Source organism: Arthrobacter sp. HLT1-20 (assembly GCF_054510895.1).
On the sequence record NZ_JBTNDR010000014.1, the window covers coordinates 1 to 56,438 of the forward strand.

Below are 56,438 nucleotides of genomic sequence, written 5' to 3' on the forward strand. Positions count from 1 at the left end.
GACTCGCCAGCACGACCGCCACACCCGGAAAGCACCCAAGAAAGCGGCCCCCACCAAAAAAGATGGGAGCCGCACACCGATGCCTCTTGACAAAAGTTCCCACATATCAGTCCCCACGCCCTCCCGAACTACAGCCGCTGGCGCGTCTGCACTTCGGGTCCCTCGGGCGCGTGGGCCCATCCAGCTCCTCCCCAACCACAGCAAATGGCCCCGACCCTTCGTCACTTGGGACGAAGGGTCGGGGCCATTTGCTTGCAGCCACCAGGGGAATGAAAGTTGCTAGTGCTGGTGGTCTTGATTCTTCAGTTGCTGGATGTTGCTGGGAACCGAAGGGCTCTTGTCGGTTTCACTGTGTCCTGAGTGCGGAACGGCAAGTTCGCCGGCGGTGGAGGCCGCCATGCCCACTGTCGTCAGGGCGGCAACCAGGATTGATGCGGCGAAGAGCGTACCAACCACTGCCGCTGCCGTGGGTTCCTTGCGGGTTTTGGATTCCTGCCGCAGCGCCGCGTTCCGCCGCCAGCCAAGGACGGCTATGACCGAGAGCTCCAGGGCCAGCAGGGATGCTAGCGTCATGTCGAACGTTCGGCTGGCCTCAGGTATCCGCCACAGTCCAAACAACAAGCCGGTGAGGTGGACGAGTGCTGCTGCGGACACCACCAGACGCAGCGTTCCTGCCCGTTTGATTCTGCCGCTTCTGAAGGAGATGAATCCGTAAGCCAGGGCTGCCAGTCCGTAAACTGCGGAGGCAACGCCGGCCACCCACTGCCACGGAGCGGTGGCCAGCAATACCCTATCTGCGTCAGCGGGTTCCCCGCCCAGTCCGGGAAGCAAACTTGATGCAGCAGCGATTGCGAGTGCGGCGATCCCCAAAAACGCCAAACTTGCGTACAGCGAAGTCAACTCAGTTCCTGTCCGGGTGGTGCTCTCCAGCCTTCGCCGGCCGCGGAGCAACACCCGGGCGGGAACCCGCCCAGCAATGGGCGGAGCTCCCAGATGCTGGGCGGTTGTCATGCTCAGGCGGCTCGTGCTGCGACGGTGCGGTCCTGTGAGAGACCAACAGCCAGCAGGACGAAGGCGCTGCCCAGGTGGAGAACGTTATCAGCGCCGTTGAGGGCAATAATGTTCAAGGCGGTTCCCGGAAGGAACAACCCGACGATCCCAACCAGCAGGTAAACAGCTCCCACGGTGGAGTTCATGGTCTTGGCGGCACTGACGTTGGAGAGGCCAGCAAACAGCAGTGCCGCACCGATGGCCAGGTGGATGACGTTGTGCATGGGGTTGACCTCAAAAATGATCAAGTTCCTGCCCTCAGTGGCGAAGAAGCCGATCCCGCTGGTCACAAAGAAACCTAAAATGCCGACTAAGAGGTAAACGGCACCGAAAACGGTGGCTAGCAATCTGTTCGGTGAAGTGCGCATGATGATTATCCTTTTCCTGACGACGAAGAAAGAGTTTTCTTCGTCCTGTCCCGAGAGGGTTCAACACGAACCCATAACAGTGGTTCGGAGTGCGCACGACTACGGATTGGCTGGCGGAAGAACTATTTTCCCAGTTCCCTTTGCAGCAGGGGAGTGAGGCGGAAAGGAACCAGTTCATTCATGGCCAGGGAGGTTTCGGTGCGCTCGACGCCGTCGCACGCCAGGATCTTTCCATTGATCCGGAACAGGTCCTCGGCGCCTTTGGACACCACACGCACCAGCAAGTCCTCGCGCCCGCTGAGTCCGTGGACCTCTACCACCTCGGGGATGGATGCCAGGGATGTGGCCAGATCACCCAACTTTTGTTGTTGCACATGCACGGAAATAAAGGCAGTCAGCGGGTACCCCAGGGCTGCCGTGCTGACCCTGTGGTCAAAGTTCAAAAAGGCGTTCCGCTTCTCCAGGGACGCCAAGCGGGCCTGGACAGTATTGCGCGACAAGCCAAGGGTGGCAGCCATGGCCACCACTGTTTGGCGCGGGTCCGCCACCATGGCCAAAAGGATGCGGGCGTCTGTTCCATCTAAAGTATGCATAATGCGCAGATTAGCACGGTTACTCCGTCGCAAATAGGGCACAATGATCAGTTTCTGAAAAGGACATTGCGCCTCCTGCCTGACGTGAGTAGGGTCACAGTGAGGGCGGTAATGGCGCTGCCCCACCGTGCGCGAACAATTTTTTCAGGCGGTTTGTGAGCCTGCAAAACTCTAAGGAGGCGAACCACCGTGCTGGACACTTCGGCAAACACCGGGTCACCAACAGAATCAGTGATTCACCAACTCATAACGGCAGCCGGCACCCGCGTCACGGATGAGGTCCTGGACCCTTTCGTGGCCGGCGTGGACAATGAGCAATTGCTCAAGCTGTACCAGGACATGGTGGTCATTCGGCGCATCGACTTTGAGGCAACAGCCCTGCAACGCCAGGGCCAACTGGCCCTATGGCCGCCCATGCTGGGCCAGGAAGCGGCGCAAATTGGCTCAGTCCGGGCCATAGAGGACGACGACTTCATCTTCCCCACCTACCGCGAAAACGGGGTTGCCTATTGCCGCGGCGCCAACCTCACCGGAATCATGAGCACCTGGCGTGGCAGCGCCAACACCGGTTGGGATCCCTACGAAGTTAACATGGCCACACCTCAGATCATTATTGGCGCGCAAACCCTGCACGCCACGGGGTACGCCATGGGGCTGACCATGGACGGCAAGGAATCGCTGGCCATCGCCTATTTGGGCGACGGCGCCACCAGCCAGGGCGACGTCCACGAGGCCATGGTGTTTGCCGCCAGTTTCCAGACACCGGTGATCTTCTTCTGCCAAAATAACCACTGGGCCATCTCGGAACCCGTGGGACTGCAGGCCCATGTTCCCTTAGCCGGCCGCGCTCCCGGCTACGGCATCCCCAGCTTGCGCGTCGACGGGAACGACGTTCTGGCCGTCCTTGCCGCAACGCAGTGGGCCGCCACCCGCGCCCGCAGCGGTGGCGGGCCCAGCTTCATCGAAGCCGTCACCTACCGCATGGGCCCCCACACCACGGCCGATGACCCCACACGCTACCGGGAGGCCGCCGAGCTGGAGGAGTGGCGTGCCAAGGATCCCATCGCCCGGGTCCGCACATTCTTGACCAACAATGGAACGCTCGACGCCGGTGCTGAAGCCGAGGTGGCGGCGCAAGCCGACGCCGTGGCCGCCGAACTGCGTGCGGGCTGCATTGGCATGCCGGATCCGGAACCCATGACACTTTTTGACAACGTCTACACCGGCGAACACGCCATCCTTGACCGTCAGCGCGAGCACTATGCGAGGTACTTGGCCGGCTTTGCCGGGGCCGCTGCGGGCAACTCCAGCGCGGAAGGAAATCAGCGATGAGCACACTTACACTGACCCAGGCCATCAACGCCGGGCTGCGCAGGGCCATGGAGGACGATCCTCAAGTGGTCCTCCTGGGCGAGGACATCGGCACGCTCGGCGGTGTCTTCCGGGTGACCGACGGACTCATGAAGGACTTTGGCTCACACCGTGTCATCGACACCCCGCTGGCGGAAAGTGCCATCATCGGCACAGCCGTGGGCCTGGCCTACAGGGGATTCCGGCCCGTGTGCGAGATCCAGTTTGACGGCTTCATCTACCCCGGCTTTGACCAAATTGTGTCCCAGGTGGCCAAGCTGCACATGCGCACCCACGGACAGGTCCGCATGCCGCTGACCATCCGCGTCCCCTTCGGCGGCGGCATTGGTTCCCCGGAACACCACTCCGAGTCCCCTGAGGCCTATTTTGTGCACACCTCGGGGCTGCGCGTTGTCAGCGCCTCCAATCCGCAGGACGCTTACACGCTGCTGCGCCAGGCCATTGCCAGCGATGACCCCGTGCTGTTCTTTGAACCCAAACGCCGCTACCACAGCAAGGGGGAGGTGGACCTTGACGCCGACCTGGCCCTGGCCCCCGCCATGGGCGCCGCCCGCGTGGTTTCCCCCGGCACCGACGTCACCCTGGTGACCTACGGCCCGCTGGTGCCGACAGCCCTTGACGCGGCCCGGGCCGCAGCGGACGACGGCATCTCCGTCGAGGTGATCGACCTTCGCTCCCTTTCCCCCATTGACTACGGCCCGCTGGAGGAATCCGTGCGCCGCACCGGTCGCCTGGTCATCACCCATGAGGCCTCCGAGACTCTGGGCCTTGGCGCCGAAATCGCCGCCGCCATGACCGAGCGCTGCTTCAACTACCTTGAAGCGGCACCCGTGCGGATCACCGGTTTCGACATCCCGTACCCGCCGTCCAAGCTAGAAAAGCACCACCTGCCCGATCTTGACCGTATGCTCGACGGCGTTGACCGCGCCTTGGGCCGTCCCAACTCCCTCACGGGGCTGGAAGGATGACAATGATTGCCGAATTCAAGCTTCCAGACCTGGGCGAAGGCCTCACCGAATCGGAGATCGTCAGCTGGCATGTGGCTGTTGGCGACACCGTCACTCTCAACCAGGTCCTCGGCGAAGTGGAAACGGCCAAAGCCGTGGTGGAGTTGCCCTCGCCGTACGCCGGCGTTGTCACGGCCATCAGCCACGAACCCGGCACCATGGTTGAAGTGGGCGAGGTGATCATCGCGTTCGACGTGGCGGACGGATCATCAGTGGGCTCCAACAGCCTGCCGGGCTCGAGGCCGGCTTCGCCCGCCATGGGGGCCCCGCCCGCTTCGCCGGCGCCCGAAGCCGCTCCCGGGGGCCTGTCACAACAACCGGCCGCGGCTGTCGCAGGCAATGACGCATCTGCCGCGCCGAAGCGGGTTCCAACGCTCGTGGGGTACGGGGCCGATCCGGAATCGTCCAAGCGGCCCACCCGGCGGGCTCGCGTGTTTGCCGCCATAGCTGCGAGCCCGGTGGCCACGGGCAGCAGCGCCACCTCGACGGCCGGGACTTTTGCTGCCGCGCCCGTCAATTCCGGGGTTGCCGATGCCCGGGTCCAAGGGAACAGGCCGCGGTCCACGCCTCCTGTGCGCAAATTGGCGCGGGACTTGGGCCTTGAGCTGACCACGCTGGTGGGTACGGGGGAGCGGGGTCTGATCACCCGCGGTGATGTCCTCGCTTTTGCCGGGGACCCTGCCAACGGTTCAGGGGCAGTTGTGGAGGCGCCGGCGTCGACCACACCCAGCCATGGGACTGCGGAGGCCCGGGAGGTGCGCACGCCCATCAAGGGGGTGCGGAAGTTCATGGCGGCGGCCATGGTGGAGAGTGCCTTCACGGCACCGCACGTCACCGAGTTCCTGACCGTTGACGTCACGGCCGGCATGGAGTTTCTGGATAAATTGCGCGGCCTGAAGGAGTTTGCCGGGCTGAAGGTGACGCCGTTGACTCTTGCGGCGAAGGCCGTGAGCCTGGCGGTGGCTCGGCATCCGGCGCTGAACACCCACTGGGATCAAGCGAGTCAGGAGGTGGTGGCGTACAACTACCTGAATCTTGGCATTGCCGCTGCCACACCGCGGGGGCTGCTGGTGCCCAACATCAAGGACGCCCAGGTCTTGGGGCTGCGCGGGCTGGCTGTTGCTTTGGGCGAGCTGGCAGAGACGGCCCGTTCCGGCAAGACTCCGCCGGCCGATCTGGCAGGAGGCACCTTCTCCATCACCAACATTGGCGTTTTTGGCATCGATGCAGGAACCCCCATCCTGAATCCCGGGGAGGCTGGCATTTTGGCCCTCGGTGCCGTGCGCCGGACACCTTGGGAATACCAGGGGGGCATTGCGCTGAGGCAGGTCATGACGCTCAGTTTGTCCTTTGATCACAGGCTGGTCGACGGCGCTCAGGGCTCACGCTTCTTGGCGGACGTGGGCGCCATGATGGCCGATCCTGCGATGGGGCTGGTGATGGGCTGAACTGCACCCCTAATGCAACGTGATTGCTATGGATACGCGGCCGGAGCGGACGTATATTTATAGATGACCCCCACGTTGGGAGCCAACTCTTAGGGAGGCTGGTATCAATGAAGAGGTGGAATCGCTGGCAGGACTTTGTTGCCGTCGCAGCTGGTCTTTATGCCGCTTTGTCGACAATGTGGACATCGCAGCAGAACAGCTCCATGGTCATGATGATTGGTTGCGGCGTACTGCTGATGGCCACGGGCGTTTGGAATCTGATGAGCCCCGGGCAGCCTGTGGCTGAATGGGTTCAGATGGTGCTGGCCGCACTGCTGATCGTCTCCCCCTGGCTGGCCGGTTACACGGCACACATGGGAGCGACGTGGACGTCATGGATCGCTGGAGGTGTGGCGCTGCTTGCCGGCGTCATGGCGCTGCAGCCGAGCATGCACGAGCACGCCGAAGGCCATCACGGAGGCATGGCAGCCCACTGAGTTCCTTGCAAACTCATGGTGAGCAAAAAGCGCCGGGATTCCCGGCGCTTTTTGCTTGTTCAAGTGAGGTGGCTAGGCCCGGCAGGCGGCTTTCTAGCTGGCTGGGGAAACGGAGAGCCCGGCCCAGGCCATGGCCTCAAGCACAGTCCTGGCCGTTGCCGCATCTGTACTGCGCTCATCTGTACTGCGCTCATCTGAACTGCGCCGGCCCGTGCGTCCGTGGACGCGAAGGCTGTGCGGGGTGGAGTTGATGAGGCCAAAGATTGCCTGTGCCTGGAGCCGGAGAACAGTAGTTTCCCGCTCCGGGAACAGCTGCCCCAGCACGTGAACCCACAGCTCCACATAGGCTCGTTGCAGCGATCGCACGGCGGCCCTGTCCGCGTCGCTGAGCGAATCAAGGTCCCGGTCCTGGACCCTAATCACATCCGGCTGGCTCAGGGCAAAGTCAACGTGAAAGGCGACCAGCGCGCGCAGGGAGGCCTCGACGCTGGGTGTGGCAGCGAGTACGGCCCGTCCGCCCGCCAGCAAGTCCTCGCTGACGCCAATCAGCAGCGCACCGAGCAGCGCCTGCTTCCCGCTGAAGTGCCTGTACACCGCGGGCCCGCTCACTCCCGCAGCGGCCCCCAAATCCTCAATGGACACGCCGCTGAAGCCACGCTGGGCGAACAAGGCGGCGGCAGATTTGAGCAGCACCGAGCGGCGGTTGGCCTTGGCCTGGATGCGGCTGGTGGTGGCTTGCTCCATCAGATCCTCCCTTGGTGCTGGACATCACAGAATTGTCAGACTAACCTGAAACTCAGTTAGTGATTATTAACTAAGTGTAGCGGATGAGGGGTCGATGGAGACTTTGCAGAGCGCGGTGGAGCCGGCGGGGGATGCGTTCGCCCGCAATGATGCCCAGCAGCGTGATTTGGTGGCACAGTTGCGCCAATTGCTGTGTGAGACGGCCCGCGGCGGCCCCGAAAAGTCTCGTGAACGCCATGTTGCCCGCGGCAAGCTGCTGCCCCGCGAGCGTGTTGACCAGCTGCTGGATGAGGGCAGCCCCTTTCTTGAAGTGGCGCCACTGGCGGCCCACGGCATGTACGACGGCGCGTCCCCCGGGGCCGGTGTCATCGCCGGCATTGGGCTGGTGCAGGGCCGCCACGTCATGATCGTGTGCAACGACGCCACGGTCAAGGGCGGCACTTACTACCCGCTCACGGTGAAGAAACATTTGCGGGCGCAGGAAATTGCCTTGGAGAACCGGCTGCCCTGCATTTACTTGGTGGACTCCGGGGGCGCGTTCCTGCCCAAGCAGGATGAGGTGTTCCCTGACAAGGAGCACTTCGGCCGGATCTTCTTCAACCAGGCGCACATGTCGGCGCGGAAGATTCCGCAGATTGCGGCCGTCCTGGGTTCCTGCACGGCCGGCGGAGCCTATATGCCGGCCATGAGTGATGAAACTGTGATTGTGCGCAATCAGGGCACCATCTTTCTGGGCGGGCCGCCGCTGGTGAAGGCCGCCATTGGCGAGATTGTCACTGCCGAGGAGCTGGGTGGCGGTGAGGTGCACGCCGGCATTTCCGGGGTGGTGGACCATCTGGCCGAGAATGACCAGCACGCCCTAGCCATTGTGCGCGACATCGTGGCCACCCTCCCGCCCAACCCGCCCCCGGCCTGGGCTGTGGGTGAGAGCCGGGCCCCGGAAGCGGACCCGGCGGAGCTGTATGGGGCGGTGCCCACAGACCTGAACACTCCCTACGACATTCGCGAGGTCATCGCCCGCCTGGTGGACGGCAGCAAATTCCACGAGTTCAAGCGGAACTACGGCACCACGCTGGTCACCGGCTTCGCCACCCTGCACGGCCATCCCGTGGGCATCGTGGCCAACAACGGTGTGCTGTTCAGCGAATCGGCGCTCAAGGGTGCCCACTTCATTGAGCTGTGCGATCAGCGCGGGATCCCGCTGATCTTCCTGCAAAACCTCAACGGCTTCATGGTGGGCAAGGACTACGAACACGGCGGCATCGCCAAGCACGGCGCAAAGATGGTCACCGCCGTCGCCACCGCACGGGTGCCCAAGCTGACGGTCATTGTGGGCGGCTCGTTTGGTGCGGGCAACTACTCCATGTGCGGGCGCGCCTACAGCCCCCGGTTCCTGTGGATGTGGCCGGCCGCCCGCATCTCCGTCATGGGCGGCAATCAGGCCGCCTCTGTGCTGGCCACGGTCAAACGCGAGCAGCATGAACAGCGGGGGGATCATTGGCCGGCCGAGGCGGAACAAGCGTTCAAGGCCCCCATCCTGGCCCAGTACGAGGACCAGGGCAGCCCCTACTATTCCACCGCCCGCCTGTGGGACGACGGCGTCATTGACCCTGCTGACACCCGCACCGTTCTGGGCCTGGCGCTGGACGTGTGCGCCCGGACCCCGCTGCCGGAGACATCCTTCGGCCTCTTCAGAATGTGAGCCCCTTGTGACACCTCTTTTTGATACAGTCCTGGTGGCCAACCGCGGCGAGATTGCCGCCCGCGTGATCCGCACCCTGCGCAGCCTGGGCATCCGCTCGGTGGCTGTCTATTCCGAGCCCGACGCCGGATCCCGCCACGTGCGCGAGGCCGACGCCGCGCTGTGCATTGGGCCAGCATCCGCCGCGGAGAGCTACCTGAACATCGACGCCGTGGTGGCGGCCGCCCGCGCATCCGGTGCCCAGGCAGTGCACCCCGGCTATGGCTTCCTGTCGGAGAACCTGGCGTTCGCGCAGGCGCTCGCAGCTGCCGGCATCACCTTCATTGGCCCCAACGTTGAGGCCCTGAAGGTTATGGGCGACAAAATCCGTTCCAAAAACCATGTCGGCGCCGCCGGTGTTCCCGTGGTTCCGGGGATTTCCCAGCCCGGTCTCACAGATGCTGATCTGATCGCCGCTGCGGAGGGGATCGGCTACCCGTTGCTCATCAAGCCGTCGGCAGGCGGCGGTGGCAAGGGCATGCACAGCGTGTTCAGTCATGCGGAGTTGCCCGCAGCCCTGGCCACCGCCCGGCGGGTTGCCGCCAGCGCGTTTGGTGATGACACCTTGTTCCTGGAGCGTTTGGTGGCCAATCCCCGGCACATTGAGGTGCAGATTCTCGGTGACACCTTCGGCAACGTGGTGCACCTGGGCGAGCGCGAGTGCTCCCTGCAGCGCCGCCACCAAAAGGTCATTGAGGAAGCGCCCTCACCCCTGTTGGAATCGCTGAACGACGGCGGTGCCACACGCGCCCGCATCGGGGCTGCGGCCTGTGCTGCGGCCGCCAGTGTGCACTACACGGGCGCCGGAACTGTGGAGTTTTTGGTCTCCGACGATCGCCCGGATGAGTTCTTCTTCATGGAGATGAACACCCGGCTGCAGGTGGAACACCCCGTGACCGAAATGGTGGCCAGAGTGGAGGGTGAACTCCTGGATCTGGTGGCCTGGCAACTGCGCATCGCCGCCGGGGAGCAGCTCACCTTCACCCAGAAGTCGGTGGCCCTTGTGGGTCATGCCGTGGAGGCGCGGATCTATGCCGAAAACCCTGCTGACGGGTTCTTGCCCTCGGCCGGGACTGTGGCGCTCCTGGATGAATCCGTGGCCCTGCGGGACGGGGTGCGGGTGGACAGCTCCCTGTTGCCCGGACTGGAAATCTCCTCAAATTACGATCCCATGCTCGCCAAGGTCATCGCATGGGGTGCTGACAGGCCCCAGGCCCTTGGCCGGCTGGATGCCGCACTGCGGGACTATGCGGTGTTGGGGGTGTCCACCAATGTGGAATACCTGCGCCTGCTCCTGGCCGACCCCGACGTCCAGGCCGGCCGCCTCGACACCACCTTGATCGAACGCAAACTGCCGGACATGGCGTTCCGGGCCCTGGACGCCAGCGACTACGCCGCCGCGGCGCACTTTGTCCGCAGTCCGACGCGTCGGCTGCGGGCGGCCTTTGGCGTCTCCGTTACGCCGCCTACGGAAACGCCTGCTCCTTCGCCGGGTAGCCCGTGGGCCCGCAGCGACGGATGGCGGCTGGGCGATCCGGCCCCGTGGCGCATGACCTTCGCTGGCCCCGGACGCACCGGGGTGGTGACGGTCAGCGGTAGCCAGGAAGGAAGCGGCACTGTTGGGTCCGGCGTCGTACGTGTCAGCGGGCTGGGGGAGCAGCCGCAGGAGGTGCGCGGCGACGAACGCGACTACCAGCTGGCCGGGGACAACCATGAGGTGTTTCTGGGCAGTGGCGGGTGGAGTGCCTCCCTGGAGTTGCTTGACCGTGAGCAGGCCGTGGCACGCATGCTGGCCGGGCGGCAACGGGAGGACGCTGCAGCGGATCCGCACGTGCGCAGCCCCATGCCTGGCACCGTCACTGTCCTAAACGTCAGCACGGGGGACCGGGTCGAGGTGGGCACGGTGCTGCTCGGCGTGGAGGCCATGAAGATGGAACACCAGCTGGTGGCCGCGATCGCCGGCACAGCGCACATCAGTGTGGCCGTGGGCTCGCTGGTGAAGGCCCAGCAAATTGTGGCCACAGTGCTCCCCGATGAACCGCTTGCAACTACCCACAACCCTGAAGGGGAATAACGTGCCAAATTTTGAGCTCAATGACGAGTACCAGGATCTCAGTGACATGGTCAGGGACTTCGCCGACAACGAGGTGGCCCCCGTGGCTGCCAAACACGACGAGGAGCATTCCTTCCCGTACGAAGTGGTGGCGAAGATGGGTGAGCTGGGCCTGTTTGGCCTGCCCTTCCCGGAGGAATTTGGCGGCATGGGCGGGGACTACTTCGCCCTGGCGCTGGCCCTGGAACAGCTGGGCAGGGTGGACCAGTCGGTGGCCATCACGCTCGAGGCAGGGGTTTCGCTCGGCGCCATGCCTGTGTACCGCTTTGGCACGCAGGCGCAGCAGGAGCAGTGGCTGCCGTCCCTCACCACAGGGGAGGCGCTCGCAGGCTTTGGCCTGACCGAGCCCGACGCCGGATCGGACGCCGGGGGCACGGCCACCAAGGCGCGCCTGGAGAATGGTGAATGGGTGGTTGACGGCAGTAAGCAGTTCATCACCAACTCCGGGACCACCATCACCAAGTTTGTCACCGTCACCGCCGTGACCGGCAGCTCCGTGCGCAAGGACGGCTCGGTGAAGAAGGAAATCTCCACCATCCTGGTGCCCAACGGGACGCCCGGGTTCACCGTGGAGAAGCCTTACAACAAGGTGGGCTGGAATGCCTCGGACACTCATCCGTTGACGTTTGCCAATGTCCGGGTGCCGGAGGAGAACCTCTTGGGTGAGCGTGGCCGCGGCTACGCCAACTTCCTGTCCATTCTGGATGAGGGCAGGATCGCCATCGCGGCCCTCGCCACGGGCAGCGCCCAGGGCTGCGTTGACGAGGCCACCCGCTACGCCAAAGAGCGCAGCGCCTTTGGCCACAACATTGGCCATTACCAGGGCATCTCCTTCAAGATTGCCCGCATGCAGGCGCGCGTCCACCTGGCCCGGCTGGCCTACTACGACGCCGCCGCACGCATGCTTGCCGGCAAACCCTTCAAGACCGAGGCCGCCATCGCTAAGATGACAGCAAGTGAGGCGGCCATGGACAACGCCCGCGATGCCACCCAGGTCTTTGGCGGCTACGGGTTCATCAACGAATTCCCGGTGGCCCGCCACTACCGGGATTCCAAAATCCTGGAGATTGGGGAAGGCACCACGGAAGTCCAGCTGATGCTGATCGCCAGGGAACTGGGTCTCTAGCCGGTGGTCGAGCCTGTCGAGACCCCTGAAAGGTACTAGTCATGATCAACAAAGTAGTTGCATCCCCGGCCGCGGCCATCCACGACATCCACAACGGTGCATCCCTGGCCGTGGGTGGCTTTGGCCTGTGCGGGATCCCCGTGGCACTCATCGCCGCCCTGCACAGCGCCGGGACCGCTGATCTGGAAACCATCTCCAACAATTGCGGTGTGGACGACTGGGGCTTGGGTATCCTGCTCCGTGACGGCCGCATCCGGCGCACCATTTCCTCCTATGTGGGGGAGAACAAGGAGTTCGCCCGGCAATTTTTGGCCGGCGAACTGGAAGTTGAACTCACCCCGCAGGGCACCCTGGCCGAGAAGCTCCGGGCGGGCGGGGCCGGTATCCCCGCGTTTTACACGGCCGCCGGGGTGGGTACCCAGGTCAGCGAGGGCGGCCTGCCCCGCAAGTACGACGGCGCCGGGGGAGTGGCCATTGCCTCGCCACCTAAGGAGGTGCGCACCTTCAGGGACGCCGAGTATGTCCTGGAGGAATCCCTGACCCCGGACTTCGCACTGGTGCACGCGTGGAAGGGCGACCGCCACGGCAACCTGGTCTTCCACGCAACAGCCATGAACTTCAACCCGCTGTGCGCCATGGCCGGGCGCATCACCATTGCCGAGGTGGAGGAACTCGTGGAACCTGGCGAGCTGGACCCCGAGCACGTCCACGTCCCCGGGATCTTCGTCCAACGCGTGGTCCACGTCCCGGCCGGCACCCCGGGCAGCGAGAAGCGCATCGAAAAACGGACCGTGGCAACTAGTGGACAGGAGGCCTGACCATGGCACTGACTCGCAATGAGCTGGCTGCCCGGGTGGCACAGGAACTGCACAACGGGCAGTACGTGAACCTGGGGATTGGCATGCCCACCTTGATACCGAACTTCATCCCCGCGGGGGTGGAGGTGGTGCTCCACTCGGAGAACGGGATACTGGGCACGGGCCCCTACCCGGCGGAAGCCGACGTCGACCCTGATTTGATCAATGCTGGCAAGGAGACGGTGACAGTGAACAAGGGGGCCGCGTTCTTCGACTCGGCGCTGTCCTTTGGGATGGTGCGTGGGGGCCACGTGGATGTGGCCGTGTTGGGCGCCATGCAGGTGGCCGAGAATGGTGACCTGGCCAACTGGATGATTCCGGGCAAGATGGTTAAGGGCATGGGCGGGGCCATGGATCTGGTGTTCGGGGCCAAGAAACTCATCGTCATGATGGAGCACCTGGACAGGGACGGCAACCCCAAGATCCTTACGGAGTGTACGCTGCCGTTGACAGGGAAACGCTGTGTTGACCTCATTGTGACCGATCTGGCCGTCATCGAAGTGACGCCGGATGGGCTGGTGCTCAAGGAATTGGCGCCCGAGGTCAGCATGGCAGAGATCGTGGCGGCCACGGGTGCGCCACTGAATGTGGAGATGCATGATGTGGACAATGTATGAGTGACGGTCACGCAGGATTCCCGCGCGCACAGCGGCCGGTGGCCGAGCCTGTCGTGACCGCTGTGATCACCCAGCGCGGGCTGTACTTTGAGGAACTGTCGGTGGGCACCGTGTATCAACACCGGCCAGGGCGCACCATGACCGAAACGGACAACGTCCTGTTCACCACCATGACCATGAACACCCAGGCGCTGCACCTGGATGCTGCATGGAGTGCCGAGCAACCCTTTGGCCAGCGCCTCATGAACTCCATGTTCACCCTGGCCACCATGGTGGGCCAATCCGTGGCACAGCTGACCCAGGGCACCATCGTGGCGCAGCTGGGCATGAACGACATCTCCTTCCCCCACCCCATGTTTCACGGTGACACCCTGTACACGGAGACGGTGGTGAGAGAGAAGCGCCTCTCAGCCTCACGGCCCGGCCAAGGTATTGTGACTTTGGAACACACCGGACGGAACCAATCCGGCGTCGTGGTGGGAAAGGCCAGCAGAACAGCACTGTTCCTGCTGATGCCCACACGCTAGCCCCCGGTGACAGCCTAGAGAAGGAGCCCACTATTTCCGTGCGCAAAGAATTCACCATGGGACCGGCGCTGCTCTTCGCCCCGGCTGACAGGCCCGAGAGATTCGCCAAGGCGGCCGAGCGGGCCGACGCCGTCATCCTGGACCTGGAGGACGCCGTGGCGCCCGCGGCCAAGGCCCAGGCCCGGGAGAACCTGGCCACCAGCGGGCTGGACCCGGCAACCACCATGGTGCGCATCAATGCCCTGGACACCGAGGAAAGCCGGCTGGACCTGGCAGCCCTGGCACTGGGAAACTTCAACACCATCATGGTGGCCAAGGCATCGAATCCCGAGGCCATAGCCGCGCTCGCACATTACAACGTGGTGGCCCTGTGTGAGACTGCCGCGGGCATCCTGGCGGCACCGGCGCTGGCGCAACTACCCAATGTTGTGGCGTTGATGTGGGGTGCGGAGGATCTGGTGGCATCCCTGGGCGGGACCTCCAGCCGCTTCGGCACCGGGCCGCGCACAGGGGCATACCGGGCGGTGGCAACCCATGCGCGCTCGCAGCTGCTGCTGGCCGCCGGTGCTTTTGGGAAGGTTGCCATCGATTCCATCTATGCCGATTTCGCCGACCTTGACGGGCTGGCGGCTGAGTCGGAGGACGCGGTGGCCAGCGGTTTTGGCGCCAAGGCCTGCATCCACCCGTCCCAGGTGGCTGTGATCCGTGCGGCGTACCGGCCAAGTCCCGCGGACGTTGCCGCGGCGCAGGAACTGTTGGCTGCAGCCGACGCCGCCGGCACCGGCGTGTTTGCCTTCAGGGGCCAGATGGTGGATGGGCCCATTTTGCTGCACGCCCAGCAGACCCTGCGCCGCGCCGCCTGCTAACCCCCTCCACCACCCAAAACGCCCCCCCCAACGCCCCCACCGCCCCCAACGCCCGCTCACATCCGGGGCTTAACTTCACGACGCTCTCGCAGCAATGGTCATTAAATGCCGGACGCTCTCGCAGCAATGGTCATTAAATGCCGAACGCTCTCGCAGTTCAGTGCGAGAGCGTTCGGTAAAACTACACCATTGCTGCGAAAGCGTTGGGAACTCTAGACGGTGGCGAGGGCGTCTTCGCGCACTGTCTTCATGGCGTGGGTCCAGGAAATCAGCTGGTCGAACATCGGGGCCACGGATGCGGCCTGGATTTCCGTGGGCTTGAATGTGGCGAAGTTCTCGAAGTCGGTGAACAGGGAGAACAGCCCGGTCTTCTGAACGTGGGCAACCTGCAACTCGGACAGAATGCCGCGCAGGTGCTCGATGGCGCGGGCGCCGAAGGCTGAACCGTAGCCCACCATGCCGGCAGCCTTGTTGTTGAACTCAACGTTCAAGTAGGAGATGGCGTTGGCCAGGGCCGGCTGCACCGAGTGGTTGTATTCACCGGTGATGAAGATATAGCCGTCGAACTCGTTCATCTTGGCTGCCCAGACCTTGGTGTGGTCATTCTGGTAGTTCTGGTATCCGGCGGGGTACGCCTCATCCAGAACGGGCAGGTTAAAATCGGCAATGTCTACCAGCTCGTAGTCAGCATCTCCGCGCAGCTGAGCCTGGGCCAAAACCCACTCCGCAACACCAGTGTTGTTGCGGCCGGGGCGGGTGGAACCGGTGACGATAGCGATCTTGGTCATGCGTGTTGCTCCTTGAGATTGGTAACCCGCCACCCTAGATAGATGACGCGTCAACTAAAACTTGATGTTTCCATCATGAACCAGACATACTTGATATGTCAACTACCGCGTAACAACTATTGAGGGATGTCATGGCCAACCCGGAAACCACCGCAGAAGCAGCCACCAAGACTCGCTGGCTCAGTGCCCACGAGCGTGAGCTTTGGCTGGAGCTGAGGGAATTCACCGTTGGCCTACCCCGTGCCATTGACCGCCAGCTCACTCAGGACTCTGATGTTTCCGGCGGGGAGTACGCCATCCTCGCGGCAGTTTCCGAGGCGCCGCCGGAAGGTGTGCGGTCAAGCGATCTGGCGGCCATACTCGGGTGGGAGCGCTCACGCGTTTCGCATTTGCTCCGGCGCATGGAGGCCAGGGGTTTCATAGGCCGTTGCGCTGCCAGCTCGGATGGTCGCGGCCAGGAAATTTCCCTGACGGAAGGTGGCTGGGACAAGGTTCGCAGCGCAGCGCCGGGACATGTGACCATGGTGCGCGAGGCCATTTTTGACCCTCTCACCGTGGCGCAGCAGGAGTGCCTCCTTGTGGCCATTCGCAGCATTCGTCAGGGGGTTGCCGAGCGCGGACTCTGGTGATCCCATCCTCCCACCGCTCGCAAGTCCCCAGCAGCTCCCACCGCTCGCAGGCTCGCAGCGGGTCCCTCGCCGCAGTGGGCCCCCGCAGCGGGTCCCTCGCCGCCGTGGGCCCAACCGGCTGGTTGGGCGCGGGGCGCTGCCGTTGTGCGCCAAGTGCGGAATACTTAGAGGTATGGCGCATCGTAAAGTGATCATCCTCGGCTCAACAGGTTCCATCGGCACCCAGGCGATCGACGTGATCGACCAAGCAACCCTGGCAGATGGCAGTCCACGCTTCAGTGTGACTGCCCTGAGCGCTGGCGGCGGCAACCTAGAATTGCTGGCACAGCAGGCGGTTCAGCTGAAGGTTTTGGCCGTTGGCACTGCCGCGGACGACGCCGGGACCTTGCGTTCCCTCATTGACGCTAGTGCCGCCGCGGCCGGCTTGGCAGGCTTCGCGCCCACCCTTGTGACCGGCCCGGATGCCTCCACCGTCATCGCCGCCTGGGGGGCGGGAACCGAGAGCGGCGCCGACGTCGTCCTCAACGGCATCACCGGATCCATCGGCCTGGCCCCAACCCTGGCCGCCCTGGGTACTCATGCCATAGTGGCACTGGCCAACAAGGAGTCCCTCATTGTGGGCGGCGCCCTGGTCAAGGACGCGGCATCGCCCGGGCAGTTGGTGCCCGTGGATTCGGAGCACTCGGCGCTGGCCCAGGCCCTGCGATCCGGCACGGCCGAAGAGGTGGACAAGCTGATTGTGACGGCCTCCGGCGGGCCCTTCCGCGGCCGCAGCCGTGAAGAATTGGCCGACGTGACGCCGGCCCAGGCGCTCAAGCACCCCACCTGGGACATGGGCATGATGGTCACCACCAACTCCGCCACACTCGTCAACAAGGGCTTGGAAATCATCGAAGCCCACCTGCTCTTTGACGTCCCGCTGGATCGCATTGAAGCCGTGGTGCACCCGCAATCGGTGGTGCATTCCATGGTGCAGTTCACCGATGGATCCACCATGGCCCAAGCCTCGCCCCCGGACATGCGCCTGCCCATTGCTTTGGGGCTGGGCTGGCCCGAACGCGTTCCGGGAGCGGCTGTTCCCTGCGACTGGAGCAAGGCAACCACCTGGACGTTTGAGCCATTGGACAACGTGGCGTTTCCCGCCGTCGAGCTTGCCAAGGAGGCGGCGCGGCGCGGAAGCACCTGCCCCGCTGTTTACAACGCTGCCAACGAGGAGGCCGTCCACGCCTTCCATGCCGGAGAGATAGGCTTTCTGGATATTGTGGACACCATTGCGCAAGTTCTCAGTGAACACACACCGAGTTCGCAGTTGACGCTCGAATCCGTGTTGGAAGCTGAAATCTGGGCGCGCGCGCGGACCCATCAAGTGCTGGCCACTAAGGGCTGAAGATTACCGGGACAAGAAAGTAAATCGTGACTGTATTGCTTTTCATTGGCGGAGTGGCCTTCGTGGCCATTGGGATCGCCCTCTCCATCGCCTTGCACGAGGTGGGCCACCTGCTGCCCGCAAAGCTTTTCAAGGTCCGGGTGACCCGGTACATGATTGGCTTTGGACCCACCCTGTGGTCCAGGAAAAAAGGCGAAACGGAATATGGCATCAAGGCCATTCCGGCCGGCGGCTATGTTGCCATGGTTGGCATGTACCCGCCGAATCCCACCGATGGCAGCGTGCGCCCCTCCAGTACGGGCATGTTCCAGACCATCGCCACCGAAGCCCGCAGTGCCGCGCACGAGGAAGTGGGCCCGGAGGACGCCAACAGGGTGTTCTACAAGCTTCCCGTGTGGAAAAAGATCATCATCATGCTGGGCGGGCCGTTCATGAACCTGCTCATCGGTGTGGTGCTCATGGGTGTGCTGCTGATGGGCTTTGGCACGGCGCAGGCCACCACCACCTTGGCAAGCGTGAACGCCTGCCAGGTGGCGTTTGGTGAACCGGCACCCACCGACCTGACTCGTTGCACCAAGACGCCCGCAGCCGCTGCCGGGTTGCGCCCGGGGGACACCATCAAGTCCTTTGACGGCCAGGACGTCACCGACTGGACCGCCTTCACCGACGCCGTGCGGGCTTCTGCAGGCAAGAGCGTCCCCTTGGTTTATGAGCGGGGTGGGCAAATCCTCACCACCACCATCACCCCCGTCCTGACGGCCCGACCGGTCATTGACTCCAACGGTGTTGCCAAAATGGACGACGACGGCAAGGCTGTCACCGTGCAGGTAGGGTTCCTCGGTGTTGGGCCCGGTGCGGCCATGGTGCGCCAACCGGCGTCGGCCGTTCTGCCTGCCGTGGGGAACAACATTGTCCAGATCAGCGGGGTGGTACTCCAGCTTCCGCAAAAGTTGGTAGGCGTGGCCCAGGCCGCGTTTAGTTCCGAACCCAGGGATCCCAACGGCCCCATCTCCGTGGTGGGTGTGGGGCGGGTGGCCGGTGAAGTAGCTGCCATGGAGGAGATCCCGCTGAGCTCCCGGGCGGCCACGCTGATTGGGTTGCTGGCTGGTGTGAACCTTGCCCTGTTTGTCTTCAACTTGATTCCGCTGCTCCCGCTCGACGGCGGGCACGTGGCGGGTGCGCTCTATGAGGGTGCGCGGCGCACCGTGGCCAAGGTCTTCAAACGCAAGGATCCCGGGCCGTTCGACATCGCCAAGCTGCTGCCCGTCACCTATGTTGCCGCAGTGGTGCTCATGGCCATGGGTGCCCTGCTGATCTACGCAGACATTGTGAAACCGGTCAACCTCTTCGGCTGATTTTTTGCGGCCGGGCATCCAGCCCGTCTGTAACATCCAAAAATGGTTGATTGTCACTAAACAATCAATTATGGTTTATTCATGTTCGTAATGACTATTGACCAGCGCGGCAGCCGGACCCGTGGCGACAAGGTGCCGGAGTTGTTGGGCCTGCTGGCCAGCATCGAGACGGTCCTGCCCTTTGAGCGCTCTGTGGGCGATGAAATTCAAGGCGTGATAAGGGATCCGGATGCAGTTGTCGAAGCAGTGGCCAGGGTTCTGCGGGAACGCGACTGGTACATAGGAATTGGCCTGGGCAAGATGGATCTGCCCCTGCCGAAAAACTCCCGCGAAGCATCGGGGAACGCATTTGTGGCGGCTCGGGAAGCAGTGGACGCTGCCAAGAAAACGGGGGAGCGAGTGCCGCTTTGTGTCAAGACGCCCCTCGCTGCCGCTGCCCCATGGACAGATGCTGCCGAGGCGGTCCTGGTCCTGGCGGGGGACGTAATCAGGAGACGGTCCGAGGCTGAATGGCGCGTGCTGGACGCCCTGGCGGCAGCGCCGGATGCCTCCCAAAAGGATGTGGCCAGGAAATTGGGCATAAGCCCCCAGGCAGTGAGTAAGGCCATTGTGCGCTCGGGCCGCCACGAGGTGCGCCAAGGCCGTGGGGCGGCAGCCCTGCTCCTGCAGCACGCGCAACAAGCACTTAATGTCGGTGCCACAAGCTAGTTTAGAGACCACAGTGGTTCCGGCGCCCACCTTGGGGATTCGCTGGTTGAGGGAGGTCCCATGGATGCGCTCTGGATAGGCGTGGCGCTTGTCGTTGCGGTGGCCGGAGGCTGGCCCGTGACAGCGGGGCTCCTGAAGTTCGCCAAATCAAAAACAGTCCGGGCCGTAGACGCCGCCGAGTCCGGCGCATCCGGGGCAGCCGAGGTTTCTGAGGGGTCACCTGCGCCAGCTCAGCCTGCCGAACCAGAAACGGAAACTTCCACCCCGGAAAGTCCGATGCCGGACGGCGCCGCCACAGATGCGCCCGCCCCGCGCCCCAAAGTTGAAGTCCTGCGTGGCGGGTTGCTCATCGGGTTCCTGGAACGCGCTGCCGTTGCAGTGGCAATTTTCTCCGGTCAGCCGGTGGCCATCGCCTACGTGGTTGCCATCAAGGGCCTAGGAAGATATCCGGAGCTGAAGGATACCCCCGCGGCCAGCGAGCGGTTCATCATTGGCACCCTAGCGTCAATGTTGTGGGCGGCCAGCGTTGCTGCGGTCACAAAAGCACTCCTGCTATAGGGTGAATCCATGTCTATTTTTGCTGTTGAGTACGTATACGGTCCCGAAGCGGAGGCTGCCCGTGTGGAGCACCGCCCCGCCCACCGCCAGTGGTTGGCCGGCCAGGCCGAAGCTGAAGTGGTTCTCGCCTCCGGACCCTACCTTGGTGGTGCTGGTGCCCTGTTGATTTTCCGTGCATCGGACGAAGCCGCCCTGCGTGAACTTCTGGCACAGGATCCCATGAGCTCAGGCGGGGGTGTTACCGGTCTGAAGATTTCCGCATGGAATCCAGTGATTGGCCAGCTCAGCGGCTACGTGGCCTAGGCCTCACTGGTCCGCAAATAGCAGGGATCGAGCCTACAATCAATGGTAGATACTGCGAGATTCCTTAGCGGCGCCAATCACAGGTGCCCGTGTTGCACTATTTGAATAATGAACTCCAAGGAGCATATTTTGACCTCCGTCAGTCTCGGAATGCCGCCACTGCCCCCGCCGGTACTCACACCTCGGCGTAAAACCCGGCAGATCAAGGTCGGCCCGGTAGGTGTTGGCTCGGATTCGCCCATCAGTGTGCAGTCCATGACCACCACCCCCACCACTGACATCAACGCAACGCTGCAACAAATTGCTGAACTTACGGCATCGGGTTGCGACATTGTGCGTGTAGCTTGCCCATCTCAGGATGACGCGGACGCGCTGCCCATCATTGCCCGCAAATCTCAGATTCCTGTCATCGCCGACATTCACTTCCAGCCCAAGTATGTTTTTGCGGCCATTGAAGCTGGCTGTGCAGCCGTGCGCGTGAACCCCGGAAATATTCGCAAGTTTGATGACCAGGTCAAGGAGATTGCCCGGGCCGCCAAGGACCATGGCACCTCAATCCGTATTGGCATCAACGCCGGTTCCTTGGAGCCGGGCATCATGAAGAAGTACGGCAAGGCAACACCTGAGGCATTGGTGGAGTCCGCTGTGTGGGAGGCGTCCTTGTTTGAGGAGCACGGCTTCTACGACTTCAAGATCTCGGTCAAGCACAATGACCCTGTCATTATGGTGGCAGCCTACGAGATGCTCGCCGAGCAGGGCGACTGGCCCCTGCACCTGGGCGTCACCGAGGCCGGCCCCGCATTCCAGGGCACCATCAAGTCGGCAACGGCTTTTGGTGCGCTGCTCTCCAAGGGCATTGGTGACACCATTCGCGTGTCGCTCTCCGCCCCGCCGGTGGAGGAGATCAAGGTTGGCAACCAGATCCTGCAGTCGCTGAACCTGCGCCCGCGCAAGCTGGAAATTGTGTCCTGCCCGTCCTGTGGCCGCGCCCAGGTGGACGTTTACAAGCTGGCCGAAGAGGTCACTGCCGGCCTGGAAGGCATGGAGGTTCCCTTGCGCGTGGCCGTCATGGGCTGCGTTGTCAACGGACCCGGCGAGGCCCGCGAAGCGGATCTTGGCGTGGCCTCCGGCAACGGCAAGGGCCAAATCTTTGTGAAGGGAGAAGTCATCAAGACTGTTCCGGAAGATCAAATTGTTGAGACACTCATTGAAGAAGCCATGAAACTAGCCGAACAGATGGAGTCCGAATCCGATGACTCGACTCTCCAAGGTGGCCCCGTGGTTAGCGTTTCCTAAGGCGCCGCAACACCTGCCGGTGCGCGTCCTGGTCCATGCGGACACGGACGCGCTCCGGGCTTTGATAGCGCGCGATCGCGTGGCCAACGTGTTCGTCGATTCGCTGATCGAACAAAGCAACAGCGCCGTGCCCGCCTTCCCGAGCGCCGTCATGCTGGGCATCTTCAAGGACGACGGCGTAACCCTCGCCGCTGCCTGTTGGGTGGGTTCCAACGTGGTGCCCGTGGAGGCAACGGCTGAACACGCAACGTATTTTGGCCAGTGGATTCTTGACCACTGGCAGCCCCGGGCCTCCATTTTTGGGCCAGCCGAGGCAACTCTTGCCCTCATGAACGTGCTGCACAAGGCAGGTGTTTCGGCCCAGGAAATCCGGGCCAACCAACCCCTATTGACAATTTCCGGGCCTCCGCTGGTGGAACCGAATCCCGCACTTACTGTCAGCAGGAGCAGCCAGTTCAGCGAGATCCTGGCCGCCGCCGCCGCCATGTTCGAGGAAGAAGTGGGCTACTCGCCGTTTCTTGGCGGCGAGGAAAGCTACCGCCGCCGCGTTGCCTGGCTCATCAACCACGGCTATTCCTTCAGTCACGAGGAGCCCCAGGGTGAGATCATCTTCAAGGCAGATCTGGGCGCAGTCACTAGGCACGCCACCCAGGTGCAGGGTGTGTGGATGAATCCGGAGTACCGTGGCGCCGGGCTCAGTCCCGGATACATGGCGGGCGTGGTGGTGCTAGCCCAGGCGCATGCGCCAGTGACAAGCCTCTACGTCAACGACTACAACACCCGTGCTCGGGCAAGCTATGAGCGCGTGGGATTTGAACAAGTCGGCACCTTCGCCACGGTTCTGTTCTAGTCGCGGCTCTTCGCTGCGCCTCGCCGTCGCCGACTACGCAGATAATGCCCTCTCAATCCATTGAGAGGGCATTATCTGCGTAGTCGGCGAAGAGCCTGGAGTGAAACTGAGCAGCCATGCGCCGGTTTCGACGCTCACGAGCCGCATGTAGCCCAGATCACCAAATTCGCGCTACGATTATGCAACTTGTTGCGCAAAGGAGTGCATTGATGAACGCTGGCCAGTATCCCCACCTGTTCGCCCCGCTGGATTTGGGTTTCACCACCCTGCCCAACCGGGTGCTGATGGGCTCCATGCACGTGGGCCTTGAGGAACGACCCGGCGGATTTGAGCGCATGGCCGCATTTTATGCCGAACGCGCCCGTGGGGGAGTCGCCCTGATGGTGACGGGCGGCATCTCACCCAACGACGCCGGCCGGCCCATGAAGGGCGGGGCCAAGCTCAGCACCCCCGAGGAAGCGGAGCACCACAAAGTGGTCACCGAGGCTGTGCATGCGGAGGGCGGAAGGATCGCCCTGCAGTTGCTCCACTTTGGCCGCTACGCATCCCACCGCGAGCTGGTGGGACCCAGCGCCGTTCAAGCTCCCATCAGCCCGCTCACCCCGCATCCACTCAGCGCCGACGAAGTTGAGCAGACCATCGAGGATTTTGTCCACGCCGCCCATTTGGCCCAATCGGCGGGCTACGACGGCGTGGAAATCATGGGCTCCGAAGGCTACTTGATCAATGAATTCGTGGCCAGGCGCACCAACCATCGCAGCGACGAGTGGGGCGGCTCGTATGAGAACCGGATGCGCTTCCCCGTGGAAATTGTCCGCCGCACCCGTGAGCGCGTGGGGAAGAACTTCATCATCATCTACAGGCTCTCCATGCTGGATCTGGTGGAGGATGGCTCCACCCTGGCGGAAGTCATCGCGTTGGCACAGGCCGTGGAGAAGGCTGGCGCCACCCTCATCAACACAGGCATCGGCTGGCACGAGGCTCGAATCCCCACCATCGCCACCTCCGTGCCACGAGCAGGCTACGCGTGGGTCACCCGGAAGGTTATGGGGTCCGTCAGCATTCCGCTGATCACCACCAACCGCATCAACACCCCGGATGTGGCCGAGCAGCTCCTGGCCGACGGCACAGCCAACATGGTCTCCATGGCGCGGCCGTTCCTGGCCGATTCATTCTTCATGCGCAAAGCCCAGCAGGGCCGGAGCGATGAGATCAACAGCTGCATCGCCTGCAACCAGGCCTGCCTGGATCACACCTTCGCCGGGAAGACGTCGTCGTGCCTGGTCAATCCGCGCGCGTGCCACGAGACCGAGATCGTCATTTCACCCACCCAGGTGCCCAAGAAGCTGGCGGTGGTTGGCGCCGGACCGGCAGGGCTGGCCTTTGCGGTCACAGCTGCCGAGCGCGGCCACCGGGTGACGCTCTTTGACTCCGCCGGTGAGATTGGCGGCCAGTTCAACCTGGCCAAGCAGATTCCTGGCAAGGAGGAATTCCATGAAACCATCAGGTACTTTGCCCGCCAGATCCAGCTGCGCGGCATCGAACTGCGCCTGAACACCCGGGTCACCGCCGCCTTCCTCGCCGCCGAGAACTTTGATGAGGTAGTGCTGGCCACCGGCGTCACCCCGCGCATTCCCGAGCTCGACGGCGTGGACCACCCCAGCGTCATGAGCTACCTCGACGTCCTGCGCGAGAAGAAGGAAGTGGGCGCCAACGTGGCCATCCTGGGTGCCGGCGGCATTGGGTTTGACGTGGCCGAGTTCATCACCCAGCACGGCGCCAGTGCCACGCTGGTCCCGGAGAAGTTCTACCGCGAATGGGGCATTGACGAGGCGTACAGGGGCGCCGGCGGCATCACCACGCCCGAGCCGCAGCTCCCCGGCCGCCGGGTTGCCCTGTTCCAGCGCAAGGAAACCAAGGTGGGTGCCGGCCTGGGCAAGACGACCGGCTGGATCCACCGCACAGCGTTGAAAGCCAAGGGCGTGCAGATGGTCCCGGGTGTGGAGTACCAAAAGATTGACGACGCCGGACTCCACCTGCGCGTCAACGGCACCGACACCGTCCTCGCCGTTGACACGGTCATCCTGTGCACCGGGCAGGAGCCACAGCGTGAACTGCAGGCCGGGCTGGAAGCCGGTGGCGCCGTCGTGCACGTCATTGGGGGAGCGGATGTTGCGGCGGAACTTGATGCCAAGCGGGCCATCGATCAGGGCACCCGGCTGGCGGCAGGGATCTAAGTACACACCATGTCCTTGGCACAAGCAATCCTGACCTCGCTGTTGGAAAAGCCCTGCACGGGGGCCGAGTTGGCGCGCCGCTTTGACAAGTCGCTGGGCCATTTTTGGCAGGCAACCCACCAGCAGATTTACAAGGAGCTGGGGAAGCTGGAGCAGGGCGGCCTGGTCCGGGCCCACGGTGTGGAGGCAACCCGCGGCCAGCAACGGCACTTTGAGGTTCTGGCGCCGGGCCGGGCCGCTTTGGAGTCCTGGTGCGCCGAACCGGGGGAGCCGCGCCCCATCCGGGATGAACTGTTGGTCAGGTTGCGTGCGGCAGCCGTGCTGGGGAGCGTTGACGTGCGTCCAGAGTTGCTGCGCCACAGGGCGCTGCATGCGCTGACGCTGGAGCGTTACCTGGCCATCGAGGCGCACGATTTTCCGGCCGGAGCCCAGAAAACGGCGGCCGATGAGTTGCAGCATGCCGTGTTGCAGGCCGGAATTGTGTACGAGGAGTCGTGGCTGCGCTGGTGTGAGCAGACTCTATCCGACCTAGCCGTTGGCTAGGCCAAGGACGCAGGGAGGTGCGGCCCTGCGCGGGCTAGCTGCTGGCGGACTCCTGCTCGGCAGCCTGGACTTTGATGGCGTGGGCGGTGGACTCCAGCAGCGCTGCGGTCTGGCCAATGACGGGGGCATAGGATGACTGCCAAGCGTGCCGGAACACAAAGGCGTCGGGGCCTTCCCACCGCAGGTTGGTGCTTATCCGGGCGCTCAACTCGGTCAAGACAGTGAGCAGGACGGTGTGTGCCCGCTCCAGCTCAACGGCGAACTGCCGCAAATCCTCCGGGGCTGCACCACGATGGCCGGTGCTCATGGAAACTCCTGCAATCTGCCGATTTGTTGAACCTCCAGCCTAGGTTGCGGTGGCGCCAACAAGCCATGGGCAGAGCTACCCATGACCCCTGGCGCCCAGGCGATCAGGTGCTCTGGCGCCGCAACGTCAGTGATGCCAGCAGCAGGCCGGCCACCACAAAGGCTGCCACCACCACCAGGTCCGTCACCAGATCGGCGGTTGGCTCCGCGTGGGCGGCAACTTCCTGCAAACCATCCACGGCATAACTTAACGGCAAAACGTTGGAAATGGCCTCCAAAACACCGTTCATGTGATCCCGGGCCACAAAGAGGCCGCACAGCAGGATTTGTGGAATCACCACAACGGGCATGAACTGCACCGCCTGGAACTCGGTGGTGGCAAACGCCGAACACAGTAGCCCCAACGCCACGCCCAGGACCGCCGTCAAAACGGAAATCAACACGACCCAGCCCGCGTTGCCTTCGATCTTCAGCCCAAAAACCCAGTAGGCTGTGGCGGCGGCAACCAGAGCCTGCAGACCCGCCATGATGGAAAATGCCAAGGCGTAGCCAAACAAGAGGTCGGCCTTGTGGATGGGGGTTGTCAAAAGGCGTTCCAGAGTGCCCGAGGTCCGTTCCCGCAGCATGGTGATGGAGGTGACCAGGAACATCACCACAAACGGGAAAATGCCCAGCATCATCAACCCCACCCGGTCAAAGGTGCGGGGCTGCCCGGGGGCCAGCGTTTCATTTTGGTACAGCCAGTACACCAGGGCCAACAGCACGGCAGGAACCACAAGGATCAGCCCAATGCTGCGTGGATCGCCCTTGAGCTGCCGCAGGACGCGAACACTGGTGGCCCACATCATCGAGAGATTCATGACGCGGCCCTTGCTTCCGATTCCGCAGCCTGGATGAGCCGCAGGAAGGCCAGTTCAAGATCGTCCGTTCCGCCTTGAACACGCAACTGCCCGGGCGTCAGCTGGGCCAGCAGCATGCCCTCACGCAGGAGCAGCAGCGAATCACAATGCCCCGCCTCCTCCATGACATGGCTGGAAATGATGAGCGTGGTGCCCTCCGCCGCCATTTCTGAAAACTGTTTCCACAGATCGGCCCGCAGCACAGGATCCAGGCCCACCGTGGGCTCATCCAGAACCAGCAGTTTTGGCCTGCCCACGAGTGCGCAGGCCAAGGAGACTCGGCTGAACTGCCCGCCGGACAAATCCCCGGCCTTCCGCTTGGCAAACTCGCTCAGCCCCACCGCCGCCAGCACGGCGTGGGCGTCCTCCTTGCCCCGGCCATGCACGGCCCCAAAATAGCGCACATTGTCCAGAACGCTCAGGTCCTTGTACACGCTGGCCGCCTGGGTGACGTAGCCCACGTCGCTCCTGTTCGCCAGGTCACCTGCCGGACGGCCCAGAACACTGAGCGTTCCCGCGTTTATCTTTTGGACCCCCACCAGCGCCCGCATCAGGGTGGTCTTTCCGCTTCCGGATGGACCCAACAGGCCCGTGATGCGGCCCTCCTGGACGTTAAAGGAAACATTGGCCAGCACGGTGGCCTTGCCACGGTGAACCCGCAGGCCCTCAACGCTGACGGCAACCGGGCCGTTGGTGCCCGAAGGGTTGGCCGGTACCGGGACGGGGGCAAATGGGCCGTCGGGGGCGGGCAGCTCTGCTTTGTGAGACATCGTGGCTCCAAGATTGCCGGTGCATGAACCTATGAATTCAAACTAGACCCGCCGCGAACAGCTGTCCAGCAAAGCCACCATCCGCAGGGACCCCTCGAGATCGGGGCCCGCACGTGGGTGGGAGCTTCGGGTGCATGTGCCATCACATTGCTTGAACCGGTAGATTGGTATCTGTGCGCCTGTAACTACGGCGGCACCTACCAACTTCAAGAAATGGAAAATTTGCCCGTGGCACTTCGCCTTTCCACACTCTTTTTACGTACTCTGCGTGAAGATCCCGTCGACGCCGAAGTGGACAGCCACAGGCTCCTGCTCCGTGCCGGCTACATCCGCCGCGCGGCCCCAGGCATCTACACCTGGCTCCCGTTGGGCCTGCGCGTGCTGCGCAAGGTTGAAACCATTGTGCGCGAAGAGATGGACGCGATCGGTGCCCAGGAGGTCCACTTCCCGGCGCTGCTCCCCAAGGAGCCCTACGAGCAGACCAACCGCTGGCAGGAATACGGCGACGGCATCTTCCGTCTCCAGGACCGCAAGGGTGCCGACTACCTGCTGGCTCCCACCCACGAGGAAATGTTCACACTGCTGGTCAAGGACCTGTACTCCTCGTACAAGGACCTGCCGCTGAGCCTGTACCAGATCCAGAACAAGTACCGCGACGAGGCCCGTCCCCGGGCAGGCCTGTTGCGCGGGCGCGAGTTCATCATGAAGGACTCCTACTCCTTTGACATTGACGACGCCGGACTGGAAGCCAGCTACATGGCCCACCGCGGTGCCTACTTGCGTATTTTTGCGCGCCTGGGCCTGGAAATCATCCCGGTGGCAGCAACCGCCGGCGCCATGGGTGGTTCCAAGAGCGAAGAGTTCCTGCACCCCATGGCCATCGGCGAGGACACCTTTGTGCGCTCCGCCGGCGGCTACGCGGCCAACGTTGAGGCCGTCACCACAGTAGTGCCGGAGGATATTGACTTCAGCAACGCAGCCGCAGCAGTTGTCCGGGACACCCCGGATACCCCCACCATTGACACTTTGGTGGATGCTGCCAACCAGCTGGCACCGCGTGCCGGAGGCGCGTGGACGGCTGCCGACACCCTGAAGAACGTGGTCCTGGCCATTGACCTGCCCACGGGCGAGCGCCAGATTGTTGTTGTTGCCCTGCCGGGTGACCGCGAGGTTGACCTCAAGCGCATCGAGGCCAACATTGGCATGCACCTTTCCATCGGTGGCGAAGTTGGCGTTGAAGCTGCCGGTGAAGCTGACCTGAAGAAGCACCCGGGCCTCATCAAGGGCTACATTGGCCCGGGCCTGAGCCTGGATGCAGCGGTTTTGGGCACCGAGGCTGCCACCAAGCTGCTGTTCCTGGTTGATCCCCGCGTTGTTTCCGGCACCAGCTGGATCACCGGCGCCAACGAAGACGGCAAGCACGTGTTCGGCCTGGTTGCCGGCCGCGACTTCACCTGGGACGGCACCATCGAGGCCGCCCAGGTTCGCGAGGGCGATCCCGCCCCGGACGGATCCGGTCCCCTGGAAACCGCCCGCGGCATTGAAATGGGCCACATCTTCGCCCTGGGCACCAAGTACAGCAAGGCCATGGACCTGAAGGTCCTGGACCAGAACGGCAAGCTGGCTGTTGTGACCATGGGTTCCTACGGCATTGGCGTCACCCGCGCCGTTGCCGCCCTGGCCGAATCCAACCACGACGACAAGGGCCTGATCTGGCCCTCCAACGTGGCACCCGCCCACGTTCACGTGGTGGCTGTGGGCCGTGGCGAGGAAATCTTCGACACAGCTGCACAGTTGACCGCCGATCTGGAAGCCGCCGGACTGGAAGTCATTTACGACGACCGTCCCAAGGTTTCCCCCGGCGTGAAGTTCGGCGACGCCGAACTTCTGGGCGTCCCCACCATCCTGGCCGTGGGCCGTGGACTGGTTGACGGCGTCGTGGAGATCAAGAACCGCGCCACGGGCGCTGCCGAGAACGTGGCTGTGGCCGAGGCTGTTCAGTACATCCTCAACAACCAGTAGCACCACAACTGGCCCGCAGAAAACGCCGAAAATTGCGCCAAAAGCGCGAATTTTCGCCGTTTTCTGCGGGCCAGTTGCCATGCATGAGGGGGACGAATGATTTCCGGTTTTGAAGACATCACCACTGCCACCATTTTGTTGATCATTGTGGCTGGCTTTGCTGCCGGCTGGATCGATGCCGTGGTGGGTGGGGGCGGGCTGCTGCAGCTTCCCGTGGTGCTCATGATTCCCGGCATCACCCCGGTCCAGGCACTGGCGACGAACAAGATGGGCTCCATCTTTGGCACGGCCACCAGTTCCGTAACGTATTACAGTCGCGTGAAACCTGACCTGCGCACGGCCCTGCCCATGGCAGGGGTGGCGCTGCTGGGCAGTCTTGGCGGCGCAGTGGTGGCGGCCAGCCTGCCGGGATCGGTTTTCAAACCCATCATTGTGGTTGCCCTGGTGGTGGTGCTGCTGTTTACGGCCTTCAAACCGAACATTGGCGAACTGACGGCGTTGCGCCACGCGGGCAGCAAACACTATGTGGTTGCCGTGTGCATCGGTGGCTTGATCGGTTTCTACGATGGCCTCATTGGTCCGGGCACCGGATCCTTCTTGGTGATAGCCATGGTCAGTCTCATGGGCTACGCCTTCCTGGAGGCAAGCGCCAAGGCCAAGATCGTCAACCTCGCCACCAACGCAGGAGCCCTCATGTTCTTCCTGCCGCACGGTTCGCTGCTGTGGGGCGTGGGGCTGGTCCTGGGCGCCGCCAACATGGCTGGCGGCTATCTCGGCGCACGCACAGCCGTGAAACAAGGCAGCAAGTTCATCAGGATTGTGTTCCTGGTGGTGGTGGGCGCGCTGATTATCAAATTGGGCTTTGACGTCTGGAACGAGAACGTCGTCAACGCCTAGCTGCCGCCCCACGGACTCCTTGACTGCGTCCTCCCGCCCTCTAGAGTGATGGCTATGGTGCACGCAATTTTTGGCGGAGAATCGAAGACTGTCCGCGCCGACCTGAAGATCTCTCTCGATGGGTACGCCACAACCGCCGATCAATCGCCTGAGCATCCGGTCGGCCACGACTGGGGCAAGCTGGTTGGCGCCTACACTGCCACCCGGACCTTCCGCGAGCGGGTGCTGCACGATGAGTAGCGGCGCCGAGATCACAGGCGTCGGGATGTTTGGCCTCCATCACTTCCCGGATGACCACAACCGGCGCGGCTGGTGGGGTGACGAGCCGCCGTTCAGGGTGCCGGTATTTCTGCCCCGCACTCCACACGACCGCCGATCCAGAAGACGGGCGGCACAACGTTTAAGTTCCTCTCCGCCACACCAGATGAGGTGCTCAAACGGGCGCAGGATGTGGCCGGTGGCAAGGATGTGCGGATCGGCGGTGGTGCCACGGTGGTTGGCGACTTCCTCAAGGCGGGCCGCATGGACCAACTCCACGTTGCCATCAACCCCATCCTGCTGGGCCGGGGCACCCGGCTCTGGGACGGCCTCAAGGAACTCGAGGCCGGCCACGTTGCCAGTTCCGAGGTTGCGCAGAGCGGCATCATCCGCGTGACGTTCCACAGAAGACCGTGAACCGGGTCAGAACATGCCTTAGCCACCAAGTCCTGAGCCTTAGTACAGCGACTTGAGCTGATGCACTTCCGGCAGGCCGGGAAGCGTGTTTCCTGCCATGGTGCTGGCCACCCACAGTGACCGCTGGGCGTCGTTGTGCGCCGACTCCTCCAGATAGCACAGCGCATTTTCCACTTCCCGCACCACTGACCACTGCACAGCAAGGTCCTCATCCAACCCCGCCGCGTTAGCCAATTGTGAGGCTCGACGGCGGAGCCCGGCTTCGGGGTTGCGGGCCGGCAACTCTGACAAGCGGTTCCAAAGGCAAGGCGCAACGGCAAATTCTGCGTCACCGATCTGGGCCTGCGGATCGATGGCCAAGTACTCGTTGCCGTTGCGGCGGGCCAGAACATTCAGGTAGTGCAGATCTGTGTGCACCAGGACGTCGTTGCTGCTGCGCCGGCCTACAACACCGCGGGTTTGGCAGACCTCCAAGGCGGCTTCCAGGAGCCACCGGGGGAACGGCTCAGCAAGATCCGCCCAGCGCTGGGGCAATTCGTCGCAGTACCGTTCGGCCGTGGCGGCAACGGCAGGGATCGCTTGCCACTGCTGGCGGCCGTCGGGGCGAATGCTGAGGTTCGCCACCAACACGCCCCACACGGCAATCGCCTCATCCATGGGCAGACCCAGCAAGGAACGGTTCACATCCAGCCGCTCCATGAGCGTGGCGCCCAAGGCATCGTCGCTGTCCAGGACACGCACGGTTCCGTGCCCGTCCCAGAGTTTCAACGCAATGGGTTCCAGCAACGCTTCTTCGGAGGGGAAAGCCACTTTCAGGGCCGCAGCGTCCCCGGCGTGTGTGAGCACGGGAATCACCACGCCCGTGTGCCCGTACCAGGGCAGCTCGCCCCGGGGCACATCAACACGGAGCCCCCATTGCTGGAGGGCAAGCCGGATGAACCCGGGCAGATTTCCCAGCCACAGCCGTCCCTCGTGGCTTCCGCGGTGGCGCAACTTCAAAGGTTCGGGAATCTCTACGCTCATTGGCACACCCCGAGTTTAGTCGCAGGCACCGAAACGTGGGCTCCGGCGTCGAGCATTCATGGAACTAGCCGACCAGCCCACTGGAACCCAGCAAGCTTCCAATTGCGAAGGTGGCGGCCAGCGCCAGTGCGCCACCCACCACAACGCGGGCAGCTGCCTTGACGCGGGAGCCGCCGCCAATGGTGGCCGCGATCCACCCCGTGATGCCCAAAGCCAGCAACACTGTCACAAAAGTGACGGGCACTCGGACGCTTTCCGGCGGCAGCAAGATGGCCAGCAGCGGCAACAGGGCACCGAGCGTAAAGGCGATGGCTGAGGCCAGAGCTGCATGCCAGGGACTGACCACGTCGGCCTCCTCAAGATTCAGCTCGGCGGACAGGTGCGCGCCCAAGGCATCATGGTGGCTCAATTCCCGCGCCACCAGGGAGGCGGTGGCGGGGGAGAGACCCTTGTGCTCGTAGGCCTGGGCAAGTTCTGCCACGTTTTCTTCAGGGGCACGTTCCAGATCGGCCCGCTTGCGCGCGATCGCCGCCTTCTGGCTGTCGCTCTGGCTGCTCACCGAAACGTACTCACCCAGAGCCATCGAGATGGCACCTCCCACGAGTGCCGCCATGCCGGCCGTCAACAGCGGGCCGGTCCCATCCGTGGCGCCGGCAACACCCACGGCCACCGCTGCCACGGAGACGATCCCGTCATTGGCGCCCAGGACGCCTGCCCGCAACCAGTTCAGCCGCTGGGCCATTTCCCCATGTTTGGCGTGTTCCCGGGGAGCCGCCAACTCCTGTGTTTGCTTCATGGCACCAAGCCAACCACCGTGGCGTTTTCGCCGCCAGCAAGGGAAGGATAGCCTCGCGCAGGTATGGCTAAGCTTCGCTAAGGACAGGCATCAGGGACGGACCCCTGCAGTGGCTAGGGCGCTCCAGTTGCGGGTGCAGGCGCAGCTGCTGCCAGTCCCGGCAGTGCACCCACGGCGCCGCCCCAGAACTGCTGTGCCTGGGCCGAATCCAGCAACCAGGCGACGGAAACTTCGCGCAGATTGCTGGTTCCGGATGGCACCTGGGCCGCCGCAGTTGCTGCGGCTTGCGTGGTTGTGGTTCCTGCCGACGGCGTGGCCTCGGCAGGGTTTCCGGCAGGACTCAGCGCGGCAAGATCGCCATAGATGGCACCCAACTCGCCTTCCAAGCGGGCAAGGGCCCTCGCAGGCGCCACGGTGAAGCTTGCATCCACGGCGAAACCGGCAACAGGTGTGGCCAGGGGCAGGCACCTGAGCGCAAGTTCCTCATTGAGGATCTGAAGTTTCCGCTCATGCCGAGCCAACAGCGTCGATGAGCTGCCAAACTGTGGTTCGGCAAAGCGGGTTGTGGCCACCTGGTAGGCGTAGACAGCTTTTTGCTCACCCAGAGCCGCGGCACGCAGGGCAGCATCGATGGTGGCGCCGGGCCGAGGTTCCAGCGTGGACTTGCAGGTGGGTCCAACAGCCGCCGGGAAGTCGATGCGCGCGGGCAGGAACTTAGACGGCTGGGCCGTGGTCCCCGCAACCGTGATGAGGTTTTGGCCCTGCAGCAGTTGGCTGGTGCCCACCGCCGCAAAAACCCGCCCCATGGCGTAGTCCGCGACCATCGCGTTGCCCAGCAACTCCTCACCATGGGTGTGCAGTGCCAGAGCGAACTGGGCCAGTGTTGGGGGAGCCTGCGTGGGAGCGGGGGTGGCCGGGATGCTGGCCGGCAAGCCATTGCCGAGGGCGGCAGCCTGAACTGCCAAATCCTTGGCGGCCTGGTTCAGCAGCTCCTGAGCTTTGGGGGTGCCCGCGGAACCGGTCAAGTGGCTGGCTTGGGCCAGAAGCTGTGTTGTCTGCTCCCAGGCACGCTGCCTGTTGGCCTCCGTTTGGGACGGGCCCACAGCTGCCTCGTCATGGCCTGCCAGCACTGTTCCCATACCAACCACCACCAGTGAAATGACCAGTAGGAAAAACAGGCCGCGGGTGAACGAGGCAAACCGGCCCCTGGCCGGCACGTTCTGGTGCTTGGTGCTGGTTTCCGTGGCGCCGCCGTTCGCTTCAGTTGCAGGTGCCCCAGTCAGCGCCTGTGCCGCAGTGGCCGCCGCAGGCGATGCTATGGCGACGCCGGACACGGGGCCCTGCTCTGCCAGGCGCCTTTCGCGCCGGGAAAGCGGGGCCGCAACGTCCGCCACAAGGTCTTCTATAAGGTCCGGATCAGCTGGCGCAGTTTCGCCGCCAACGGTTTCCCGCTCGTTGGCATCAGCCGCTGGGACAAGTGTGGCGTCGTCGTCGGGCGCCGTAATTTCTGCCTCGGGGGCCGGCGCATCCAGCGTTTCAGGCTCGCTTGCCGGCTCGTCAACTGAATGGGGTGCGGGGGCCGGCGCGTCCACCACTTCAGCCATCGGCTCCGCGGCAGGAGGCGGCACCATGACGCCGTCGGCCCCAACGACCAACAGCGCCGGCGCACCAGAAGGTGACGTGGCAGGTGCGCCGGCAGGAGCCGTGGCCCGGCGCGGACCCTTGCGCTTTGGCTTGGCCGCCGCTGCGCTCGCGCCGGAAGCCGGCACAGCGGGGGCGTCGGGCGAAGAAACAGCAGGAGAAAGTGGATTGGTCACAACTGCTGATCATCTCATGCTTGCCTCCCCAACCGGGCACCGAAAGGCCCAGCGCCGGCAAAGTTGCCCGGCAGTGCGTTCATACTCACACCCATTGTGTTCAGCGGCATGCCCGGAAACTCGGTAGTCTATATATCTACAACATCATCAATAGGGAGGCGGGCGTCCAATGACCAAGCCAGATAGGCCCAAATCGGCCGCACGCTCAGGGCACTCACACGCAGAGCACTCACACGCAGCCCTGGACACAGTGGCGGAGGCGCAAAGACTCCACAAACTCTTAGCCCCCACGGTGAGCGCAGCGGATCTCTACTTGGAAGAAGTAAAAGTCCACCTGGCCGGATCCCACCGCACGGTTTCCGTGGTTGTAGATCTGACGGAAGACGCCTCCGGCGGTGTTGGACTGGACGCGATTTCAGCCATCTCCCGCGATCTCTCCGAAGTCATGGATGCAGATCCCTACGACGACGGACGCGCCTACGACCTTGAAATCTCCTCTCCCGGGGCCACCCGCCCCTTGACCGAACCGCGGCACTGGCGGCGGGCCCTGGGCCGCATGGCCAAGGTCAATGCGGTTGATCGGGAAAACTTTATGGGCCGGATCCTGGCTGTGGATGACGACGGCGTGCTCTTCAAGCCAGAACTGCCGGTCAAAAAGGGCATGAAGGCAAAACAAGGAGAAGTCGAAAAAGTCTTGTTTACGGCCATTCGCCGTGGTGTTGTTGAGCTGGAATTTGCTCGCCTGGAAGAGGCCGAGCTCGATTTGGAATTTGAACCGACTGGCGGCAACGCAGTCGATGGAGAGGGAAACTGACCATGGACATAGATATGAGCGCACTTCGCGAGTTGGAGCGTCAACGAGAAATCCCTTTGGATTTGCTCATCCCCACCATTGAGCAGGCACTGCTGATGGCCTACCACAAGTCCCCGGGCTGCCACGAGATGGCCCGCGCGGAGCTTGACCGCAAGAGCGGCCACGTCACCATCTGGGCTGCCGAGCTCGACGACGACGACCAGCCGGTGGGCGAGTTTGACGACACCCCCAAGGGCTTTGGCCGCATTGCCGCCAGCACCGCCCGCCAGATCATCTTGCAGCGCTTGCGCGACGTTGAGGACGACAACGTCCTGGGCGAGTTCCGTGGCAAGGAAGGCGAGCTTGTTGCCGGCCAGATCCAGCAGGGCAACAACCCCAACATGATCCAGGTTCATCTGGGTGCTGTTGAAGGCGTACTGCCCCCCAATGAGCAGGTCCCCGGCGAGGACTACCGCCACGGCACGCGCATCCGTGCGTTTGTGGTGGACGTCCATCGCGGACTCAAGGGCCCCTCCATCACCTTGTCCCGTTCACACCCGGGCCTGGTACGGAAGCTCTTCGAAATGGAGGTTCCGGAAATCGCTGACGGCACAGTTGAAATCGTTGCCCTGGCTAGGGAAGCCGGCCATCGCAGCAAGATTGCTGTGCAGGCCAACAAGCTCGGCGTGAACGCCAAGGGTTCCTGCATCGGCGAGATGGGCTCGCGTGTCCGCGCCGTCATGACCGAACTCAACGATGAAAAGATTGACATTGTTGATTTCAGCGCCGATCCGGCCACTTTCATCGCCAACTCCCTCTCGCCGTCGAAGGTGATTTCGGTCACCATCATTGACGAGGGGCTGCGCTCTGCACGGGTTGTTGTCCCTGATTATCAGCTGTCTTTGGCCATTGGTAAGGAAGGGCAGAACGCCCGCCTGGCCGCCAAGCTCACCGGCTGGCGCATCGACATCGTCTCCGACGCCGCGGCTGTTTAGGCCTGCGGCCAAACGGCGCGGTAGAATAAGACGAACCGGGCCTGAAAATGCCCTGATGCCCAAAAATACTTGAAGGTAGCGCACGGTTGGCAAAGAACACAGTTGCAACACAGTTTGACACTGTTGATGCCGGCCAGGCTGTACGGACATGTATTGGGTGCAGGAAAAAAGCAGACCGGTTGGAATTGGTACGGGTAGTGCGTTCAACCAGCAGTTCCGGTGAACTGGAAGCGTTGGTTGATGTATTGCGTCGTATGCCTGGCAGGGGAGCGTGGCTGCACCCCCGCCCGGATTGTTGGAAACTGGCTATCAAACGCCGCGCCATTGGCAGGGCCCTTCCGGGGGTCACCGCCACCAGCGAGGTTGAGAGCTTTGCGCAAAACAGTCTTGAACAAGGCGAAACCACGTAAATTACGAACCTATTTGTCCCTATGTGAAAGCGGGTCAGAAAACCGATGGAAACCCGATGAGTACCCAGCGATGAGTGCCCAACAATGAGCAATTTCACGTGCTCTCACGCCGCCCATTCCGGCATGGAATGGTGCAGTAAGAATTAAGCGGTTCGTACCTGTCCGGTGCGGGCCGAGACAGGAGAAATGTGGCCAAGGCCCGCGTCCACGAGCTTGCAAAAGAGCTCGGTATCACCTCAAAAGAAGCAGTAAGCAAACTGCAGGAGTTGGGCGAATTCGTTCGCTCAGCATCGTCCACCATTGAGGCCCCCGTTGTGAAGAAACTTCGCGACGCATTCCCTCTGGCAGCCAAGGCTCCCGAGGCCAACTCTGTTGCAGCAGCTCCCGCAGCACCGGCCGCACCAGCGGCCACCGCTCCGGCTGCTCCCGCAGCAGCTGCACCCAGTGCTGTTGTGCCGGGTCCCAAGGCAGCTACCCCGGGCGCCAAGCCCGGTCTTAAGCCTGCCCCGGCACCCGCAGCTCCGGCCGCACCCGCCCCTGCCGCTCCGGCAGCACCTGTTGTAGAGGCAGCCCCGGCTGCTCCCGCAGCAGCGGCTGCGCCGGCTCCGAAGGCACAGACACCCGGTGCTCCTCGCCCCGGCAACAACCCCTTCGCCACGTCACAGGGCATGCCGCGTTCAGGCCGTCCCGAGCGTACGGAAAACCGCAACGAGAACCGCAGCGACACCCGCGGCGGCGACAACCGTGCGCCGCGCCCCGGTGGAACCGGTGCTGGTGCTCCCCGTCCGGGTAACAACCCGTTCGCAACGTCTCAGGGTATGCCCCGTCCGGGTACCCCGCGCAGTGCCGACGCTGGCACCGGCGGACCCCGTCCCGGTGGTCCCCGCCCCGCTGCAGGTGCAGGTGGCCCCCGTCCGGGTGCTCCCCGTCCGGCTGGCGCTCCCGGCGCCGGTGGGCCCCGTCCCGCAGGTGGCGCTCCGCGTCCCGGCGGTCCCCGTCCCACACCCGGCATGATGCCCAACCGCACCGAGCGCCCCGCCGCGCCCGGTCGCGGAACTGACCGTCCCGGTGCTCCGGGCCGCGGTCGTCCGGGTGCTCCCGGTGCTACACCCGGTGGCGCTCCCGCAGGCGGCGCTCCCGCCGGTGGTGGCTTCGGCAAGGGTGGCCGCGGTCGCGGTGGTACCCAGGGTGCCTTCGGTAAGGGCGGCGCAGGCCGTGGCAAGCAGCGTAAGTCGAAGCGTGCCAAGCGCCAGGAACTAGAGCAGATGAGCGCTCCTTCACTCGGTGGCGTAACTGTTCCCCGTGGTGACGGCAGCACGGTCATCCGCTTGCGTCGTGGTGCGTCCATCACCGACTTTGCAGACAAGATTGAAGCTAACCCCGCAGCATTGGTGACGGTTCTCTTCCACTTGGGTGAAATGGCTACCGCCACGCAGTCCTTGGATGAAGACACCTTTGCACTCCTGGGCGCCGAGCTGGGCTACAAGGTCCTGGTCGTTTCCCCCGAGGATGAAGAGCGCGAACTGCTCAGCAGCTTCGACATCGACTTCGATGCCGAGCTTGAAGCAGAAGGCGACGACGACCTTGAGGTCCGTCCCCCCGTTGTCACAGTCATGGGTCACGTTGACCATGGTAAGACGCGCCTGTTGGACGCCATCCGCAAGTCGGATGTTGTTGCCGACGAGCATGGTGGCATCACCCAGCACATCGGTGCGTACCAGATCGTGCACGAGCACGAGGGTACAGAGCGTCGCATCACGTTCATCGATACACCCGGTCATGAGGCGTTCACCGCCATGCGTGCCCGTGGTGCCAAGGTCACCGACATCGCCATCCTGGTGGTTGCCGCTGATGATGGCGTCATGCCGCAGACCATTGAGGCGCTCAACCACGCCCAGGCCGCCAACGTGCCTATTGTGGTTGCCGTGAACAAGATCGACAAGGATTCAGCCAACCCGGAGAAGATCCGTGGCCAGCTGACCGAATACGGTTTGGTTCCCGAAGAATACGGTGGCGACACCATGTTCGTGGACGTATCAGCCCGCAACAACATCAACATCGAGGAACTCCTCGAAGCTGTGCTGTTGACAGCCGATGCTGCCCTGGACATGCGCGCCAACCCGAACAAGGACGCCCGCGGCATTGCCATTGAAGCGAACCTGGACAAGGGTCGCGGTTCCGTGGCAACTGTTCTCGTCCAGTCGGGTACCTTGCACGTTGGTGACACCATCGTGGCAGGTACTGCCCACGGCCGTGTTCGTGCCATGTTCGACGAGAACGGTGACGTCATCTCCGAGGCCGGTCCTTCGCGTCCGGTCCAGGTGCTGGGTCTGTCCAACGTTCCCCGTGCAGGTGACACGTTCTTCGTTACAGGCGACGAGCGCACAGCCCGCCAGATCGCTGAAAAGCGTGAAGCAGCCGACCGTAACGCGGCACTGGCCAAGCGCCGCAAGCGCATCAGCCTGGAAGACTTCGACCAGGCCGTTGCCGATGGCAAGGTTGACACTCTCAACCTCATCCTCAAGGGTGACGTTTCCGGTGCTGTTGAAGCGCTGGAAGACTCCTTGCTCAAGATCGATGTTGGCGAAGGCGTGCAGCTGCGCGTCATCCACCGCGGTGTTGGTGCTATCACGCAGAACGACGTCAACCTGGCAACAGTGGACAACGCGATCATCATCGGCTTCAACGTCAAGCCGGCCGAGCGTGTTGCCGAACTGGCTGACCGTGAAGGCGTCGACATGCGCTTCTACTCGGTCATCTACGGCGCCATCGATGACATTGAGCTGGCTCTCAAGGGCATGCTCAAGCCCGAGTACGAGGAAGTTCAGCTCGGTACCGCTGAGATCCGCGAAGTATTCCGCTCCTCGAAGCACGGCAACATTGCTGGTTCCATTGTTCGCTCCGGAACCATCCGCCGTAACTCCAAGGCACGCGTGCTCCGCGGCGGCAAGATCATCGGTGACAACCTCACCGTTGACTCGCTCAAGCGCTTCAAGGATGACGCCACTGAAGTCCGTACGGACTTCGAATGTGGTATCGGTTTGGGTTCGTTCAACGACCTCCAGGCCGAAGACATCATCGAGACGTTCGAAATGCGCGAAAAGCCGCGCGTCTAACACGTCCGGGATCGAGAGGCGCCTCCAAGATTTTTTTGGGGGCGCCTCCGCCCGCTTGGCGCCACACCCGACTTCATCGGTGTGTCGCTGCAGACGCCCGAGCCACGCCCGAGGCGCCCCAAAAAAATCTTGGAGGCGCCCGTGCGCCGTCCTAGACTCGCCTAGTCTCGCGGAACGAACCTGGACTTGACGGCTTGGCACCTGCCGCCGTCGTCTGTCCCTTTTATTCTTTAGGAGTTATTCATGGCTGATTCAGCCCGCGCCGCCAAACTGGCCCAGCGCATCAAAGTTGTGGTGGCTGAGGCGCTCCGCCGCCGGGTCAAGGACCCGCGCGTTGAAGGTCTCACCGTCACCGACGCCCGCGTCACCAATGACTTGCAGCACGCCACCGTCTACTACACGGTTTTCGGTGACGAGACTGCCCAGTCGGAGGCCAAGATCGGCCTGGAACGCGCCAAGGGTGTTTTGCGCGCCGAGGTTGGCAAGAACATCACTGTGCGCCTGACGCCCACCCTGGAGTTCGTTGCCGACGTCATCCCGGAGAACGCCTCCAACCTGGAAGCCCTCCTGCGGGTGGCCAAGGAGCGTGACGCCAAGCTGGCTGAACTCTCCGCGAATGCCGAATTTGCCGGCGATGCAGACCCGTACAAGAAGGACGAAGAGGACGCCGAAGAGGCGTAAGTTCTTCCTACCAGCATTCACGCCGGGTCTGCCATCAACTCCATGTTGGTGGCAGACCCGGCGTTTGCCTTTAAGCGGCAAACCCAGGCGCAGCTCCCTGGTTGCTGCCAAAGGTGGCCACAAGGGGTGTGCATGGTGTTGACTTCATGACAGGATCGGGGCCACCCACCGGAGCTGCCGGACAAACACCAGAACGGACCACACCATGACCTTCGCCCACAGTTCCCCGGATGCGGACATATCAGGGGCTGCCGACCCCTCAGACCTGATCTCCTTCGACTCTCTCCTGAGCCCTGGGGAGCTCGCCTTGCGTGAACGCGTCCGCACCTTTGTCCGCGAGGAGATCAAACCCAACATCGCCACCTGGTACGAGGACGCCCGGTTCCCGCTGGAGATCGTTCCCGAACTTGCCAAGTTGGGGCTGCTGGGCATGCATTTACAGGGCTACGGCTGCGCCGGTGCAACGGCCGTGGAGTACGGCCTCGCCGCCGCGGAACTTGAAGCTGGCGACTCCGGCATACGCACCTTTGTTTCCGTGCAAGGCTCGCTAGCCATGTCCGCCATCGCCAAGCACGGCTCGGCGGAGCAAAAGCAGCAGTGGCTGCCGCAGTTGGCTGCGGGGGAAGCGATCGGTTGTTTTGGACTTACCGAAGCCACAGCGGGTTCGGACCCCTCATCCATGACCACCTTTGGCCGCCGAGACGGCGAAGACTGGGTGCTCAATGGCGCCAAGCGCTGGATTGGCCTGGCTAATGTGGCGCAGGTGGCGGTCATTTGGGCCCAGACGGACGCGGGCGTGCGCGGCTTTGTGGTGCCCACTGACACGCCCGGTTTCACCGCCACGCCCATCGGGGACAAGCTTTCGATGCGCGCCTCCATCCAGTGCGAGATCACGCTGGAGAATGTACGGCTGCCCGGACACGCCGTCCTTCCCGAGGTCACAGGCCTCAAAGGCCCTTTCTCGTGCCTGAACGAGGCGCGCTACGGCATTGCGTGGGGAACCATGGGGGCTGCGCGGGACGCCTTCGAAGACGCCCTGGCCTACTCCAAGGAACGCCTGCAATTTGGCAAGCCGCTTGCCGGGTACCAGCTCACCCAGCAGAAACTTGTCAACATGGCGTTGGAGCTCAACAAGGGCTTCCTCCTGGCCCTGCACCTGGGCCGGCTGAAAGATGCGGGCAGGCTTGCACCCCACCAGATTAGCGTGGGCAAGCTCAACAACTGCCGTGAAGCGATAGAGATCTGCCGCGAGGCGCGCACCATTTTGGGTGGCAACGGCATCACCTTGGATCACTCGCCCCTGCGCCATGCCAACAACTTAGAATCGGTGCGCACCTATGAAGGCACCGATGAGGTCCACACACTTATTCTTGGGCAGAAGCTCACGGGTTTGGGGGCGTTCAGGTGATTGTCGCTGCGGGATGGTGAGGAACTATTGTTTTTTGAAGTGGTCGAATTCACCCGTTGCAGCAATACCCGCAGCCGCCTCGGGTGTGTAGTAGGTGTCGGCGAGATTAATCGAGTAGATCCACGTTAAGCTTCCCGTGGTGTGATTTGCGATGGCCTCGACAGAAAACACCGTCCCTGTCGCATTTCCGTAGCCGGGGTTCCAGCTTTTCTTGCCGGAGCCGTCCTTGAATTCAGGGCCGATGGGTGTGACGTCGTCGAGCTCACGGAACCCCAACTCGGTTGCGGCCCGCTGGATCTCAGCGTTGGCATCCTGGGCATTCGGGAAGTTGTAGAAGATGTCTATGTGGTCAACATTTTCAGGCGAGAGTCCCGGCCGGACGCGGATGGTGTCTGTGGACATCGTTACCACGCCATGGGGAGTAGCGATGCTGACATCGATCAACTGCTCCGAATCTGTGCCCACGAGAATCCCGTCGGAACCTTCGGGGAAACCAAGGGCTGACATGGACAGCGGGCGTTTGGAAACGTCAAAGCTGGCCTGCCGGCTGCTCTTCATGTCTTTGATCCCCTCGGGGGTGAACTGTGAATTGCCATTGACCACGTGGGTGGGCTCCTTGGACGCAGGTGAGGATGGGATGAGGGAGCAGCCGCCCAACAGAACCGCTGAGAAAACCGCTGCCGCTACGAATCGCTTCATGGTTCCCCCACAAGATTTCGGATTGTCGTAGGCACCATGCGGTACTCGTCAACTCTTTCAGGCATGGGCTTCATCATCTCACCATAGGGGTTTTCCTGGCTGTGCAACCAGTACTCGTACGCGCCAAGGGTGTCTTGGTCTATCAATGCCCAGCGGTCTTCGCGCACCGAGATGTTTCCGTGGTGAACATCCACACCAAGAGGCGGAAACCTGCCAACGTCAAGGTAAGGATCGGCCGCGGGGAACTTCTCATAGTAGGACTGGGCGCCCACAATGCTCGGCTGGCCGAGAACTGTCATGGCCTCGGTAAAAATGGTTCCCGAGGGCCGGCTTCTGATGGCGTCGTAGTCGTCGGCAATGACGTAGTTCTGCTCCCTGTCCGCAATGTTCAAGGATGCTTGGTGCAAAGCATTCTGCTGCGACCCAGTCAGCCGATGGTAGTCCTGCGGGTTGGCATAGTCCGGCACTGAATCGATGTTGAGCCATGCTTGCCGCATTCGATCCGTGACAAGATCGGCCTTGTCCATTCGTTCAATTTCGGCGAGGCCGCCTTGTTGGTAGGCAAAGTGCTGCGAGCCAATATCTGTGAAAATCTGCTTCTGCATCGACAGGAAAGAAGTCTCGTAGTAGGCCAAATCCGCTTCGCCGAGGTTCATCAAGCCCTGCAACGCTGCGTATCGCAGGGGATCCATGTCCGAGAGGAAGTCGCTGGCCTCCTGCCCTGTGGCCGCCATCTTGTGCAGCACGGCAAGGTCTTCAAAGCCGGCAATGAAGGTGGGGCCCACTTGGTTGGCCATGCCGATCCACTCCATGCGGGGATCGTTCTTGTAGAGCTCGGCATAAAACGCGTAGACCTTGTAAATGTCTTCGCGATTGTAGTCAACACCCTGCGCGGGGTCCCAGTGGGCGGGATCAATTCCCGCTGCACGCATGGCCGATTCCGCCCAATACTGCTCCAGGAATGCGCCATAGCCATTGGCCTGCTTGTCCGGGCCGAGCATGGCAACCTGGCCGGAGTCTGCGAGTTTGTCCACCAGGGTCTTCGCGGCGTCAGCATTGGCCTGACTCTCGCGAACCCACGTCTCAAACTCTTCGGACTGCAAATACTTGTCAATCTCACCGGAACTCATGCCTGCAAGTTTGTTGTCCACGTCAACGCCCGGGGTGCCACTTAGGGAGGTCGGCAGCGAACCGCCGGTGTCCAGCGAGGCGCTTGAGCTTGCCGCATCCTGCTCCTGCGCGTTGCGCAGCAGTACTTGTGCCACCGATTCCAGCTCTGCGCAAACGCCCCGAATGCTCCGCAGTTGGGAAGTGCTCCAAGCCCGGCGAAAACGCTCGCTGTCCGGGCCCTGCCATGGCAGGGCTGCCAGTGCGTTGTTCAGGGAGGCAGAAATGGTTGTCAGGTGCTTTGAGCAAGCCGAAAGGTCTTGGGCAAAACCGCGCAGCTGCGCCACATCGGCGCCAATAAATGTACCTGACACAAGATCCGCCTAACGGGGTGGGGCTGCACGTCCCTCCCCGCGGGGAGGGACGCCAAGGACAACAAAAGGGTCAGTTGCCCCAGCTGATCGGGTTGTCCCGGTAGGGGTTGTCGCCGTACTTGACGTAGTTGTAGTTCGAGTCGTCGTAGCTGGCGGTCGTTATGGCGTCGCCCTTGGGTGCCAGGAACACCGTGCACATGGTCTTGGCGGATCCCACCACGTAGGTGAAGGCGTCATCCTTGCCAGTTGTGTCAAAGCTGCCGCTCTTGCATTCGCCCATGGTGCCGAAAACAATGAGCTTCTGTGCCTCGGTGCCGTCCTTGAGGTGGGCGTTGATCCGGGGATCGCCAATACCGGCCGAGGGGCCGCTCAACGAGGTCAGCTTAACATCCGTGTAGACGTAGTAAGGTACCTGGCCGGCAAACTTGGCGGCGTCCTTGAACTTGGCCAGATCCGCCTCGCTGCCAGCCACAATTTTGGTGACCTTGGTCTCGTGCGTGGATTCCTTGTACTTGGGCGTATCGCGTTCCCCGCTGTTGCTGTGCGTACTGGCAGGCTGGCCAAACTTCAATTTGGTTCCGGGGGCAGTCAACTTGCCGGCAGCCGCAGGGGCTGCCTTCGTTGCCTCCGCCGAAGGAGGCACGGTGGCTTCATCCCCGTCACGGCCGCCCGGGGCCGCGGATGCGCTGGCAGGCGCCGTGGCGCTCTGTGCCACGGCTGGCTCCTGGGCGGCCTTGGGCGCTGCGCCGCCGGGCAGGCATCCAGTCAAGGCGAGCACTACCGCCGCACCTGCGCCGAGGGCCGTCAGTGATCGCTTGTGGTTATTGAAGGCTGGGGTGGTCATGGTTCTCCGTATCAAAAGGTGGCCGCACAATTACTACTTTCAATAGCGTAACCAGGGTGGCCGGGATCGGCGATGGGGACAAGTCACCATGGGGCACCCCCGCGTACGGATATACTTCAAAGCGTGCTTTCTGGACTGGTAATTGTAGACAAACCGCAGGGATGGACCAGCCATGATGTGGTGGGTCGGATGCGAAGGCTGGCGGGGACCCGAAAAGTGGGCCACGCCGGCACCTTGGACCCCATGGCCACCGGTGTCTTGGTGGTGGGGATCAACAAGGCCACGCGCCTGCTGACCTACATTGTGGGCACCTCCAAGAACTATCAGGCCACGATTCGCCTGGGCGCCACCACCATCACGGACGACGCCGAGGGCGACGTCACGGCCACGTCCGCCACGGCGGCGGTCACCGATGAGGCCATCGAGGCGGGCATCGCCAAGCTCCGGGGCCCCATTTCCCAGGTTCCCAGCAGCGTCAGCGCCATCAAGGTCAATGGCGAGCGTGCCTATGCCCGGGTGCGCTCCGGGGAGGAGGTCACGCTCGCGGCCCGCCCCGTGACCATCCACTCCTTCGACGTCCTGGCCATCCGGCACGGCGTCCCGGCCGATGCGCCGGCAGATTCTCCCGATGCTCCCATGTACGACGGCGTCACGTACGTTGACGTGGATGTCACCGTGCGCTGTTCTTCCGGCACGTACATCCGTGCGCTGGCCCGGGATCTGGGCGCGGACCTGGGTGTTGGCGGTCACCTGACGGCACTGCGCCGCAGCAGCGTTGGCCCCTACAGCCTGGACCAGGCACGCACGCTGGAGGAATTGGCTGATGATCTGCGTATCCTCGACATTGCCGACGCCGCGCGCGCCTTGATGCCGGTGCGTGAACTGACCGCCGAGGAAGCTGTGGAGCTTTCCTTCGGCCGGCGCATCCCGGCCAGCGCCGCTGGCACCCATACCGTTCAGGCCCCGGCGGCGGCCTTTGCGCCGGATGGCACCCTGGTGGCGCTGCTGGCCGACGCCGGCAAATACGCCAAGCCCGTGCTGGTGTTCCCGCCGGACCCCGCACCGGCCGCCAAGGCTGTTGCCGAACCGTCCCAGGAAACCGCGCCGGAGTCGGCTCAATGACACTGGATGGTTGGTTCCTGGCAGGAGCCGTCGTGGGCCTGGCCTCGACCATTATCTGCGTCGTTGCGGCGGTGCTGAAAAAGAAACCCAACGACGTCACGCTTGTGGCGTTGATCGCCGTCGAACTCTTCATTGTGGTCTACGCTGTGGCCTCCCTGATCAGGTTGAGCAGCGGGGAATCGCTGGTGGGGGAGACGTGGGAGTTTTGGGGCTACATGCTCACGGCTGCCGCGCTGCCCATTGCCGGCTTCTACTGGGCCATGATGGAAAGGACTTTTTGGTCCAACTACGTCATGAGCGCGGTGGGTGTCACGGTGGTGGTCATGCTGGCCCGCATGGCCCAGATTTGGTACGGCACCGGCGTGGCCGCACAAGCACTGGCCCCGCTTCAACAGCTTCACTTAGGAATTGGTTTATGAGCACCCCTGACACGGTCCAGCCCGCACCCCTGCATGGGCGCACCTCCGGAGCCGGCCGCCTGCTGATCACCGTTTACGCGGTGTTCGCCATCTCCGCCACGGCCCGGGCCGGCTACCAAATTGCAACACACTTTGCTGACGCGCCCGTGGCCTACCTGCTCTCCGCGTTTGCCGCCGTTGTGTACATTGTGGCCACAGTTTCCCTGGCCAAACCCGGTCCCACGTGGGCCATGATCGCCACCCTTGCCATCTGCATCGAATTGGTGGGTGTGCTGGTCATCGGCACGCTGAGCCTGCTGGATCCGGCGGCCTTCCCGCACGCAACCGTGTGGAGCGCTTTCGGCAAGGGCTACGGCTACATTCCGCTTCTGCTGCCCATCATTGGTTTGATCTGGCTGTACCGCCACAGGGACGCCAAGTGAACGTTGTGGATCGCACTGTGCCCAGCCCCATCCTCTCCGACGGCCTCACCACGTTGCGCCGTTTCACCGTGGAGGACGCGGACGTTTTTGCCGCCATCCACCACGACCCCGCAAACGTGACCTGGACGGCGTCGGACGCCACCATGAGCCGGGACCGCGCCGCCGAGCTCATCACCGGATCCGTCGCCGCCGGCTGGGAGGGCGGCAGTGATCTCCGCTTCGCCATCGTGGATACGCGCTTAGGCACCCAAGCGGGTGCCGCGGAAATTGTTGGCACCCTGAGCCTGCACGAGATCTTTTCAACCACCCGCGGGGGCTCCGCCAGTGTTGGCATCAAGATGCTCCCAGCCGGCCGGGGGACGGGAAGTGCCCAACGCGCCATTGAGCTGCTGTGCGGCTACGCCTTCGGCAATCTTGGCCTGGAAATCCTGCACTGGCGCACCACCAGCGGCAACGACTCAAGCATTGCCTTGGCCAAGCGCTGCGGGTTTGTGCTGGCCGCGGAGATCCCAGGCTACGGCCACAAGGACGCCCAGGTTGCCAGCGGCATGGTGTTCAGCCAGAACCGCCAGCAATTCCAGTCCCGTGAGCAAGGCCCAGCAGGGCCCGACGGTGCCGCCGCGGACCTGGCGCCGGTGGTTCCGGTGCTGCGCCATGAAACCGTTGTACTGCGTGCGCTGACCATGGCCGACGCGCCACAACTGGTGGAAAACTGCGTCAACGAGGACTCCGTCCGCTGGACCACCGTGCCGCTGAACTACACCATGGAGCACGCGGAATTCTTCATCAACACCCTCACCCCGCAGGGCTGGGCGTCGGGGGAGACCTTGACGTTTGCTGTGGCGGATCCGGCCACCGACGCCCTGCTTGGCACGGTCGACCTGCAGTGCAAGAGTCCCGGTGCCGCCAGTATCGGTATCAACTTCGGCACCCACGCCCGCGGCACGGGAGCTGCGGAGGCCTCTGTCCGCCTGCTGCTGGATTACGCGTTCAACCAGCTCAACCTCAGCTATGTGCACTGGCATGCGCTGGTGCCCAACTGGGGCAGCCGGAAACTGGCCTGGAAACTTGGATTCACCTTCGACGGGGAAATTCGCGGCGACTACAACGACCGCGGCACACCCGCCGATAGGTGGGTGCTGTCATTGGCGGCAACGGATCCGCAGACGCCCCAACAACCCTGGACCGGTCCGGGGCCGCTCAGCAGGTAATCTGGAAGCGGCATGAGGATGTTGGGCTGCACGGCCCGTTGGATCAAGAACTTAGTGGATGAGGAAACGTAGTGCAGATTTGGAACTCATTGAATGACGTTCCCGCGGATTTTGGCCCCTGCGTGGTCACCCTGGGGAACTTTGATGGGCTGCACCGCGGGCACCAGGAGGTCCTGGCGCAGGTGCGGGCCGAGGCCGCCGCGCGCAACGCCCGCTCCGTGGCGCTGACCTTTGACCCCCATCCGGCACTGATCCACCGGCCCGAATCGGCGCCCGATCAAATCATGGGCCTGGCGGACAAGATGGCGGCCATGGCTGAGCTGAACCTCGACGGGGTGCTCGTCATGCCCTACAGTCTTGAGTTCGCCCAACAAACACCTGAAGAGTTCGTCAAAAACGTGTTCGTCGACGCACTCGGCGCCTGCGCCGTGGTGGTGGGCCACGATGTCCGCTTCGGCAAGGGCAACACGGGGGACCTGAGCAGCATGGTGAGCCTGGGCGCTGAGCTGGGCTTCGACGTCGTCGTTGTCAACGACGAGGGTCACGACCGCCGCTGGTCCTCCACCTGGGTGCGCGAGGCCCTGACCAAGGGCGACGTCGACACAGCCGCCCACGTGCTGGGCCGCCAGCACACCATGAGCGGGGAAGTGGTGCACGGCGCCGCGCGCGGCCGTGAACTGGGTTTCCCCACCGCCAATCTTTCACCCGATGCCTGCGGGATCATCCCGGCCGACGGCGTGTACGCCGGCTGGCTGGTCGACGCCGAGAAGCACCGTTGGCCCGCAGCCATCTCCGTTGGCTCCAACCCCACGTTTGTGGGTGTCAGCCGCCAAGTTGAGGCCTATGTGCTGGACCGTCCCGAGGAACCCGTTGAGGCGTTTGACCTCTACGGGCAGCATGTTGTGGTGGAATTCGTGCAGCGGCTGCGCGGCATGGTGGCCTACACGGGCCCGGAGGCGCTGATTGAGCAGATGCACCAAGATGTTCATGACAGCCGGGAAATTCTGCGCGAACACTAAAGAGCCGTACCTCACTTCGCTTCGACTAACAGTGACTTCTGCACTAAACTAAGGCATAGAGTCCGGCTGCAGTCCGTGGTGGCTGGATTCCACTGTGTAGTGGCCAAGAAATTGCGCCATGGCACAGCTCAACATGTTCACGGCACATTCAAGGAGTTACTTGTGGCATTAGACGCCGCTGTAAAGCAAGAAATCATGCAGGCTTTCGCAACAAGCGAAGGCGACACCGGTTCGCCCGAGGTTCAGGTGGCAATGCTCTCACGACGCATCGCTGATTTGACCGAGCACCTGAAGATGCACAAGCACGATCACCACACCCGCCGCGGCCTCATGGGCCTGGTTGGTCGTCGTCGTCGCTTGCTCGGTTACCTCAAGGACACCGACATCGCCCGCTACCGTACGCTCATCGAGCGCCTCGGCCTGCGTCGCTAGCATGACCTGATAGGCGGCCTCCCCGCAAAGGGAGGCCGCCTTTCATAGTGTTGACCGTGACCGCGGTTGCACGAAACTTGCACAAGTTGCCAACCGGACACCGCGCATTCGCGGTCCTCGGTAGTGGCCTCCGGGACGCAGCGAACATTCGCTGCACGCCCGTGGGCCTCGATCGAAGACCGGGTGTTGTACAGCCCTTCACAGCTTTATCCGGTGGAGTGTCTGGGATGGTTCCGGTTGGTTGCTTGAGACAAGTGTTTACAACACCTACACAGAAATGGAGGTGACTCTCTATGGAGGGTCCCGAGATTCAGTACGCAGAGGCCGTTATTGACAACGGCCGTTACGGCAAGCGCGTTATCCGCTTCGAAACCGGACGCCTTGCCCAGCAAGCCGCCGGCGCCGCAATGGTTTACATTGACGAAGACACCGTGTTGCTGTCCGCCACCACGGCTGGCAAGCACCCGCGTGAAGGCTTCGACTTCTTCCCGCTGACAGTTGATGTGGAAGAGCGCATGTACGCCGCTGGCCGCATCCCGGGCAGCTTCTTCCGCCGCGAAGGCCGCCCCTCAACGGAGGCCATCCTGGCCTGCCGTCTGATGGACCGCCCGTTGCGCCCGGCCTTCGTGAAGGGTCTGCGCAACGAAGTCCAGATCGTTGTCACGGTTCTGGCCATCAACCCGGACGTGCTGTACGACGTGGTAGCCATCAACGCTTCCTCCATGTCAACGCAGCTCTCCGGCTTGCCGTTCTCCGGCCCCATCGGTGGCGTTCGCGTTGCCTTGATCGACGACGGCCAGGGCCCCCAGTGGGTTGCCTTCCCGAAGCACTCCGAGCTGGAAAACGCCGTGTTCAACATGGTGGTTGCCGGCAAGGTTGCCGGTGACGACGTTGCCATCATGATGGTTGAAGCCGAAGCCACGGACAACTCCTGGAAGCTCATCAAGGAACAGGGCCACCAGGCCCCCACCGAAGAGATTGTTTCCGAGGGCTTGGAGGCTGCAAAGCCATTCATCAAGGCTCTCTGCGACGCTCAGGCAGACTTGGCCGCACGCGCCGCCAAGCCCACCGTTGAGTTCCCGGTCTTCCTGGACTACGAAGATGACGCGTACGCCGCCGTCGAGTCCGCCTCAGCTACCAAGCTGGCAGCCGTGTTCACCATCGCCGACAAGCAGGAGCGCGACAACGCCTCCGACGCCTTGAAGGATGAGACCATTGCCGCCTTGGCGTCCGACTTCGCAGGCCGCGAAAAGGAGCTCTCAGCTGCTTTCCGTTCCGTGACCAAGCACGTCATCCGCCAGCGCATCCTCACCGAGCAGATCCGCATCGACGGCCGTGGCCTGACGGACATCCGCCAGCTCACCGCCGAGGTTGAAGTTCTGCCCCGCGTGCACGGTTCGGCCATCTTCGAACGCGGCGAGACCCAGATCCTGGGTGTCACCACGTTGAACATGCTGAAGATGGAACAGCAAATTGACTCGTTGAGCCCCGTAACGCGCAAGCGCTACATGCACAACTACAACTTCCCGCCGTACTCCACCGGTGAAACCGGCCGCGTGGGCTCGCCCAAGCGCCGTGAAATCGGTCACGGTGCCCTGGCTGAGCGCGCACTCGTGCCCGTTCTGCCGACGCGTGAAGAATTCCCCTACGCCATCCGCCAGGTCTCCGAGGCACTGAGCTCCAACGGCTCAACCTCCATGGGTTCCGTTTGTGCATCGACCCTGTCGCTGCTCAACGCTGGTGTGCCGTTGAAGGCACCCGTTGCTGGTATTGCCATGGGCTTGGTCTCCGACCAGGTTGACGGTCAGACCCGCTACGCTGCCCTGACCGATATCCTCGGCGCCGAAGATGCTTTCGGCGACATGGACTTCAAGGTTGCAGGTACCGCAGAGTTCGTCACAGCCATCCAGCTGGACACCAAGCTCGACGGCATCCCGGCCTCCGTTTTGGCTGCCGCCCTGAAGCAGGCTCGCGAAGCCCGCTTGCACATCCTCAGCGTTCTGACCAGCGCTATTGACGTTCCGGACGAGCTCTCCGAGTTCGCTCCCCGCGTCATCGCCGTAAAGATCCCCGTGGATAAGATCGGCGAGGTCATCGGCCCGAAGGGCAAGATGATCAACCAGATCCAGGAAGACACCGGCGCTGACATCTCCATTGAAGATGACGGCACGGTTTACATCGGTGCAACGAACGGTCCGTCAGCTGACGCCGCTCGTTCAGCGATCAACGCCATCGCCAACCCTCAGATTCCTGAGATCGGCGAGCGTTACCTGGGCACAGTTGTCAAGACCACCACGTTCGGCGCGTTCATTTCGCTCACGCCGGGCAAGGATGGTCTGCTGCACATCTCCGAGCTGCGCAAGCTGGCCAATGGCAAGCGCGTGGACAACGTTGATGATGTTGTTGCCGTGGGCCAGAAGATCCAGGTGGAAATCACCAAGATCGACGACCGTGGCAAGCTCTCCCTCTCACCGGTTGTTGCCGATGACGAGAACGCTGCTGAAGAAGCCGTTACCGAAGGTGCTGCTGAATAATTCATGGCGATAACCCTTTTGCCGCTGACAAGCGCTGCCGATGGCCTGGCCTCCGACAACTCAACACTGATTTCCGGCACGGCGGGAGGCGCAGTAGTGCGCCGCTCCGTCCTGCCCGGAGGTGTACGGGTACTGACCGAGGCCATGCCCGGACAGCGTAGTGCGACAATCGGGTTCTGGGTTGGTGTTGGCTCTCGGGATGAATCCGAGGGCCAACACGGCTCAACCCATTTCCTGGAACACCTGCTGTTCAAGGGAACCAAGCGCCGTACCGCCCTGGAAATTGCATCCGCCTTTGACGAGGTGGGCGGCGAATCCAACGCGGCCACGGCCAAGGAAAGCACCTGCTACTACGCACGGGTGCTGGACACCGACCTGCCCATGGCCATCGACGTCATCGCCGACATGGTCACCTCCGCCGTGATTGATCCGGCCGAGCTGGAGCAGGAACGCGACGTCATCCTGGAAGAAATCGCCATGGATGGCGATGACCCCACGGATGTTGCGCACGAAAAGTTTGTGGCAGCCGTGCTTGGCGGCCACGCCCTGGGACGCCCCATTGGCGGAACCCCGGAAGCCATCAAGGCTGTTCCGCGGGAATCCGTGTGGGAGCACTACCAAAAGCATTACCGCCCCGAAACCCTTGTCATCACGGCAGCGGGCGGCCTGGACCACGACACCGTCTGCACCCTGGTCCTGGACGCGCTGCGCACAGCCGGCTGGTCACTGGATGAGGGTGTTGCCCCGGCCCCGCGCCGCGCCAACACCGAAGTTGCCGTGTCCGGCACCGCCGGCCTGCACGTGGTCAACCGGGCGGTGGAACAGGCCAACATCATCCTGGGCTGCCCGTCGCTGCGGGCCACGGACTCACGCCGCTATGTCATGAGCGTGCTGAACTCCATCCTGGGTGGGGGCATGTCCTCGCGCCTCTTCCAGGAAATCCGCGAGAAGCGCGGCCTGGTGTACTCCACGTACTCCTTCGCCTCCTCGTACGCCGACACCGGCTACTTTGGCATGTACGCGGGCTGTTCCCCGGCCAAGGTGGGTCAAGTTATTGGCCTGCTGAGCGCGGAGCTGGAGAAGCTGGCCACCGACGGTGTTTCCGAGACTGAGCTGAAGAAGGCCCTGGGGCAACTCTCCGGCGGCATTGTGCTGGCCCTGGAAGACAGCGGTTCACGCATGTCACGCCTGGGCCGGGCCGAGATTGTCACCGGCGAATTCATGGACATTGACGAATCCCTTGACCGGATCCGCAAGGTCACGGCCGCCGAAGTGCAGGAGCTGGCTCGCGAACTCGCGGCCGCCCCGCGCACCATCACTGTGGTTGGCCCGTTCGAGGAAACCGAAACCTTCGGCCTCTAGTCCTTTCCAACTGACCCGCAGAAAACGGCGAAAAAACCCGGTTTGAGGGTGATTTTCGGCGTTTTCTGCGGGTCAGTTTTGCTTTAGGGAACGACGGCGTTCGTTGCGGCGTCAGCTCTCGCATAGGAGCGTTGCCGGTAACCCGTTGGGCTGAGGCCAAACCTTCTTTTGAAGGCCGCACTCAGGGCGAAGGGACTGCCATAGCCAACCTCGGCGGCGATCTGGGCGGTGGTCAGCTGAGGGTTTGCGAGCAGTTCGCTGGCAAGGAGCATGCGCCAGTTCGTCAGGTACGTCATGGGCGGTTCGCCCACAATGCTGCGGAATCGAGCGGCCAAGGTTCCCCTGGAGACGTTGAGCCGCTTGGATAGCGATTCCAGTGTCCAGCCCTGTGCCGGGGACTCATGGAACAGTGCGAGCGCCTGGGCCACGAGTGGATCGCGGCCACCGGCGAGCCAGCCACGTGCCGTGTGGGGATGGAGGTTCGCCCAGGCTCGGATCGTGTGAACGAGCAGCACATCCAGCAGTCGATCGATGGTGCTGCCCTGCCCCGGCGCATCGCTGGCGATTTCGCCCTCGAGGAAGCTGACAAGGGCCGGGTCAATCTCCTGGGCAGGGACGACGGCGACCCGTGGCAGCGCCGCTGTGACGGCGGAACTGACCTCGGCGTCGGTCTCATACGTGCCGATCAGCATCGTCGTCTCGCCTGCCGCCGTGTTTCCCCAGGTGCGTATCCCGCGTTTCATGCTGAGCTGGAGATCAGCCCCGGTGGGGGAGCTGCACAGCTGGCCCGGGTGAACTATCACGTCGGCTGCCCGAGCCAGATCGTCGGTCACAATGTACGGGTCGGGACCCCGCACCAGGGCCACGTCCCCTGCTTGCAATTCGAATCGTTCGCTGCCGGCTTTGAGCCACGCCCCAGTGCCCATCATGGCAACAATGGTGAGCGGTGCCTGGTCCCGGACATCGATGGACCAGTGGGGTGCCATGACCACACGGAGGGCAAAGGCGCGGCGCGCCCGGGGGCCGTCAAGGAGTTGTGTGAGCGGATCCATGCGGCCATTTTAGACGATTGCGTATTGAAATACACGTCTGAACTATTCAAAGCGCAATCCTGCTGCTGTTGACTGATGTCATGACTAATCAAAGAGTCCTTGCTGTTGGTGGTACCGGGCGTACCGGTTCACGCATTGTTCACCGTCTTGCCGAGCACGGCGTGCCCACCCGCGTCGCGTCGAGGCAGGGCGAGAGTCCGTTCGTTTGGGAAGACCGTGCAACGGGGGATGCCACCTTGAAGGGCGCGTCATCTGCTTATCTTGGCTACTCACCGGATCTCGCCTTCCCAGGCGTCGCGGACCTGGTGGCCGAGTTCGCCCAACGCGCCCGGGAGTTGGGCGTGAACCGCCTGGTGCTGCTGTCCGGGAGGGGCGAAGCGGGGGCCCAAGCCAGCGAACGGGCCGTGCAGGACGCGGCGGCCGAATGGGCCATTGTCCGCTCGCCGTGGTTCGCACAAAACGTCAGCGAACATATTCTGTTTGGCCCCGTTCTACGCGGGCGGCTGGTCCGGCCGGCCGGCGACGTCGTGGAACCGTTCATCGACCTCGAGGACCTGGCGGATCTGGCCACGGCTTCGCTCATCGACGTCGGCCACGCCAACACTGTCTATGAGGTGACCGGGACAAGGCCTTTGTTCATGCGTGATTTAGCGGAGGAGACCTCCGCAGCCACCGGGCGGAGCAACGACTACGCGCCCAGCACGGCCGAGGAGTTCATCGACGGTCGCAGTTCCTCGGCCACCACCGACCTGGAATCAGCGCTCGGCCAGCCTTCGCGGGACTTCACCGACTATGTACGTCGCGCCGCAGCGAGCAGCATCTGGCAAACAAGTGTCCAGGCCCAGACATGACAACCACGCTGCAGACAGTCGTGACCATCGCGGCGGCACTCGGTGCGGGAATCGCGGGAGGTGTCTACCTGGCCTTTCCCGCCCTGGTGCTGCCCGCACTACGCACCCTCCCCGCTCAAACGGCAGTTGCTGCTATGCAGCGGATCAACATCAGCGCTGTGCGACTGCCCTTCATGGTGGTCTTCTTCGGTGGTGCATCGGCCTCCGCAACAATCATCATCTCGGAACTTGTCTCCGGCGCTATCGCGGAGGAAGGTCCCGTTCGTATGGTGGGCGCGGGACTGGCTCTGGCCGCGGTTGGCATCACGATCGCGCGAAACGTTCCGCTCAACGATCAGCTGGCGCTCGTCCTGCCGGATTCACCCGATAACGTGGACCGGTGGCGTTCCTTCGACCGGAACTGGAGCACCGCCAATAATGTGCGAGCATTCGCCGCGATTGCTGCGAGCGTCACCCTGGCTGTGTCGCTCGGAACCACATGATGCCCGGCAACCCCGGTTCAATTCTGCTGCTCAATCCCGCGTTGCGTTCAGCATCCGCTCGGCAGCCTCGCGCAGGACCACTGTGGTCGCAACGTCTCCACGCACCTTGTACTGGATTCCTTCCGGTATCCATGCCAGTGACGACATGAGCTCCTGCGGGCTGCGGCCCCCTATGGGCCACGCCGTTTTGAATGCATCAACTGCTCGTGCTCCCTTGGCCCACGGTCCGAAGTACTCACGCATCCGCTCAATCGGCAGGTCCATCACCACTTCCGCTGTCACGGTGCTCAAAAGGGAGGAGACGGCTGCGGCGACGAACTCGGCAGCGTCGTCGGCCGGAAG

57 protein-coding genes (1 of these 57 running past the window's edge) are annotated in these 56,438 nt (G+C 63.1%); 41 read left to right on the forward strand and 16 right to left on the reverse strand.

Translation table 11 applies throughout. The features are described from left to right. Window positions 1-279: 279 nt before the first annotated feature. From ACX80Q_RS09285 to ACX80Q_RS09295, 3 genes are all read right to left on the reverse strand, one after another. Window positions 280-900, reverse strand: coding sequence for a hypothetical protein (locus ACX80Q_RS09285; protein ID WP_459330249.1), 621 nt, complete (start codon window positions 898-900; stop codon window positions 280-282). A 113-nt stretch (window positions 901-1,013) separates the two neighbouring features. After that, a complete protein-coding gene (locus ACX80Q_RS09290; protein WP_459330250.1) occupies window positions 1,014-1,418 on the reverse strand; it encodes a DUF4383 domain-containing protein in 405 nt (134 codons plus the stop codon). A 122-nt stretch (window positions 1,419-1,540) separates the two neighbouring features. Further along, window positions 1,541-2,011 carry an Lrp/AsnC family transcriptional regulator gene (locus ACX80Q_RS09295; RefSeq protein WP_459330251.1) on the reverse strand — a complete coding sequence of 157 codons (471 nt, stop codon included), beginning with the start codon at window positions 2,009-2,011 and terminating at the stop codon, window positions 1,541-1,543. A gap of 189 nt (window positions 2,012-2,200) precedes the next feature. On the opposite strand from ACX80Q_RS09295, the gene pdhA reads away from it, so the two are divergent. The 4 genes from pdhA to ACX80Q_RS09315 all read left to right on the forward strand — a co-directional run bounded on the left by pdhA (window position 2,201) and on the right by ACX80Q_RS09315 (window position 6,313). Continuing rightward, entirely contained in the window at window positions 2,201-3,343 is a 1,143-nt protein-coding gene (gene pdhA, locus ACX80Q_RS09300; protein ID WP_459330252.1) for a pyruvate dehydrogenase (acetyl-transferring) E1 component subunit alpha, read from the forward strand. Continuing rightward, window positions 3,340-4,350 carry an alpha-ketoacid dehydrogenase subunit beta gene (locus tag ACX80Q_RS09305; RefSeq protein ID WP_459330253.1) on the forward strand — a complete coding sequence of 337 codons (1,011 nt, stop codon included), beginning with the start codon at window positions 3,340-3,342 and terminating at the stop codon, window positions 4,348-4,350. Before pdhA ends, ACX80Q_RS09305 begins: the two co-directional genes overlap by 4 nt. A gap of 2 nt (window positions 4,351-4,352) precedes the next feature. After that, the gene (locus ACX80Q_RS09310) at window positions 4,353-5,837 is read left to right on the forward strand and encodes a dihydrolipoamide acetyltransferase family protein (RefSeq protein ID WP_459330254.1); all 1,485 of its coding nucleotides are present in this window, start codon (window positions 4,353-4,355) and stop codon (window positions 5,835-5,837) included. Window positions 5,838-5,944: 107 nt separating this feature from the next. Beyond that, window positions 5,945-6,313 carry an SPW repeat protein gene (locus ACX80Q_RS09315; RefSeq protein WP_459330255.1) on the forward strand — a complete coding sequence of 123 codons (369 nt, stop codon included), beginning with the start codon at window positions 5,945-5,947 and terminating at the stop codon, window positions 6,311-6,313. Window positions 6,314-6,406: 93 nt separating this feature from the next. Here the strand turns inward: ACX80Q_RS09315 and ACX80Q_RS09320 are convergent, their stop codons facing one another. Beyond that, window positions 6,407-7,057, reverse strand: coding sequence for a TetR/AcrR family transcriptional regulator (locus tag ACX80Q_RS09320; protein ID WP_459330256.1), 651 nt, complete (start codon window positions 7,055-7,057; stop codon window positions 6,407-6,409). Window positions 7,058-7,151: 94 nt separating this feature from the next. Here ACX80Q_RS09320 and ACX80Q_RS09325 point away from each other — a divergent pair, with 94 nt between their 5' ends. The 7 genes from ACX80Q_RS09325 to ACX80Q_RS09355 are packed head-to-tail and all read left to right on the forward strand — an operon-like array spanning window position 7,152 to window position 14,904. Beyond that, window positions 7,152-8,759 (forward strand): carboxyl transferase domain-containing protein, encoded by a 1,608-nt coding sequence (locus ACX80Q_RS09325; RefSeq protein ID WP_459330257.1) that lies wholly within the window; start codon window positions 7,152-7,154, stop codon window positions 8,757-8,759. Window positions 8,760-8,766: 7 nt separating this feature from the next. Continuing rightward, window positions 8,767-10,872, forward strand: a complete 2,106-nt coding sequence (locus ACX80Q_RS09330) for an acetyl/propionyl/methylcrotonyl-CoA carboxylase subunit alpha (RefSeq protein WP_459330258.1) — start codon at window positions 8,767-8,769, stop codon at window positions 10,870-10,872. A gap of 1 nt (window position 10,873) precedes the next feature. After that, window positions 10,874-12,037 carry an acyl-CoA dehydrogenase family protein gene (locus ACX80Q_RS09335; RefSeq protein ID WP_459330259.1) on the forward strand — a complete coding sequence of 388 codons (1,164 nt, stop codon included), beginning with the start codon at window positions 10,874-10,876 and terminating at the stop codon, window positions 12,035-12,037. A gap of 41 nt (window positions 12,038-12,078) precedes the next feature. Then, on the forward strand, window positions 12,079-12,855 hold the full coding sequence (locus tag ACX80Q_RS09340; protein ID WP_459330260.1) for a CoA transferase subunit A: 777 nt from the start codon (window positions 12,079-12,081) through the stop codon (window positions 12,853-12,855). 2 nt (window positions 12,856-12,857) lie between these two features. After that, window positions 12,858-13,511 carry a CoA transferase subunit B gene (locus ACX80Q_RS09345; RefSeq protein ID WP_459330261.1) on the forward strand — a complete coding sequence of 218 codons (654 nt, stop codon included), beginning with the start codon at window positions 12,858-12,860 and terminating at the stop codon, window positions 13,509-13,511. 53 nt (window positions 13,512-13,564) lie between these two features. Further along, a complete protein-coding gene (locus tag ACX80Q_RS09350; RefSeq protein ID WP_459330343.1) occupies window positions 13,565-14,038 on the forward strand; it encodes a MaoC family dehydratase in 474 nt (157 codons plus the stop codon). A 56-nt stretch (window positions 14,039-14,094) separates the two neighbouring features. Then, complete coding sequence (locus tag ACX80Q_RS09355; protein ID WP_459330344.1) at window positions 14,095-14,904, forward strand: HpcH/HpaI aldolase/citrate lyase family protein; 810 nt, start codon at window positions 14,095-14,097, stop codon at window positions 14,902-14,904. 212 nt (window positions 14,905-15,116) lie between these two features. On the opposite strand, the gene ACX80Q_RS09360 is transcribed toward ACX80Q_RS09355, so the two are convergent. Further along, on the reverse strand, window positions 15,117-15,692 hold the full coding sequence (locus tag ACX80Q_RS09360; RefSeq protein WP_459330262.1) for an NADPH-dependent FMN reductase: 576 nt from the start codon (window positions 15,690-15,692) through the stop codon (window positions 15,117-15,119). 131 nt (window positions 15,693-15,823) lie between these two features. Here ACX80Q_RS09360 and ACX80Q_RS09365 point away from each other — a divergent pair, with 131 nt between their 5' ends. From ACX80Q_RS09365 to ACX80Q_RS09410, 10 genes are all read left to right on the forward strand, one after another. Continuing rightward, window positions 15,824-16,321 (forward strand): MarR family winged helix-turn-helix transcriptional regulator, encoded by a 498-nt coding sequence (locus ACX80Q_RS09365; protein ID WP_459330263.1) that lies wholly within the window; start codon window positions 15,824-15,826, stop codon window positions 16,319-16,321. 172 nt (window positions 16,322-16,493) lie between these two features. Beyond that, on the forward strand, window positions 16,494-17,708 hold the full coding sequence (dxr, locus tag ACX80Q_RS09370; RefSeq protein WP_459330264.1) for a 1-deoxy-D-xylulose-5-phosphate reductoisomerase: 1,215 nt from the start codon (window positions 16,494-16,496) through the stop codon (window positions 17,706-17,708). 23 nt (window positions 17,709-17,731) lie between these two features. Next, entirely contained in the window at window positions 17,732-19,063 is a 1,332-nt protein-coding gene (locus tag ACX80Q_RS09375; protein WP_459330345.1) for a M50 family metallopeptidase, read from the forward strand. An 81-nt stretch (window positions 19,064-19,144) separates the two neighbouring features. Then, the gene (locus tag ACX80Q_RS09380) at window positions 19,145-19,771 is read left to right on the forward strand and encodes a MarR family transcriptional regulator (protein ID WP_459330265.1); all 627 of its coding nucleotides are present in this window, start codon (window positions 19,145-19,147) and stop codon (window positions 19,769-19,771) included. 60 nt (window positions 19,772-19,831) lie between these two features. Further along, entirely contained in the window at window positions 19,832-20,329 is a 498-nt protein-coding gene (locus ACX80Q_RS09385; RefSeq protein WP_459330266.1) for a hypothetical protein, read from the forward strand. A gap of 9 nt (window positions 20,330-20,338) precedes the next feature. Beyond that, window positions 20,339-20,632, forward strand: a complete 294-nt coding sequence (locus tag ACX80Q_RS09390; protein ID WP_459330267.1) for a YciI family protein — start codon at window positions 20,339-20,341, stop codon at window positions 20,630-20,632. 129 nt (window positions 20,633-20,761) lie between these two features. Then, window positions 20,762-21,928: a flavodoxin-dependent (E)-4-hydroxy-3-methylbut-2-enyl-diphosphate synthase gene (ispG, locus tag ACX80Q_RS09395; protein ID WP_459330346.1), complete on the forward strand. Its 1,167-nt coding sequence runs from the start codon at window positions 20,762-20,764 to the stop codon at window positions 21,926-21,928. Next, on the forward strand, window positions 21,885-22,778 hold the full coding sequence (locus tag ACX80Q_RS09400; RefSeq protein WP_459330268.1) for a GNAT family N-acetyltransferase: 894 nt from the start codon (window positions 21,885-21,887) through the stop codon (window positions 22,776-22,778). Before ispG ends, ACX80Q_RS09400 begins: the two co-directional genes overlap by 44 nt. A 209-nt stretch (window positions 22,779-22,987) precedes the next feature. Further along, entirely contained in the window at window positions 22,988-25,015 is a 2,028-nt protein-coding gene (locus ACX80Q_RS09405; RefSeq protein ID WP_459330269.1) for an oxidoreductase, read from the forward strand. Window positions 25,016-25,024: 9 nt separating this feature from the next. Next, window positions 25,025-25,558 carry a PadR family transcriptional regulator gene (locus ACX80Q_RS09410; RefSeq protein ID WP_459330270.1) on the forward strand — a complete coding sequence of 178 codons (534 nt, stop codon included), beginning with the start codon at window positions 25,025-25,027 and terminating at the stop codon, window positions 25,556-25,558. A gap of 34 nt (window positions 25,559-25,592) precedes the next feature. Here ACX80Q_RS09410 and ACX80Q_RS09415 read toward each other — a convergent pair whose 3' ends face one another. From ACX80Q_RS09415 to ACX80Q_RS09425, 3 genes are all read right to left on the reverse strand, one after another. Next, the gene (locus ACX80Q_RS09415; protein ID WP_459330271.1) at window positions 25,593-25,865 is read right to left on the reverse strand and encodes a hypothetical protein; all 273 of its coding nucleotides are present in this window, start codon (window positions 25,863-25,865) and stop codon (window positions 25,593-25,595) included. Window positions 25,866-25,968: 103 nt separating this feature from the next. Continuing rightward, window positions 25,969-26,724: an ABC transporter permease gene (locus ACX80Q_RS09420; RefSeq protein ID WP_459330272.1), complete on the reverse strand. Its 756-nt coding sequence runs from the start codon at window positions 26,722-26,724 to the stop codon at window positions 25,969-25,971. Then, on the reverse strand, window positions 26,721-27,533 hold the full coding sequence (locus tag ACX80Q_RS09425; RefSeq protein ID WP_459330273.1) for an ABC transporter ATP-binding protein: 813 nt from the start codon (window positions 27,531-27,533) through the stop codon (window positions 26,721-26,723). Before ACX80Q_RS09425 ends, ACX80Q_RS09420 begins: the two co-directional genes overlap by 4 nt. 228 nt (window positions 27,534-27,761) lie before the next feature. Between ACX80Q_RS09425 and ACX80Q_RS09430 the strand changes: the two genes are divergently transcribed. The 4 genes from ACX80Q_RS09430 (at window position 27,762) to ACX80Q_RS09445 (ending at window position 31,127) form a co-directional block, all read left to right on the forward strand. After that, on the forward strand, window positions 27,762-29,555 hold the full coding sequence (locus ACX80Q_RS09430; RefSeq protein WP_459330274.1) for a proline--tRNA ligase: 1,794 nt from the start codon (window positions 27,762-27,764) through the stop codon (window positions 29,553-29,555). Between the two features lie 96 nt (window positions 29,556-29,651). Beyond that, window positions 29,652-30,452 carry a sulfite exporter TauE/SafE family protein gene (locus ACX80Q_RS09435; protein WP_459330275.1) on the forward strand — a complete coding sequence of 267 codons (801 nt, stop codon included), beginning with the start codon at window positions 29,652-29,654 and terminating at the stop codon, window positions 30,450-30,452. 54 nt (window positions 30,453-30,506) lie between these two features. Further along, window positions 30,507-30,692 carry a hypothetical protein gene (locus ACX80Q_RS09440; RefSeq protein ID WP_459330276.1) on the forward strand — a complete coding sequence of 62 codons (186 nt, stop codon included), beginning with the start codon at window positions 30,507-30,509 and terminating at the stop codon, window positions 30,690-30,692. A 189-nt stretch (window positions 30,693-30,881) separates the two neighbouring features. Further along, a complete protein-coding gene (locus ACX80Q_RS09445; RefSeq protein ID WP_459330277.1) occupies window positions 30,882-31,127 on the forward strand; it encodes a dihydrofolate reductase family protein in 246 nt (81 codons plus the stop codon). A 39-nt stretch (window positions 31,128-31,166) separates the two neighbouring features. On the opposite strand, the gene ACX80Q_RS09450 is transcribed toward ACX80Q_RS09445, so the two are convergent. From ACX80Q_RS09450 to ACX80Q_RS09460, 3 genes are all read right to left on the reverse strand, one after another. Continuing rightward, window positions 31,167-32,150, reverse strand: a complete 984-nt coding sequence (locus ACX80Q_RS09450) for an aminoglycoside phosphotransferase family protein (RefSeq protein ID WP_459330278.1) — start codon at window positions 32,148-32,150, stop codon at window positions 31,167-31,169. 64 nt (window positions 32,151-32,214) lie between these two features. Continuing rightward, complete coding sequence (locus tag ACX80Q_RS09455) at window positions 32,215-32,946, reverse strand: VIT1/CCC1 transporter family protein (protein WP_459330279.1); 732 nt, start codon at window positions 32,944-32,946, stop codon at window positions 32,215-32,217. A 113-nt stretch (window positions 32,947-33,059) separates the two neighbouring features. Next, complete coding sequence (locus tag ACX80Q_RS09460) at window positions 33,060-34,763, reverse strand: DUF4439 domain-containing protein (protein ID WP_459330280.1); 1,704 nt, start codon at window positions 34,761-34,763, stop codon at window positions 33,060-33,062. A 169-nt stretch (window positions 34,764-34,932) separates the two neighbouring features. Between ACX80Q_RS09460 and ACX80Q_RS09465 the strand changes: the two genes are divergently transcribed. The 6 genes from ACX80Q_RS09465 (at window position 34,933) to ACX80Q_RS09490 (ending at window position 42,166) form a co-directional block, all read left to right on the forward strand. Then, window positions 34,933-35,577 (forward strand): ribosome maturation factor RimP, encoded by a 645-nt coding sequence (locus ACX80Q_RS09465; protein ID WP_459330281.1) that lies wholly within the window; start codon window positions 34,933-34,935, stop codon window positions 35,575-35,577. Between the two features lie 2 nt (window positions 35,578-35,579). Beyond that, complete coding sequence (gene nusA, locus ACX80Q_RS09470; RefSeq protein WP_103466354.1) at window positions 35,580-36,551, forward strand: transcription termination factor NusA; 972 nt, start codon at window positions 35,580-35,582, stop codon at window positions 36,549-36,551. A gap of 86 nt (window positions 36,552-36,637) precedes the next feature. Then, the gene (locus ACX80Q_RS09475; protein ID WP_459330282.1) at window positions 36,638-36,961 is read left to right on the forward strand and encodes a YlxR family protein; all 324 of its coding nucleotides are present in this window, start codon (window positions 36,638-36,640) and stop codon (window positions 36,959-36,961) included. 188 nt (window positions 36,962-37,149) lie between these two features. Further along, window positions 37,150-40,077 (forward strand): translation initiation factor IF-2, encoded by a 2,928-nt coding sequence (gene infB / locus ACX80Q_RS09480; RefSeq protein WP_459330283.1) that lies wholly within the window; start codon window positions 37,150-37,152, stop codon window positions 40,075-40,077. 243 nt (window positions 40,078-40,320) lie between these two features. Next, window positions 40,321-40,758, forward strand: a complete 438-nt coding sequence (gene rbfA, locus ACX80Q_RS09485; protein WP_459330284.1) for a 30S ribosome-binding factor RbfA — start codon at window positions 40,321-40,323, stop codon at window positions 40,756-40,758. A 205-nt stretch (window positions 40,759-40,963) separates the two neighbouring features. After that, a complete protein-coding gene (locus ACX80Q_RS09490) occupies window positions 40,964-42,166 on the forward strand; it encodes an acyl-CoA dehydrogenase family protein (RefSeq protein WP_459330285.1) in 1,203 nt (400 codons plus the stop codon). Window positions 42,167-42,190: 24 nt separating this feature from the next. Here the strand turns inward: ACX80Q_RS09490 and ACX80Q_RS09495 are convergent, their stop codons facing one another. From ACX80Q_RS09495 to ACX80Q_RS09505, 3 genes are all read right to left on the reverse strand, one after another. Further along, window positions 42,191-42,769: a hypothetical protein gene (locus ACX80Q_RS09495; protein WP_459330286.1), complete on the reverse strand. Its 579-nt coding sequence runs from the start codon at window positions 42,767-42,769 to the stop codon at window positions 42,191-42,193. A 92-nt stretch (window positions 42,770-42,861) separates the two neighbouring features. After that, window positions 42,862-44,346: a WXG100 family type VII secretion target gene (locus tag ACX80Q_RS09500; protein WP_459330287.1), complete on the reverse strand. Its 1,485-nt coding sequence runs from the start codon at window positions 44,344-44,346 to the stop codon at window positions 42,862-42,864. Between the two features lie 70 nt (window positions 44,347-44,416). Continuing rightward, complete coding sequence (locus ACX80Q_RS09505) at window positions 44,417-45,190, reverse strand: hypothetical protein (protein WP_459330288.1); 774 nt, start codon at window positions 45,188-45,190, stop codon at window positions 44,417-44,419. Between the two features lie 123 nt (window positions 45,191-45,313). On the opposite strand from ACX80Q_RS09505, the gene truB reads away from it, so the two are divergent. The 8 genes from truB to ACX80Q_RS09545 all read left to right on the forward strand — a co-directional run bounded on the left by truB (window position 45,314) and on the right by ACX80Q_RS09545 (window position 53,711). Continuing rightward, entirely contained in the window at window positions 45,314-46,312 is a 999-nt protein-coding gene (gene truB / locus ACX80Q_RS09510) for a tRNA pseudouridine(55) synthase TruB (RefSeq protein ID WP_459330289.1), read from the forward strand. After that, on the forward strand, window positions 46,309-46,731 hold the full coding sequence (locus ACX80Q_RS09515) for a hypothetical protein (protein ID WP_459330290.1): 423 nt from the start codon (window positions 46,309-46,311) through the stop codon (window positions 46,729-46,731). Before truB ends, ACX80Q_RS09515 begins: the two co-directional genes overlap by 4 nt. After that, window positions 46,728-47,153 (forward strand): hypothetical protein, encoded by a 426-nt coding sequence (locus ACX80Q_RS09520; protein ID WP_459330291.1) that lies wholly within the window; start codon window positions 46,728-46,730, stop codon window positions 47,151-47,153. The genes ACX80Q_RS09515 and ACX80Q_RS09520 overlap by 4 nt, the downstream gene beginning before the upstream one ends. Then, complete coding sequence (locus tag ACX80Q_RS09525) at window positions 47,150-48,364, forward strand: GNAT family N-acetyltransferase (protein ID WP_459330292.1); 1,215 nt, start codon at window positions 47,150-47,152, stop codon at window positions 48,362-48,364. Before ACX80Q_RS09520 ends, ACX80Q_RS09525 begins: the two co-directional genes overlap by 4 nt. Before the next feature lie 71 nt (window positions 48,365-48,435). Continuing rightward, complete coding sequence (locus ACX80Q_RS09530; RefSeq protein WP_459330293.1) at window positions 48,436-49,383, forward strand: bifunctional riboflavin kinase/FAD synthetase; 948 nt, start codon at window positions 48,436-48,438, stop codon at window positions 49,381-49,383. 162 nt (window positions 49,384-49,545) lie between these two features. After that, the gene (gene rpsO, locus ACX80Q_RS09535; protein ID WP_103466364.1) at window positions 49,546-49,815 is read left to right on the forward strand and encodes a 30S ribosomal protein S15; all 270 of its coding nucleotides are present in this window, start codon (window positions 49,546-49,548) and stop codon (window positions 49,813-49,815) included. 293 nt (window positions 49,816-50,108) lie between these two features. Continuing rightward, the gene (locus tag ACX80Q_RS09540; RefSeq protein WP_459330294.1) at window positions 50,109-52,349 is read left to right on the forward strand and encodes a polyribonucleotide nucleotidyltransferase; all 2,241 of its coding nucleotides are present in this window, start codon (window positions 50,109-50,111) and stop codon (window positions 52,347-52,349) included. Window positions 52,350-52,352: 3 nt separating this feature from the next. Further along, window positions 52,353-53,711: a M16 family metallopeptidase gene (locus ACX80Q_RS09545; RefSeq protein ID WP_459330295.1), complete on the forward strand. Its 1,359-nt coding sequence runs from the start codon at window positions 52,353-52,355 to the stop codon at window positions 53,709-53,711. An 83-nt stretch (window positions 53,712-53,794) separates the two neighbouring features. Here ACX80Q_RS09545 and ACX80Q_RS09550 read toward each other — a convergent pair whose 3' ends face one another. Further along, the gene (locus ACX80Q_RS09550; protein WP_459330296.1) at window positions 53,795-54,763 is read right to left on the reverse strand and encodes an AraC family transcriptional regulator; all 969 of its coding nucleotides are present in this window, start codon (window positions 54,761-54,763) and stop codon (window positions 53,795-53,797) included. A gap of 80 nt (window positions 54,764-54,843) precedes the next feature. Between ACX80Q_RS09550 and ACX80Q_RS09555 the strand changes: the two genes are divergently transcribed. After that, window positions 54,844-55,614: an SDR family oxidoreductase gene (locus tag ACX80Q_RS09555; RefSeq protein WP_459330297.1), complete on the forward strand. Its 771-nt coding sequence runs from the start codon at window positions 54,844-54,846 to the stop codon at window positions 55,612-55,614. Further along, entirely contained in the window at window positions 55,611-56,096 is a 486-nt protein-coding gene (locus tag ACX80Q_RS09560; RefSeq protein ID WP_459330298.1) for an anthrone oxygenase family protein, read from the forward strand. Before ACX80Q_RS09555 ends, ACX80Q_RS09560 begins: the two co-directional genes overlap by 4 nt. Before the next feature lie 30 nt (window positions 56,097-56,126). Here the strand turns inward: ACX80Q_RS09560 and ACX80Q_RS09565 are convergent, their stop codons facing one another. After that, on the reverse strand, window positions 56,127-56,438 hold the final stretch of the coding sequence (locus tag ACX80Q_RS09565) for a helix-turn-helix transcriptional regulator (protein WP_459330299.1). Its footprint extends 657 nt past the window's final position; the window shows 312 of its 969 coding nt (coding positions 658-969); the start codon falls outside the window, past its right edge — the gene reads right to left on this strand; it ends in the stop codon at window positions 56,127-56,129.

Bases quoted from the DNA above. Each gene is read 5' to 3' on its own strand.
- ACX80Q_RS09390 (WP_459330267.1), top strand. From the start codon at position 20,339: ATGTCTATTTTTGCTGTTGAGTACGTATACGGTCCCGAAGCGGAGGCT.
- ACX80Q_RS09455 (WP_459330279.1), bottom strand. From the start codon at position 32,946: ATGAAGCAAACACAGGAGTTGGCGGCTCCCCGGGAACACGCCAAACAT.
- ACX80Q_RS09320 (WP_459330256.1), bottom strand. From the start codon at position 7,057: ATGGAGCAAGCCACCACCAGCCGCATCCAGGCCAAGGCCAACCGCCGC.
- ACX80Q_RS09505 (WP_459330288.1), bottom strand. From the start codon at position 45,190: ATGACCACCCCAGCCTTCAATAACCACAAGCGATCACTGACGGCCCTC.
- rbfA (WP_459330284.1), top strand. From the start codon at position 40,321: ATGGCTGATTCAGCCCGCGCCGCCAAACTGGCCCAGCGCATCAAAGTT.
- ACX80Q_RS09465 (WP_459330281.1), top strand. From the start codon at position 34,933: ATGACCAAGCCAGATAGGCCCAAATCGGCCGCACGCTCAGGGCACTCA.
- ACX80Q_RS09305 (WP_459330253.1), top strand. From the start codon at position 3,340: ATGAGCACACTTACACTGACCCAGGCCATCAACGCCGGGCTGCGCAGG.
- ACX80Q_RS09385 (WP_459330266.1), top strand. From the start codon at position 19,832: ATGGATGCGCTCTGGATAGGCGTGGCGCTTGTCGTTGCGGTGGCCGGA.
- ACX80Q_RS09420 (WP_459330272.1), bottom strand. From the start codon at position 26,724: ATGAATCTCTCGATGATGTGGGCCACCAGTGTTCGCGTCCTGCGGCAG.
- ACX80Q_RS09435 (WP_459330275.1), top strand. From the start codon at position 29,652: ATGATTTCCGGTTTTGAAGACATCACCACTGCCACCATTTTGTTGATC.
- ACX80Q_RS09415 (WP_459330271.1), bottom strand. From the start codon at position 25,865: ATGAGCACCGGCCATCGTGGTGCAGCCCCGGAGGATTTGCGGCAGTTC.
- nusA (WP_103466354.1), top strand. From the start codon at position 35,580: ATGGACATAGATATGAGCGCACTTCGCGAGTTGGAGCGTCAACGAGAA.
- ACX80Q_RS09410 (WP_459330270.1), top strand. From the start codon at position 25,025: ATGTCCTTGGCACAAGCAATCCTGACCTCGCTGTTGGAAAAGCCCTGC.
- ACX80Q_RS09425 (WP_459330273.1), bottom strand. From the start codon at position 27,533: ATGTCTCACAAAGCAGAGCTGCCCGCCCCCGACGGCCCATTTGCCCCC.
- ACX80Q_RS09295 (WP_459330251.1), bottom strand. From the start codon at position 2,011: ATGCATACTTTAGATGGAACAGACGCCCGCATCCTTTTGGCCATGGTG.
- ACX80Q_RS09515 (WP_459330290.1), top strand. From the start codon at position 46,309: ATGACACTGGATGGTTGGTTCCTGGCAGGAGCCGTCGTGGGCCTGGCC.
- ACX80Q_RS09340 (WP_459330260.1), top strand. From the start codon at position 12,079: ATGATCAACAAAGTAGTTGCATCCCCGGCCGCGGCCATCCACGACATC.
- ACX80Q_RS09550 (WP_459330296.1), bottom strand. From the start codon at position 54,763: ATGGATCCGCTCACACAACTCCTTGACGGCCCCCGGGCGCGCCGCGCC.
- ACX80Q_RS09560 (WP_459330298.1), top strand. From the start codon at position 55,611: ATGACAACCACGCTGCAGACAGTCGTGACCATCGCGGCGGCACTCGGT.
- ACX80Q_RS09405 (WP_459330269.1), top strand. From the start codon at position 22,988: ATGAACGCTGGCCAGTATCCCCACCTGTTCGCCCCGCTGGATTTGGGT.
- ACX80Q_RS09545 (WP_459330295.1), top strand. From the start codon at position 52,353: ATGGCGATAACCCTTTTGCCGCTGACAAGCGCTGCCGATGGCCTGGCC.
- ACX80Q_RS09380 (WP_459330265.1), top strand. From the start codon at position 19,145: ATGTTCGTAATGACTATTGACCAGCGCGGCAGCCGGACCCGTGGCGAC.
- ACX80Q_RS09450 (WP_459330278.1), bottom strand. From the start codon at position 32,150: ATGAGCGTAGAGATTCCCGAACCTTTGAAGTTGCGCCACCGCGGAAGC.
- ACX80Q_RS09400 (WP_459330268.1), top strand. From the start codon at position 21,885: ATGACTCGACTCTCCAAGGTGGCCCCGTGGTTAGCGTTTCCTAAGGCG.
- ACX80Q_RS09345 (WP_459330261.1), top strand. From the start codon at position 12,858: ATGGCACTGACTCGCAATGAGCTGGCTGCCCGGGTGGCACAGGAACTG.
- ACX80Q_RS09440 (WP_459330276.1), top strand. From the start codon at position 30,507: ATGGTGCACGCAATTTTTGGCGGAGAATCGAAGACTGTCCGCGCCGAC.
- ACX80Q_RS09315 (WP_459330255.1), top strand. From the start codon at position 5,945: ATGAAGAGGTGGAATCGCTGGCAGGACTTTGTTGCCGTCGCAGCTGGT.
- ACX80Q_RS09290 (WP_459330250.1), bottom strand. From the start codon at position 1,418: ATGCGCACTTCACCGAACAGATTGCTAGCCACCGTTTTCGGTGCCGTT.
- ACX80Q_RS09310 (WP_459330254.1), top strand. From the start codon at position 4,353: ATGATTGCCGAATTCAAGCTTCCAGACCTGGGCGAAGGCCTCACCGAA.
- ACX80Q_RS09490 (WP_459330285.1), top strand. From the start codon at position 40,964: ATGACCTTCGCCCACAGTTCCCCGGATGCGGACATATCAGGGGCTGCC.
- ACX80Q_RS09365 (WP_459330263.1), top strand. From the start codon at position 15,824: ATGGCCAACCCGGAAACCACCGCAGAAGCAGCCACCAAGACTCGCTGG.
- dxr (WP_459330264.1), top strand. From the start codon at position 16,494: ATGGCGCATCGTAAAGTGATCATCCTCGGCTCAACAGGTTCCATCGGC.
- ACX80Q_RS09325 (WP_459330257.1), top strand. From the start codon at position 7,152: ATGGAGACTTTGCAGAGCGCGGTGGAGCCGGCGGGGGATGCGTTCGCC.
- ACX80Q_RS09355 (WP_459330344.1), top strand. From the start codon at position 14,095: ATGGGACCGGCGCTGCTCTTCGCCCCGGCTGACAGGCCCGAGAGATTC.
- ACX80Q_RS09555 (WP_459330297.1), top strand. From the start codon at position 54,844: ATGACTAATCAAAGAGTCCTTGCTGTTGGTGGTACCGGGCGTACCGGT.
- ACX80Q_RS09520 (WP_459330291.1), top strand. From the start codon at position 46,728: ATGAGCACCCCTGACACGGTCCAGCCCGCACCCCTGCATGGGCGCACC.
- ACX80Q_RS09540 (WP_459330294.1), top strand. From the start codon at position 50,109: ATGGAGGGTCCCGAGATTCAGTACGCAGAGGCCGTTATTGACAACGGC.
- ACX80Q_RS09360 (WP_459330262.1), bottom strand. From the start codon at position 15,692: ATGACCAAGATCGCTATCGTCACCGGTTCCACCCGCCCCGGCCGCAAC.